Source organism: uncultured Actinomyces sp., assembly GCA_900541895.1.
Lineage (GTDB): Bacteria > Actinomycetota > Actinomycetes > Actinomycetales > Actinomycetaceae > Pauljensenia.
On the sequence record UWSI01000004.1, the window covers coordinates 1 to 56,097 of the forward strand.

The following is a 56,097-nucleotide window of genomic DNA, read 5'->3' on the forward strand; positions in this document are numbered from 1 at the left end:
TGAGAACTTCCCCGGTTTCCCCGAGGGTGTCCTTGGCCCGGAGCTGATGGACAATGACCCGAGCACCGCAACGAACCTTCCGGGTGTCTTCGCCTGTGGCGACGCTGTTGATCACACCTACCGCCAGGCCATTACTGCTGCAGGCTCCGGATGTCGTGCCGCATTGGATGCGCAGCATTGGCTTGAATCACAGGAGTAGTTTTATGAAATATTTTGGGTTTTTAAGTTTTGGGCACTATGCCCGCGATGGTCGTCGAGGCCTGAGCGGCCGCGATGCCCTTCATCAGGCAATCGAATTATCTGTTGCTGCTGATGACCTGGGAGTGAACGGGGCCTACTTCAGGGTTCATCACTTCGCGCCTCAAGGTGCTTCCCCTATGCCGCTTCTTTCTGCGGTTGCAGCACGGACAGCACATATTGAAGTGGGTACCGGCGTTATCGACATGCGCTACGAAAACCCACTGTACTTAGCTGAGGAAGCTGCTGCACTGGATCAGATCGCCGATGGCCGCGTCGCACTTGGTGTTTCTCGCGGCTCACCTGAGATCGCTCAGCGAGGCTGGGAAAGTTTCGGTTATCGCGATGAGAGTGATGGCCGCGGTGGTGATATGGCTCGCGAGAAGTTCTACCGCTTCCTTGACGCCATCGATGGGAAGGGGATGGCAACTGCCGCTCCTGAGGGCGAGCAGTATCCACTGATGGTCCAACCCGGTTCGCCTCTGCCGATTTTCCCTCACTCTGAGGGCCTCCGTCAGCGCATCTGGTGGGGCGCGGGTTCGAATTATTCCGCCGAGCAAACCGCGCGTGACGGCGTCAATATGATGAGTTCGACTCTGGTCTTTGAAAGCGGTGATCGCAGCTTCGGAGAAATCCAAGCTGAGCAGATTGCGCGCTATCGCGCAGCATGGAAGGAAGCGGGACATCCGTGGACTCCTCGCGTATCTGTCTCGCGTTCGATCTTTCCGCTGCTTAGCGCAAAGGACCGCGGAATGTACGGTCTTGAGGCCTATTCAACCGACCAGGTTGGACGCTTGGATTCCGGAATTGCGACTTTCGGTCGTTCCTATGCCGCCTCTCCCGATGAATTGATTGAGCAGTTGAAGGCAGACCCGGCCATTGCCGCGGCGGATACTCTGCTGCTGACAATTCCCAACCAGTTGGGATTCGAGGAAAATCTGTCGATCATCAGCAACTTCGCCAAATATGTGGCACCAGAGCTCGGTTGGGTTCCTGCTGACCAGGGTCTCCCAACGGGCTACCCGATTGATTAAGTCCGTTTGATTAAGTCCGTAGCACTGGGCTATCGCGGGGTTTTATACAGCACATCTACCTGCGGAAGCTGCAGTATCTGGACGGCTGACTTGCCGGTGCTTTTGTAGGGGCAAAAGCACCGGCAAGTCATTCCACCAGCGCCATTGCAAGTGGAAGCTCAGCCCGGTCGAAACCCTGACCTCCCAACCAGTGCCTTTATTTTAATCCCGACTAACCGATAAAAATTGGGAAAATGTGCATTGATTGATGCACATTTTCCCAGTTCAGAGGCTGTTTAAAGCTGATTAAGATGCAACCTTAAAGCGCTCTTTTTACACCGTATTAATTGAGTTATTCCCCTCGCGAAGATCGCTCAATAGTTTACGACGCAAGGGTCCTGTGGCCTCGGAAGCCAACATAATCAGCCCAATGCCCAGCACAGTCATACCCACCAAAATCAGCATTGGGGCAAGCCCAGCGCTCAGGAGCATCACCGGAGACATAAACAAAATGCCCAAGCTCATCGCTCCTCCGATCATGAGCAGTGCTGGAAGCAGAATTTCAATCCTGCGCGAACGATCCATGAAGTTTCGGGGCGACCCCATGAATTCCAAAGCTTTCATCTGGTCAACGGAATCAATCACGCGAATGGCTTGATTGATTGCAGTAGAGATTGCACCCAAAGCCATAGTGATACCGAAGGTCAAAAGCATTCCCGTGCGAATATCCGACATAAGGATCCTTGCGACTTCCTCCATGTCCCCCGTATCACCCATCGTCATCGAGCTGAAGATCGGCATGAGCACACCGACAATAAAAGCGACTAGGGCAACCGCACCAAAAGACCTCCAGACGCTCTTGGGATCATCAGCAATCCGACGACCCGCAAGAAGCATCTGCGGAGTACGCGCAAGGCTTGCCATGGCCTTGCCTAGAAGGGATACCGAAAAAGCTCCCACGACATTGACCAGCGCAAAAATCACACCGAGGAATCCGAAGAATAGCCCCATCGCAATTGCCATCCCCAGCTGCATCATCATCTGAGCAACAATCACCCAGACAATGACCAGAACAAGCATCACGATCAGCCACAGTGGTGAAACCTTTGCCCCCTCAGTACGACGCGTAACGCCCAAAGGTGTAATGACCACTTTACGCATCGCAAGCATCGACGAAGCGGCGGCCAGCACAATCATCAGTACGGCCTCGGCAAGGAGGACAAGCGGACCAACCCACATTTCGTGTACCCCTATGCGCTGACCCTGGAAGGAAATCAGCTGCCAAACCGGCAAAAGCGCACCATACAGAGCGGTACCACACACAACACCAATTGCTGCATAGACCGCGGTTTCGATCAGACACGCAACACGTGTTTGTGCAGGCCCTAATCCCATGAGGCGAAGAACCGCTAGATCCCGTGCACGCCGACTCATTCCCAGACGCGCAGCGGCAGCGCCCATGCTTAGAGTCGGGACGATCATTAAAAGACCCGCAAAGCACGCCAGCATGACATAAAAGGCACCCATCCCCTCGAAACCATTTGGCAAGTCATAGGTACGCTCGAAGAACATCAGAACCCCACCCGTGACGGAAAGAAGAATTGCGTGGGGAAGGGCGAAAGCCAGAACTGTCAGGATCGAGGTCGCGCGATCACGAGAACCTAGGACTGCGCGTGCCGCAGTGAGTGTTGCGCTCATCGAGACACCTGCTGATCGATCAGGCCGTCTCGCATATGGATTTCATGCGGAAGGCGCGCGGCCACCGAAGGATCATGGGTCACCAGAATCAAGCTCGCTCCGGTGCTTTGGCAGGCATAGGTCAGTACACCCATGACCTCCGCACCGGTGCTTTGATCCAAGGCACCCGTGGGTTCATCGGCAAAGACGACTTTGGGATTGGTGATGAGCGCGCGCCCAATCGCAACGCGCTGCGCCTGACCTCCGGAGAGTTGACCTGGGCGGTAAGGCCCTGCACCCTCCAGCCCCAGATTCACCAGGATCTGCTGTGCGCGGGCAATGGCCTCTTTACGCGCAACTCCTGCCAGCATCAGGGGCATTGCAATATTTTCCTGGCAGGGAAGTTCTGGAAGCAGCTGCCCATCTTGGAACACGAAACCAAAGTGCTTGAGGCGCAGTTCCGAAATCGCACCCTCACTCAGTGTTGTCATTTCAGTGCCATCCAGGGTGATACTTCCCGTCGTCGGTCGCAGCACTCCCGCCAAACAGTGCAAAAGCGTCGTCTTCCCGCACCCCGAGGGTCCCATAATTGCCAGTTGGCTGCCCTGGGGGATTGATAGGGTGACTCCCGCGAGCGCCTGAACGGTATTTCCGCCACGTTGATAGAGTTTCGTGAGTCCGTTGACAACCATTCCCGAGGCCGTGGATGCATAAGAAGCTTGTGGCGCGCCTGCGCCCTGCTGCAGTGGTGAAGTCATGGTTTAAGTCTGCGCTTCGCTGCCCGTCTGTACCATGAGGTAAGGCCCTGATTTACCCCTGGTTTTCCCTAGGGGATGTACCCTTGTAAACAATCAATGACACCACAGTCACCGCGCCGCTGCCAAGGAGGACTAGTGCTCACTCTGAGCCAACATATTGATCAGATCCTCGGGATCTTGCTTGCTCTATTCCTTTCCTCTCTGATCGGTTTGGAGCGTCAGGCACGCGGAAAGAGCGCTGGTCTTCGTACTGATGCGATTGTCGGTATGACCTCAGCCCTTCTTATGGTCGTCTCGAAGTACGGTTTTAATGACGTGCTCGTGGCTGATCTTGTGCGCGTTGACCCTTCTCGCGTCGCCGCACAGATCGTTTCTGGAATTGGCTTCCTTGGCGCAGGTATCATTCTGACCCGCTCGGGAGCAGTCCGAGGCCTGACCACTGCCGCAACCGTATGGGAGACGGCCGGGATTGGTATGGCATGTGGCGCAGGTTTGTGGATCGCGGGAACCGCTGTCACATTCATGCACTTCATTGTTGTTTTCGCACTGACACCCCTTTCACGCCACATCGGTCCCCATGCTCCCCGTCGTCCCAACACGATTGTTTTGGAGTTGGTCTTCGATCCCGGTCAAGGGGTCATGCGTCGCGTATTGAGCGTGATGACAGATTCAAAGTGGAGCGTTTCCGAGGTTCGATCTGACACTGAGGGTAAACGCGGACATGCATTCATTGAGACGACGACCGCCGACCGTGTTGCGCTTCCCGCACTGATCGCCACAATCTCTGATCTTCCCGGTATTTATTCCGTTGAGGAAGCGGACCCACACGGCGCGGACTAAGTGTCCACGGCCTCGGCACTTATGTCACGCCAGTCGTTTTAGTGGCACACTTAGTTACGTGTGTCCTCCGACATACTTGTATAGAAAGGTTCGCTTATGTCTCAGGATCCTCAGTCACAGGGAAATCGACTCGACCCGTGGTTTGATGCCTACGCAGATCGAGCTCATAACCTGCGAGCTTCTGAGATTCGCGCACTGTTTTCGGTTGTCTCTCGCCCCGAGGTCGTTTCCCTTGCTGGCGGTATGCCGAACTTGAAGGATCTTCCTCTGGAGAGCCTCGCTGAAACTGCAAAGAGCTTGATCTTGACCTCTGGCGCTCAGGCCCTGCAGTACGGTTCCGGCCAAGGCTGGGAGCCCCTGCGTGAGCAACTGGTCAGCGTGATGACCTATGACGGGATCATTGGCGCCGATCCCGATGACGTGGTGATCACTACCGGTTCACAGCAAGCCCTGGACCTGATGGCAGAGCTCTTCATCAACGCGGGCGATGTTGTTTTGGCCGAGTCTCCTTCGTATGTCGGCGCTCTGGGGTGTTTCCGCGCTCGCCAAGCCGATGTTGTTCACGTTGATATGGATGAAGATGGTCTGATTCCCGAGGCCTTGGAAGAGACGATCCGTCGCCTGAAGTTGGCCGGTCGCGCCATTAAGTTCCTCTACACGATTCCAAATTTCCAGAACCCTGCTGGCGTGACCTTGACCCTTGAGAGGCGCCAACGCATCGCGGAGATTTGCATGCGCGAGCACGTGCTGATTTTGGAAGATAATCCCTACGGTTTGCTTGGCTTCCATTCGGATCCTCTGCCCGCTATTCATTCTTTCTCCCCCGAGGGTGTTGTCTACCTGGGCTCGGTTTCGAAGATGTTTGCTCCCGGTATGCGTATTGGATGGGCACTCGCTCCCCACGCTATCCGCGCAAAGCTGATCTTGGCCTCGGAAGCAGCTATTTTGTCGCCCGGCATGTTCGGACAGATGTTCCTATCCAGCTATCTGAACAATTACGACTGGTACGGCCAGGTGAAAGTCTACCGGGCGATGTACGCCGAGCGCTGCAAGGCAATGTTGGATGCTCTTGATGAGTACATGCCCGAGTGCTCGTGGACAAAGCCTGTCGGTGGTTTCTACACCTGGGTCACTTTGCCTGAGGGCCTGAATGCTCGCAGCATGCTTCCCCGCGCTGTAAAGGCCCAAGTTGCCTACGTTTCGGGTACCGCCTTCTACTATGACGGTCGCGGTGCTGATCACATGCGTCTGTCCTTCTGCTATCCCGAACCGGATCGTATTCGTGAGGGTATCCGTCGCCTTGCTGGGGTTGTTAATGCCGAAAAGCAATTGGTTGACATGTTCGGTGTTGCCCCCGAAGAAGATGCTGAATTTTTAACTAACCGTCATGACGGTTCCGTTCATACCGAAGACTGACAAGGAGAAACCCTCATGTCCGCTCAATCTTTGAAGGTGCTTATTGTCGCCGGAGGTCTGACCCACGAACGCGATGTTTCCGTACGTTCGGGGCGACGTGTTGCAAATTCGCTGGTCAATCAGGGTTTTGCAGCCAAGGTTGTCGATTTTGATCAAAACCTTCCCTCTGCAATTTCGGATTTTCAGCCAGATGTTATTTGGCCGCTTGTGCATGGCTCCATCGGTGAAGATGGATCTTTGCAAACCCTGCTTGAAGGAACCGGAATTCCTTATGTGGGTTCAACGCCTGCCCAGGCGATGCTCGCTTCGAACAAGCCCACTGCGAAGGCTTTGGTTGGTTCCGCGGGGCTCGATACCCCCGGGTGGATTGCCCTTCCCCAGCTGCTTTTCCGTCAGCTTGGTGCACAGAATGTCCTGAAGATGATCGAGGCCGGACTGACCTTCCCCTTGGTTGTTAAGCCTTCCTCGGGTGGATCCGCCCTGGGCATGTCAAAGGCCTACGATGCCGGTGATCTGCGTTCAGCAATGGTTGATGCCTTCTCTTATGAAGAGCACGTCATGCTTGAGCGCTACGTTGCTGGACGTGACATTGCGGTTTCGGTGATCGATTTAGAAGATGGGCCCCTTGCGTTGCCTCCCGTTGAGGTAGCCACCGATGATGGACACTACGACTACGAAGCTCGCTACACAACCGATGAGAGTGAGTACTTTGTGCCCGCTCGTCTGAGTGACGACGAGATGACGGATGTGCAGTCTGCAGCCATCCAGATTCACGAGCTTTTGGGCTTGCGTGATCTCTCCCGTATTGACTTCATTGCTGATGAAGACGGAAACTTCTGGTTCATTGATGCGAATGTTTCGCCCGGTATGACTGATACATCGCTATTCCCTCAGGCTGCGGAAGCGACAGGCTCTTTCGACGAGATCTGTGCATCTATTGTCGAGTACGTCGCGCAGCGCAGGTAACTGCACTCTGCCAGGCGAATCTAGCTTTATAGTTTCGAGCTACAAGTTTGGGGCTACACCGCGATGGTGTAGCCCCAAACTTTATTCTCAAGCTTTTAAAGAATGCCCAGCTTCTTCAAATCTTCCCGGATGGTATCTGCGTTTTCCCAGGTCAGAGCGGGTATATCAAGATATTCTGCAGCCTTGACGTACTCGGAACGATCGTCAATGTAGAGGAGTTTCTGCGGCTCTCTCTGGGCCGAAGCAAGTGCCTCTCGATAGATTGCTCTATTCGGTTTGGTGATACCGACATGCGAGGAAAAGATCATCGGACCATTGATATACCGTTGAGCCCAGACGCTTTCCATCACGACTGATGCATGCGTCGCTGGCATGTTCGTGAGCAACCCTAGGTTGTACCCCGCACTTCTCAGGTCGCTGAGTAGATGCGCCGCCGCTTCGTCGATAGCGTGCATTCGCGAAGCATCAGCGGTCACCAGCTTGCGGACTTGATCTTCTGAGGGTTGAGGTAGGCCGCAATCTCCTGAAACCGAATCCCAGAAGTCTAGATCCGACATTCCTTCGTCATATGTGTCGCGATGTGCCCATACGGCTTTGTCGACGAGGGTGACGCATTCAGCAGAATCATCAAGGCCTATGATTGACGCAAATTCTGCCGGGTCTGTACGTTGGCTAACTAATACTCCTCCAACATCGAAGAAAATTAGTTCAGTATTGAGCTCGTCAGCCATGTATGTCAACCTCCGCCTTTATTCTCTCGCATGACTGCCGTTTCAACAAAATCAACCAATGTCATTCTCACATTCAGAACTGTTGCAGATCTCTGTATGCACCTGGCATAGAAAGCGGACCGTGACCGTCCAGGCCGCGTGCATTTCCTCATTCCAACCTGACCGTTATTAACAACCCGAACCATTACCTGCTTGCGCTCATTTTCATGTGATGATGCAAGTCATGATTTCGCCGAGCTATTTCTTATTCCGATATCAAGCACAGTGGGGGATGTTTCACGTGAAACATCCCCCACTAGTTCGTCATCTAGCTGACCAGTTATCTCAGATCAATGACCACCCGGTTAAATGCCATTTCTTCGCCGATCACTGGTGGTTCACGTGCGGAAGAAGAAGGTCAGCAAGGCGTTGCAAATCATCCGAGCCTGCAAACTCGATAATGATCTTTCCCTTCCTCTTACCTTCGGAAACAGTTACGCACGTATCCCAGGCGTCTGCGAGCACCTGGCTCATGTGCTCGCCAAGCGGAGAGGTAACCTTTACTCGCTTCAACGAAGGCTTGGAGGGACGCTGCACTGATCCAAGACGCACCAGTTCTTCAGTGGTACGTACCGACAAGCCCTCGGCAATGATCCTATTCGCAAGGATTTCCATATCTTCGGGAGTAGGTAGGCCCAATAATGCACGTGCGTGGCCCGCGGATAAGACCTGTGCGGAAACCTTCTTTTGCACCGAGGCTGGTAGCTTGAGTAGGCGAAGGGTGTTAGCAATTTGCGGACGCGAACGTGCAATTTTCTTCGACAGCTCCTCCTGTGTGGCCCCAAAATCGGCCATGAGCTGCTGATACGCAAATGCCTCTTCCAAAGGATTCAGCTGCGCTCGGTGGAGATTTTCAAGCAGTGCATCGCGTAGTAAATCCGAATCTTCAGTGTGTCGGACGATGGCCGGGATCGTATCCAAGCCTGCAAGTTCACTTGCTCGCAAACGTCGTTCGCCCATAATCAGCTCATAACGAGCCTCCGGCTTTTCCTCAAGAAAACCCTTGAGCGTCACAGAAGGTACTTCGTTCAGGGGAATCCGTCGAACAACAATCGGTTGCAAGATACCGACTTCTCGAATCGATGCGGCGAGTTCATTAAGGTCGTCTTCATCGAATACCTGCCGGGGTTGGCGTGTATTCGGAACGATCTGATCAAGCGGGATTTCCGCAAATGTCGCTCCGGGCACCTGCATCAAATCCGATGTTTCACGTGAAACATCATCGCTCACATGCATCGAAGTGCTTTCATGAGACTTGCGTGTGTACTTTTGCCCAGATCGCGAGGATCGGGAAGATTGAGAAGATCCAGTTGTGGGGGTAACACCAGAGGTAGACGGAGCCTTCTCGCCTTCCGAAGCGATACTAGCTGCGGCGTGTACGCGCGCCTTAGTATGAGCTGTTGGCTTGGACTTAACTGATGCTGACTTCGTTGCTCGAGATTTCGGCTCGAGCAATTCACGCGCGGAACCACCACGCACCGCGCCCGACGCTTTACGCTCACCTGGGAAAAGAACGTCGAGTGGTCGCCTGGCAACATCTTCAGGCTTCTCAGTTTGAGCCGGGGGGATGAGTGCACCCAAACCACGCCCTAAACCTGTACGACGTTGGGCCTTATGAGTCGATTCTGATTGCTCGGCCATGCACACTTACCAATCTCGCGAATACTGAATATTGACTCCATTGTTTCACGTGAAACAGCAAAATGTGTATCGAACAAACAAAAACGCGTTTTCACAGACGCATTCTCCTGAGCAAATGAATCAGGGCTCGATCGCCCATCAAAACGACCGAAACCCTGAAAAAGTGTTTTGAAAAAAGAAAACGAGTTACCCCTTCGCCAACCGATGGCTCAGCTCGTACGCAGCTTTGCGATAGGCAAGTGAGCCGGCACCATTCGGATCGTAAGTGATGACACTCTGCCCGTAGCTTGGCGCTTCAGAAACTCGAACTGAACGAGGGATGACAGTTTGCAGTGTCTGCTCAGGGAAGTGTGACCGTACCTCATTCTCAACTTCATCGGATAAGCGCGTACGCTTGTCGGCCATAGTAAGAAGCATAGTTGAAACATGTAGTTTTGGATTGAGGTCAGCGCTGATGCGATCAATGGTCGACCACAGCTGACTCAAACCTTCAAGCGCGTAGTACTCGGTCTGAATAGGAATCAAAACCTCGTCAGCTGCAACCATCACGTTTAAGGTCACCAGTCCAAGCGAGGGTGGACAATCAATAAGGATCAGATCAATTTGCTGATATGCCTGAACGAAGTACTCAACGGCATCGGCAAGACGAAACTCTCGACGTTCGAGATCGACAAGCTCGATTTCCGCGCCCGAAAGATCAATAGTAGCCGGGCATACCCAGAGGTTATCCATCTCGGGGCAGGCTTGTAGAACTTCACCGATCGACAAATGACCGGTAATGACCTCGTACGTCGAAGGCGTGCCAGGACCATGAGCGATGCCAAAAGCACTCGAAGCGTTGCCCTGAGCGTCTGCATCGATGACAACAACCTTCAAACCGGCAAGCGCAAAAGAGGCCGCAAGATTGACAACCGAGGTCGTCTTACCAACGCCACCCTTTTGATTCGCGACCGCAATAACACGTGTCGACGCGGGTACGCCAAACTCAGCCGTCTCAAGGAACTCTCGATCCTGAAAATTCCGCGTAATTTGGTCCGAAAGTGGGGTATCGCCGGCCATAAAACACAAGCCTTTCTCACACGTCAATGACACAAGTGTAGGCAGTCATGCCCACGGGAGAAAACCGAGGACACACCCGTGGAAAAGAAATGAGGTATTAAGAACGAAGTCTCTTCGCAACAACGACGTACGTCGAATCGTCTTCCATTACCGAGGGGACCTCATGGATCTGAGCACTCAGGTGATGACGCTTCAACTCAGCGGCAGCAGCCTCGACTTCTTCACCCGCACGGCGCCCCTTAAGAGCGACAAGAGAGCCACCGGGAGCAATGAGCTTTGAAGTCATACGCACAAGCTTTGTCATATTCGCCAATGCACGTGAGGTCACCACATCGGCCTTGCCCTTACCTCGCAGTTCCTCGGCGCGAGCCTGATGAATGCTGACATTGTCCAAGCCAAGAGTGTCCACGACATCAGCAAGCCATTCGCAACGTCGCGCCATGGGCTCAGCAAGATGGACATCAAGATCTGGGCGGCAAATCGCAATAACGATCCCGGGGAAGCCTGCCCCAGAACCGATATCCAAGATCTGTCCCTTCTTGGGAAGAAAATCCAAGACGGCGCCAGAGTTGACCAGGTGCCTCGACCAAAGTCGGGGGAGCTCACGCGGACCGATCAGCCCGCGGAGCTCACCTTCCTCAACAAGCATGTTCGCAAACTCGGCAATATCTGGGTAGGCCAAACCGAAGAGCTCTCGAACCTCGGGTCCGGGAACCTCAAGTTCAAGGTCACTTTCGGCCTCGCGAGGGGAATTACCGAGCGCGTCCACTCAGGCCTCCTCGGCCTCGTCGGCGGAGTCAGTATCAGCGTCAACATCCCCCGCAGAAAGAATAACGACGCGACGACGGGGCTCAACGCCCTCAGACTCGCTGCGAAGACCCTCGGAAGCAACAACGTCGTGGCACACCTTGCGCTCAAAGGGGTTCATAGGCTCAAGCTTCTGGGGCTCGCCCGTCGCGCGGAGGCGCGCAATTGCCTCGTGAGTGAGGTCCTGAAGATCCGCCTTACGATCGGCACGGAAGCCCGCGATATCCAGCATGAGTCGCGAGCGCTCGCCGGTTTCGGTCTGAACAGCAAGGCGCGTCAGTTCCTGAAGGGCGTCGACAACTTCACCGTCTTCGCCAACCAGATGATCCAGGGCAGATGGATCTTCCGAAATGATTTCTACTGATGCACGACCATTTTCAACATCAATTTCGATGTCACCGTCAAGGTCGGCAATATCCAGCAGTTCTTCCAAGTAATCGGCAGCGAGCTCGCCTTCTTCCTCAAGGCGCGAGAGCTCGTTTGTCGTTTCTTCGCTCATGTTAATCCTCCGTAGGGGTTTGATGCCTCAGGCATCGAATGGTCTGTGGGCGCCTCAGCGCTTCTTCTTTGCGGCGGCGCGGCGAGCCTTGCGACGTTCTTGACGCTTGCGCTCGAGCTCTGCAGCTTCAGCATCTGACGAGGCCTCGGAAGAAGCGGCCTGCCCGCCCCGAGCGCGAACCTGACGCTGAGCCTCTTCACGCCTAGCAGCAGCCTCGCGACGTTCTGCCGCGCGCTCAGTAGCAACCTTCACACCCTTCATCCAAACCTCATCAGGAAGGGTCGTCCACTCTTGCATGGACAGGTTGCGGTAAACCGAAACGATCTCTCCAGCGCTCATGGCCTGGGGGAAATCAGAGGCGATCTTCTGACGCTTGGCACGGCTGCGAACCTCGGTCAGCGTGGTCTCGTTAAGAGCCGTGAGCTCATCGGATCCATCGGCCAGTTCGCGACGCTTCTCGTCGTAGTCCGCGAAGAAGGGACGTGCCCACGACTGGTACGCATCCTGACGCTTGGCCAAAAGTTCTTTGTAAGCAGCGGAATTCGGATTCGGAATATTCTTAATCACCCACAGCATCTGCAGGTAGCCCCAAATGCCCGCGGTCGTCGTGTAGATCACGACACCCATCTGGAAGAACAGACCCGAGAAGATGAACATGAAGGGCATAACGTACATCATCATGCGCTGCGAACGGACCATCGGGTTGTTCGGGTCCTGGTTCAGCGGCATGTTCTTCGACATCGTCAGGCGAATGGTCAGGAACTGCGTTGCAACCATAACGATGATGAAAATGATGAAGACCAGAGTCGGCAGCGACATGAGTTGCGAGTCGCGAATGGTGTGCGACAGCGGAACACCGAAGACCTGGGACGCATCAATCTCGCTGGCGACCGACTGAGTGATCGGACCCAGTGAATCAATGTGGCGCGAACCGACCGAGTAGGTGTTTTCAGCAAGTGCATGGATCGCGTAGATCGCGCGGTACATTGCGAAAAGAACGGGCAGCTGAACCAACATCGGCAAGCAGGACGCGAAGGGGTTGACGCCGTACTTCTTATTGAGTTCGGAGATTTCCTGCTGCATCCGTTGGCGCGAGGCGACGTCGGTCTTTCCCTTGTACTTCGCCTGAATCTTCTGCATTTGGGGCTGAACAATAGAGGTGCCCCTCATGCTCTTCAGCTGCTTGAGGTACAGAGGGATGATGAGCACGCGCACAAGGATGGTCAGCAGGATGATGGAGATAATCCATGCAAGTCCTGCACCTGAACTCATTCCAACAAGCAGAAGCAAGTCGTGAATTCGAATCCACAGCCATGCGACTGCGACAACGAAGGGATAGAGAATGGAATCCACAGGAGATCTCCTTATGATGCGCGGGGGACACCGCTCGTGTCCGCGTGGTGCTCGGCTCCTGCCGAGAAGTCTTGATTATTCATACCCATGACGGGCCGTTCCCAAGGGTCGTCATATCCGGCCCAATCTGCCGGGGGTACCCAGGCCTCGCCAGTCCACTTACCGCGAGCGGGAACTTCATCGACCCCGCCGAGGCTCCACGGATTACAACGAAGAATGCGCCACACAGCCAAGATTGTCCCTTTGACGAGGCCGTGGGTGTGCAATGCGCCCAAGGCATAGCTTGAGCAGGTGGGGTAGTAGCGACAACGCGGGGCGCACATGGGGGAAATGAAGCGCTGGTAGAAGCGCACAGGAAGAATGACAATATAAGCAAAAGGAGAGCTCATAGGCGACCTCCCTCCCGATGATCCCATTTCTTCCATGCACGGCGAAGAACTTGGTCTAATTCTTCCCCAAGTTCGCACGAAGTTGCACCCAGGGCGTCATGCTTAACGCGAACAACGATACGTGCTCCCTGAGGAAGTGCGCCCAAGCGTTCCTTCATGAGGTGACGCAATTGCCGCTTAACTCGGTTACGTCCAACCGCTCGTTTAATTTGGCTTTTAGGTACGACGAAACCGACGAGGCGTGAATCACTATCCTCGTCGGTTCGACAATGCACAATGAGCCTTTGCTGACCCGCGCGCGATCCGCTTCGGATTGCGAGGCGGAAGTCCGCTGGATTCACCATGCGGTTCGAGCGGGGCAACACCTCGCGAAAGCTCAGGCGGAGAGGCGGGCGCGGCCCTTGCGACGGCGTGCAGCCAGAATTGCGCGGCCAGCGCGGGTGCTCATACGCAGGCGGAAGCCGTGCGTCTTCGAACGACGACGGTTGTTCGGCTGATAAGTCCGCTTGGTGGTCACTGATATCTCCTCGAATTGGTCATGGACAGTGTGCGCCGCAACTAGGCACACATACGAACTGAAAGCCTACGGGTTTTTGGCCGTTCCGTCAACGAAAGAGCGCCGTACCACACTGAATCCACACCTGTGGAAGTAGGTGTGGATAAATTGGGGGTTAGTTATCCACATGCGAAGTTATCCACAGAGCTGTGGACAGGAAGATTTTCTTTTTGCCACAAGGGTGAGGTGTTGTAACTACACAAATGTCATTTGGGGATTAAATATCCACAGGTCTATCCCCAGCTGTGGAAAACATGACATGCTTGTAAAGTTATCGGTGGATAATGATTCGCAACCGATATCATTTCTCGTGTCCTATCTCACGTCATCTTTCGGAGGTTCCCGTGTCGATCGATGCCCTTACTCAGGCTTGGTCTGAGGCACTGTCGCAAAACTCAGATCTCTTGGGACCCGCAGCCATGTCTTTCCTGCGTTCAGCAAAGCCGCTGGGCGATATTGACGGCACGATCCTCATCGCAGTTCCCAATGATTTCGCAAAGAAGTGGATTGAAAACAACGGTGCAAATGACCTCACGCAGGCACTTGCTGCAATTCTTGGTCGAAGTGTCCGACTGGCAGTGACCATCGACCCCACTTTGGATGCACAAGAAGAAGCGGTAGAGGAAACTCCCTCCACGGCCTCGGAAATTGCAGATAACGCAGCGCCTACCCCGCAGGTTCAGCCCGGCCATTCATCCTCTCCTTCTCAGGCTTCTGCACAGTTCACCCAACCCGCCGCCAGCATGGGAAGCCCACAACTGGCAATCGATACCGCCAGCACGCACCTCAATCCCAAGCACACTTTTGACACCTTCGTCATTGGTCCTTCCAACCGCTTCGCTCACGCTGCAGCTTTTGCGGTATCAGAAAGCCCGGGACGTGCCTACAACCCTCTGTTCATTCACGGTGGTTCCGGGCTAGGAAAGACCCACTTAATCCACGCAATCGGCCACTACACGCTGTCACTTTTCCCGCAGATGCGCGTGCGCTACGTGAATTCAGAGGAATTTACCAACGACTTCATTAACTCCGTGCGTGAAGAAAGCATTGAGGAATTCCAAAGGCGTTACCGCGAGGTCGACGTTCTGCTCATTGACGATATCCAATTCATTCAGGGCAAAGAGCGTACGGTGGAAGAGTTCTTCCACACCTTTAACTCTCTATACAACGCGGGAAAGCAGATCGTTCTGACCTCAGACGTACCGCCTCGTGAGCTCGATCTGGAAGATCGAATCCGTTCGCGCTTCGCGGCGGGCCTTTTGGTCGATGTTCTTCCTCCCGACCTGGAAACCCGTATCGCAATCTTGCAAAAGAAGGCCAGTGCGGAAAATATCGAAGTTGATCCTCAGGTTCTGGAATACATTGCCCAGCGAATTTCCTCGAATATCCGCGAACTTGAAGGCGCCCTGGTGCGAGTTGCTGCCTTCGAATCCCTGTCGAAAGAACCGGTCACCGTTTCGATGGCAGAGATGCTCTTGAAGGACTTTGCTTCCGACCCGCAGGACACCGAAGTAACACCAACGCTGATTATGAGTCAGACCGCGACGTATTTCGGCGTAACGATTGACCAATTGTCGTCCTCGGACCGTTCGCATGTCGTCGTTGAGGCACGTCAGATCGCGATGTACCTGTGTCGCGAACTCACTGATCTTTCGCTTCCGAAGATTGGCGCTGCATTTGGCGGACGCGACCACACAACCGTGATGCACGCGAATAAGAAGATTGTGGGGTTGATGGCAGAGAAGAGGGAGACCTTCAACTACGTCACCGAATTGACCAACCGCATTAAGCAGGCAGCACGTCAGTCGGCAACTCTCAGCTAATCTCAGCCAAAAACTGGGCGTTTGGTGGGTGCGAACTTCCTTTCCACAGAAGCTGTGGAAACTGTGGTGAAACACCTCCGATCGCTTGTGTACGAGGCAGAGCAATTTGTGGAGAAAAAACAACAGAACAATTTTCGTCCACAAAAACGTGTAGTTCGTTCACACACAGATTCACATATTCATCCACGAAAGAAGTGCTGTCATTTCACCGTAAAAATGGGTTTTCCACACAATCCACATAGCCGATGATGATGACGAACTTTAGTTCAAGACAAATAACAAAAAATCGCGAACATCAGATAGGCCTCGAGCTCAGAGTGGTTAAGGTGTAATTCTCAGTTTCCTTTACGCCTATAGCTAGGTAAACTAACCACGGTATATCTACATTCAGTTCCAAGGAGAATCCATGAAGTTCACCGTCGCCCGCGACGTGCTTGCAGAAGCTGTTTCATGGACAGCGCGTGTACTTCCCACCCGTCCCGCAAGCCCCATCCTTGCTGGTATGCGAATCTCGGCTCAGGGTCAGGAACTGACTCTGTCCTCCTTCGACTACGAAGTTTCTGGAAACTCGCGCATTCCCGCCTCGGTTGATGAAGAAGGCGAAGTTCTGGTTTCCGGTCGACTTCTTGCAGATATTTCAAAGTCCCTGCCCAACAAGCCGGTCACCATCGAAGTTGATGGACAAAAAGTTTCTCTTTCCTGCGGTTCTTCGCACTTCACCTTGGCAGTCATGCCTATCGACGAATACCCGCTTCTTCCCGCACAGCCTCAGGTTGCAGGTTCTGTAGATTCGCAGGTTTTCCAGCAGGCCGTTGCTCAGGTATCAATCGCAGCTTCTCGCGATGAAACCCTTCCGCTTCTTACCGCTGTCCGCGTTGAAATCGACGGCGATAACATCACACTTTTGGCAACCGACCGCTACCGTCTGGCCATGCGCGAGCTCAAGTGGGATTCGGTTTCCGATATGTCCGAAGCCGCACTGGTCAAGGCACGCATTCTTCAGGACGTCGCAAAGTCCATGACCTCGGGTGCAAAGGTTGAGATCGGTCTGTCGCAGGAATCTCAGCCGGGCGCTTCTTCGCTGATCGGCTTCCAGGCCGGTGGACGCCGCACGACATCGACCCTGATGGATGGCGACTACCCTCCGGTTCGCCGTTTGTTCCCCGAAACGACCACCATCCAAGCAATCGTCGAGCGTCACACTTTGCTCGAGGCAGTGAAGCGTGTCTCCTTGGTTGCCGAGCGCAAGACCAGTGTTCGCCTGTCCTTCTCCGATGGTCAGCTTGTTCTTGAAGCTGGCCAAGGTGATAACGCCCAGGCTTCTGAAGTTGTTCAGGCGCAGCTCATGGGCGACGACATTGCGACCGCGTTTAACCCGCAGTACCTCAGTGAAGGTTTGTCGGTCATGGATACCGAGTATGTTCGTTTCGGTTTCACCCACCCAACAAAGCCCGCTGTGATTACCGGCCAAGAAAAGGCTGATGGTGGAGAGTCAACCGACTTCCGCTACCTGCTGATGCCGATCCGCTACGGAATCTGATCTGGAGTTTGTGTGCGAGTTTCGCACGTTGCGCTGGATGACTTTCGTTCATACCGTCATGCGGTAGTCGAGTTTGCGCCGGGAACAACAGTCCTTTTGGGCTCAAATGGCCAGGGGAAAACCAATCTCGTCGAGGCTGTTTCCTACCTTTCCGCATTCTCTTCCCACCGCGTGAGTGCAGAACAAGCCCTGGTGCGTTTACCCCTTTCCCCTGATGAACCTCAGCCCGGTGGGGCAGTTGTTCGGGTCAGGCTGGTGACAGCAGGTGAACGTGAAACAGTTATTGAACTTGAGATTGTTCGCGGAAAAGCGAATAGGGCGAAGGTCAATCGCACCCAAGTTCGACCGCGCGAAGTTCTTGGATTGCTCAAAAGTGTGGTGTTTTCGCCGGAAGATCTTCAAATTGTTCGCGGCGACCCGCAGGTTCGTCGCCAGTTCTTGGATGATCTCCTCATCCAGCAGCACCCGCTCATTGCGCAGGTAAAAAACGATTTCGACAAGGTTGCACGTCAGCGTGCGGCCTTGATGAAGAGTGCTCAATCGCAGTTGCGCCGAGGTTTTACTCCCGATTTTTCAACAGTAGAAGTTTGGGACGATACCTTTGCGCAGCTCTCCGCGCAGCTCAGTCTTGCGCGCGTGGGACTAGTTGAGGAACTTCGTGGTCCCGCTGCCCACGCCTATGAGGAAATCGGTGGATCGCCTCGGAAATTGGATATCGAATTCCTTGCTTCCCAGGGGAATTGTCCGGTCGGTGGGGACTTGGCCACGGTTGCGGGTGAACTCAAGGAAATTTTGGCCTCATCACGCATGAAGGAAGCCGAAAGGGGGGTGAATTTATTCGGTGCACACCGCGACGATTTAAAGCTCACCCTTGGTGGCATGCCCGTGAAAGGTTATGCAAGCCATGGTGAGACATGGTCGGTTGCTCTTTCACTACGTTTGGGCGCTTTCGAGCTTCTTTCTCGAGATGGGGATACTCCGATCCTTATTCTCGATGATGTATTTGCAGAGCTTGATTCGTCGCGCAGAGCGGGATTAACCCGTATGATTACCGAAGCGGAGCAAGTATTAATCACGGCAGCGGTCGCCGATGATGTTCCGCAAGAATTACATGCTCAGGTTCACGCAGTCCATTGGGATCCTGAGCTTGGAACGGTGGTCGGTGATGAGTGAATTTTCCGATTTCGAATACGCTTCTGCTGCACTACGACGTGTACAAGCCAGAGCGCAGGCCCAGGGCCACTACCGCGTTCCTCTGCGGTCACGACGCCGAAGCGTGAGTGGACAAAGTGAAGAATTTGCCGAGGAAATTTTGCTCGATGATGAGCAAGAAGCTTCGGAGGTCAACCTTGATCCTCAAGCCGATCCGGATGGCGAATTGAGCGCGCTGTCAACGGTCGTTTCTCGGGCCGGAAGTCGTTGGATCAAAATGCCTGGAATGGCTCCGATGCGGCGAAAATACCGCGAGCCGAAGAAGCTGGGCCTGACAATTGATTCTTTAATCGCCTCGCGCGGGTGGCAAGAACACACGCGGGCGGGAGATCTGATGGCGCGATGGAGCGATATTGTCGGCGATGAAATTGCTGAGCACTGCTCCATTGAAACAATTGATGATCACCGCCTGATTGTTCAATGTGATTCCACCGCGTGGTTTAAGCAACTTCAGCTACTTCTGCCGCGCCTAGAACGTACGATTGCCGAGGCCGTGGGTGAGGGTGTCGTGCAGCAGGTGATCTTGCGTCCACCGGCCTCTCCTTCGTGGAAAAAGGGCCGTTTATCGGTGCCTGGGAGGGGTCCTCGCGATACCTACGCCTAGTTTCTGAACGTGTGACTGGTCACAGCCTCAAAAACGGCTATATTTCGCGGATAATTCCTGTGAGTGAATCTTCCTCGTAGCGGTGTCAATCAGGGCTTTCCCCCTGCCTTTTCGGTAGAATGGTGACGGTTGTTTTATTGCTACTGCGCCATTTTCGGGCAGTGCACACCCATGCGGGTGAAGAATGAGGGGAGCCATTAGGTGGCTGAAACGCAAGAACCAACAGTCGATGACGGATCCGACGGCTACGGCGCGTCAGATATCACCGTCCTCGAAGGTTTGGAGGCGGTGCGTAAGCGCCCCGGTATGTACATCGGGTCAACCGGTGAGCGCGGCTTACATCACCTGGTGTATGAGGTTGTAGATAACTCCGTTGACGAGGCCTTGGCTGGCTACGCGGACCACATTGAGGTCACGATCCTGGCCGATGGCGGCGTTCGCGTCGTCGATAACGGACGCGGTATTCCCGTTGATGAGCACCCGACCGAGCACAAGCCAACGGTCGAGGTCGTTATGACCATCCTGCACGCGGGCGGTAAGTTCGGCGGTGGCGGTTACGCGGTTTCCGGCGGTCTTCACGGTGTGGGTATTTCGGTTGTGAATGCCTTGTCCACGCGTGTCGACACGGAGATTCGCAGGCAGGGATACGTATGGCGGATGTCCTTTGCCAACGGCGGCCACCCCATTACCGAATTGGTTCGTGGTGAAAAAACCACTGAAACCGGAACGACGCAAACCTTCTACCCGGATCCCGAAATCTTTGAGACCACCGTCTTCGATTTCGAAACCCTGCGTCAGCGCTTCCAGCAGATGGCATTCCTCAACAAGGGACTGCGTATTACCTTGACCGATGAGCGCGAAACTGCCACGGATGAAGGCGACGAAATCGCCGGAGACGAGCAGGCCTCGGAAGAAAAGCACAAGGGATTCCGCCAGGTTTCCTACATGTATGAGCACGGCCTGCGTGACTACGTGGAATACCTGGATTCGGCAAAGAAGATCGAAACGATCAACGCTGACATCATTGACTTCGAAGCGGAAAACGACGAAGGCACCATGAGCGTGGAAATCGCCATGCAGTGGACCACGGCGTATTCCTCGTCGGTTCACACCTTCGCAAATACCATCAATACCACCGAAGGTGGCATGCACGAAGAAGGTTTCCGTACAGCGCTGACCTCGTTGGTGAACCGCTACGGCCGTGAAAAGGGCATCATCCGCGAGAAGGATGACAACCTGACCGGCGATGACGTTCGCGAAGGTCTGACGGCCGTTATTTCGATCAAGCTCACCGAGCCTCAGTTCGAAGGCCAGACCAAGACCAAGCTGGGCAATACCGAAGCGCGAACCTTCGTTCAGCAGCAGGTCTACTCCAAGCTCACCGACTGGTTTGATGCACACCCGGCGGATGCCAAGGCCATTATCCAGAAGGGCCAGGCAGCTCAGGCTGCGCGTGTTGCCGCTCGAAAGGCACGCGAAGCTACTCGTCGTAAGGGCGTACTGGAATCGGCCTCGATGCCCGGTAAGCTGCGCGACTGCTCCTCGCGAGTTCCCGAAGAATGCGAAATCTTCATCGTCGAGGGTGACTCCGCAGGCGGCTCAGCCGTTGGTGGACGCGACCCCGAACATCAGGCAATTTTGCCGATCCGAGGCAAGATTTTGAACGTGGAAAAGGCTCGCCTGGACCGCGCACTGAGCTCGGATACGATTCGATCCCTCATCACCGCATTCGGAACGGGAATCGGTGAAGACTTCGACCTGGCGAAACTGCGCTACGGCAAGATCGTCATCATGGCCGACGCCGACGTTGACGGTCAGCACATTGCAACTCTGTTGCTCACCCTGCTGTTCCGCTACATGCGTCCCCTGGTTGAACAGGGACACACCTTCATTGCTATGCCTCCGCTGTACCGCATCAAGTGGTCCAATGCAGAGCACGAATTTGCTTACTCAGATAAGGAACGCGACGACATGCTTGCCGCGGGAGCCGCAGCAAATCGCAGGCTTCCCAAGGAAGGTGGCATCCAGCGCTACAAGGGTCTGGGTGAGATGAATGATCACGAGCTGTGGGAAACCACCATGGATCCCGAGCACCGCATCCTCAAGCAGGTCACTCTCGAAGATGCAGCAGATGCCGATGAAACCTTCACCATCTTGATGGGCGACGACGTCGAGAGGCGCCGCACGTTTATCCAGCGCAACGCCACCGACGTGCGCTTCCTCGACATCTAAAGCCCAGCGACGAGGCCGCGACCCGCGTGCGGCCTCGTCAGTAGAAAACGAAACGAAGGACCAAAGTGAGCGACGAACAAACAGTCGATGCCGGACACATCCGCGACGTCGAACGTATTCGCCAGGTCGACCTGCAGAAGGAAATGCAGCGCTCCTACCTCGACTACGCCATGAGCGTTATTGTCGGACGCGCGCTGCCCGATGTTCGTGACGGACTTAAGCCCGTCCACCGCCGCATCCTCTACGCGATGTACGACGGCGGTTACCGTCCCACCTCTTCATTCTCGAAGTCATCGCGTATCGTCGGTGACGTCATGGGTAACTACCACCCGCACGGCGACGCAGCGATCTACGATGCGCTTGCGCGATTGGTGCAGCCCTGGTCTTTGCGCTACCCCTTGGTCGCCGGTCAGGGTAACTTCGGTACCCCCGGTAACCTGGGCCCTGCAGCACCTCGTTACACCGAATGTAAGATGGCCCCTCTGGCCATGGAAATGGTCCGTGACATCGACGAAGAATGCGTTGATTTCCAGGACAACTACGATGGCCGCAACCAGGAACCAACCATTCTTCCCTCGCGTTTCCCCAACGTCTTGGTGAATGGTTCGGAAGGTATCGCCGTCGGTATGGCGACCCGCATTCCCCCGCACAACCTGCGTGAGGTTGCGCGTGGCGTGCAGTGGGCACTTGAGCACCCCGAGGCCTCGCGAGAGGAACTCCTTGAGGCCCTCCTTAAGCTGATCCCCGGCCCCGACTTCCCAACGGGTGCAACGATTCTGGGACGTCGCGGAATTGAAGACGCATACCGTACGGGACGCGGTTCCATCACCCAGCGCGCGGTTGTCAACGTGGAGGAAATCCACGGACGCCAGTGCCTAGTGGTCACCGAGCTTCCCTATCAGGTCAACCCCGACAACCTGGCTGACAAGATCGCTCAGTTGGTTCGTGACGGTCAGATCCAAGGTATTGCGGATATTCGTGATGAAACCTCAGGTCGTACCGGTCAGCGACTGGTCATTGTCCTCAAGCGTGATGCAGTTGCCAAGGTTGTCTTGAACAACCTGTACAAGCGCACCTCCCTGCAGGAAAACTTCTCGGCGAACATGCTTGCGCTGGTCGATGGTGTTCCGCGAACCCTGTCAATTGACGGCTTTATCCGCCACTGGGTTGCCCACCAGATCGAAGTGATTGTGCGCCGCACGCAGTTCCGTCTGCGCAAGGCTCAAGAGCGTTTGCACATCTTGGACGGTTACCTCAAGGCCCTGGATGCCTTGGATGAGGTCATTGCCCTGATCCGTCGCTCACCCACGGTCGATGAGGCACGCAGTGGCTTGATGGAGCTGCTCGATGTTGATGAGATTCAGGCCGACGCAATCCTAGCCCTGCAGCTGCGCCGACTGGCAGCACTGGAACGTCAGAAGATCTTGAACGAGCACGCTGAACTGCGCGCACGCGTTGAAGATTTGCAGGATATCTTGGCTAAGCCCGAGCGTCAGCGCGCGATCATCTCTGAAGAACTTGGCGAAATCGTTGAGAAGTTCGGTGATGAGCGTCGCACCACCATCGTTCCCTTCGATGGGGAAATGTCAATGGAAGACCTCATCCCCGAAGAGGATGTTGTCGTCACCATCACCCGCGATGGGTTTGCAAAGCGCACTCGTACTGATAACTACCGTTCTCAGAAACGAGGCGGTAAGGGCGTTCGCGGAACTCAGCTGCGTGGCGATGACGTGGTTGAGCACTTCTTCGTCACGACCACGCACCATTGGCTGTTGTTCTTCACGAACCTCGGTCGCGTTTACCGCGCGAAGGCCTACGAGATTCCCGAAGGCGGTCGCGATGCCAAGGGTCAGCATGTTGCAAATCTTCTGGCATTCCAGCCGGAAGAGCGCATTGCGCAGGTCCTGGCAATCCGCACCTATGAGGACGCACAGTACCTGGTGCTGGCAACGAAGTCCGGCCTCGTGAAGAAGACTCCGCTGGAGATGTACAACTCTCCGCGAAGTGGCGGCATCATTGCCGTTAACCTGCGTGAGGACGAAGAGGGCAAGCCTGATGAGCTGGTTTCGGCTCAGCTAGCTAATGCTGATGACGATCTGCTGCTGGTGTCTCGCGATGGCCAGGCCGTGCGCTTCGCTGCAACGGACGAGCAACTGCGACCCATGGGTCGATCCACCTCTGGCGTTCGCGGTATGAAGTTCCGCGGCGATGATGAGCTCTTGACCATGGATGTTCCACGCGAAGGAACAGACCTGCTGATCGTCACCGATTCCGGTTACGCCAAGCGCACTCCCATTGAGGAATACCCGACCAAGGGTCGTGGAACCATGGGTGTCCGCGTGGGTCGTCTGGTTGAAGAGCGTGGCGGGCTTGTTGGCGCGCTGGTTGTTGATCCTGAAGAAGACATCATGGTGATCACCGAGTCCGGCAAGCTTGTCCAGGTCAATGCCTCGGATGTGCGCCCGACCGCGCGTAACACCATGGGTGTCATCTTTGCTCGTCCCGATGAGAACGATCGCATCATTGCTGTGACTCGTAACCCCGAGCGCGACATTGATGAAGAGGAGTCCGAGGACGCACAAGCGCAGGACAATTCTTCGCAAAGTAATGACGAAACCCCTGTTGAGGATGTAGCGTCAGAGCATGACGACTCACAGGAGGTCCAGGAATGAGTGATCACGCATCGAACGACCGCGATGACCTTCCCCGCCAGGTAGACCTCGCCATTGTGCGAGTGGACCCCTGGGGAGTCATGAAGGTTGCCTTCCTGCTCAGCGTGGCATTGGGTATCGCACTGGTCGTTGCAGTCATGATCCTGTGGCTCATGCTCAACGCCATGCATGTTTTCGCCTCAGCGGAAAGCTTCCTGCAGTCCATTGGCGCATCGCAGATGGTCTCGCTTCTGGATTACGTCAGGCTTCCGAAGGTCATGGCCTACACGACTCTCATTGCGGTCATGAACGTTGTTCTGCTGACTGCACTGTCGGCCTTGGGAAGCTTCCTGTACAACTTGGTCGCCTCGCTGGTCGGTGGCATCAAGGTGACACTGATGGATGAGTGAGCTTTAAGTTCCACTGTGTGGGGGTTGGTGCGTGGCACCGACCCCCACACGTGTATTCAGGCTGTTCTTCTGGTGGTTCAATGGCGTTCTTCTGGTGGTTCAACGCGGGAACGCTAATGAGTGGGCGACGTCACCAGAAAACAATTTTGCGTGAGTCACCATGCGCATGTACTATTTAACGCGTGCCTTTCGGCATGGCAATGGGCCTATAGCTCAGTAGGTTAGAGCGCAGTCCTGATAAGACTGAGGTCGGTGGTTCGAGCCCACCTAGGCCCACCATCCGCAGGAACAATTGAGCGGAGGCTCCCATGAAGAAGTTTGTGAAAACTCTTTCGCTAGTGGCATGTGCTGCTGTTGTGGGGCTCGTGGTCCGGCAGGTTTGCCAGGATCTTTCCGACAATGAGGAACTGTGGACATCCGTTACGGATGACATCTCGCAGGCGTAAGCTTGGGGGAACCCCTTTGGGGCTATGGCGCAATTGGTAGCGCACCTGCTTTGCAAGCAGGGGGTTACGGGTTCGAGTCCCGTTAGCTCCACAACCAAAGGTCCAGCTTCGGCTGGGCCTTTTTGTTATGCGCGGAGTCGATCGGACGAGGCGTCAAAGGCGTAGGACCACGAGCCCTCAGCCGGCGATCAACAGCGCGCCATGATCGATGCGCACAGCAACCTTCGCGCTGCGGCCAATGGCATCCCCATCGACCTCAACAACTGCAGGTTGATCCAGTTCAAGCTCACACTCGCGTACCTGCCTAATCGAAAGGTCGGCGGGGGAGACAGGTGTATTAACCTGCGGAAGTCCAAGGCTCTGGCTGAAGACCTTCAAGGACAGATCTGCCCAACCGACCAGACCGACCTGCGTATCCACAGCGATGACATCAAGCAATCCGTCATGCAACGAGGCCTCGGGAGCCAAGGTGATGACCGGTAGATCTCCGCAGTTCGCAAAGAGTACACACCGAGCGGTGAACTCCGAAGAATCATCGCCACCGTGAGAATCCTGTCCACGAAGACGGGCACCCATGCGAGGAACATCCAGTGAATTAATTGCCGAAAGTACGTAAGCGGCCCAGCCGATGTTCTTCTTGAGCTCAGGATCTGTCTTCGACATGGTCTCACCATCGAAACCCACCCCAGCCAAGGTTACAAAGGGGAATTCATCGTCTAAGGCCAGCGCGGCCTCGTCAGAGGAGGAAGGATGCGAAGAAGTCACACCCGCGAGCAGCTTTCCTTCGCAGGGAAGCTCAAAACGCTCCTCGGGATCAACCATGCGAAGCCAGGCGAGATCAACTCGGTGGGTTGACTCCCCCAGCGCAACCGCTAGTGCATCAAGCGGGGAATCCAGTGGAAGCCCAAGATTACGGGCTAAAACGTTGCCAGTGCCCTCGGGAAGAATGCCCATGCGCACTCCGGTGTGAGCCAAGCCGGCGGCAACAGCGCGAACTGTTCCGTCTCCGCCGGCGGCAATGACATGCGTTGCGCCCGCGCGTACAGCCTTGCGCGCTTGAGACACACCCGGATCGGCAATGCTTGTCTCAATGAAATGAATGTCATGCACGCCAAGTGCACGGGCATCCATTGTGAGGGAGTTGCGAAATTCCTGCGGATCATCATGCTTGGAAGGATTAAAAACCACCCAGGGGCGAATGTTTTCGGCAATGCTCGGGGGCAGTGAAATTGCCGAACGATGCGCGCGACGCGACCGTGACTGAATGAAGTACTTGGCACCTGCTGTGACGCCTGCTCCGGCAATTCCAGCGAGGGCAATCAGGTACGGTGATGGTGCACGAAACTTTCGCATACTCAAAGTGTAAAGGGCACTGAGCTCACAGCACAGATATTTGTCGGCACTGACATGCTTCAGTGAACTAAGATGGCCCCATGATTGATGTGCGTTCACTGCGTGAAAACCCTGAGCCTGCACGCGCCTCACAGCGCGCTCGCGGAGCTGATCCCGCCCTTGTCGACCAGATTCTTGAAGCCGACGTTGCCCGTCGCGAGGCCCTCCAGAACTTTGAGGCCCTGCGCGCGACGCAAAAAGAGGTGTCCAAGTCCGTGGGTCGCGCATCCAAGGAAGAACGCCCCGCCATTCTTGCGCAGGCAAAGGAACTTGCTGAGGAAGTGAAGGCAGCCGAGGCCGCTGCGAACGCTGCTGATGCCGAGGCCGATCGCCTGGCTCGCCTGCTCCCGAACTTGGTCCTCGACGGAGTTCCCGTTGGCGGCGAGGATGACTACGTTGTCCTGCGCCACGCAGGCCCGGAGCGTCGTGACTTTGCCGCCGAAGGCTTTGAACCCCAGGACCACTTGGCACTGGGTGAAGGCCTTGATGCGATCGATACCAAGCGCGGCGCGAAGGTTTCTGGCGCACGCTTCTACTACCTCAAGGGAATTGGTGCCCGCCTCGAGCTGGCTCTGATGACCATGGCCATGGATCAGGCACTCGCCAACGGCTTCGTGCCCATGATGACTCCGACCCTGGTGACCCCGCAGGTCATGGGCGGTACCGGCTTCCTCAACGAGCACTCCGAAGAGATCTACTACCTGCCCGCCGATGACCTGTACTTGACGGGTACCTCCGAGGTTGCGCTTGCCGGCTACCACGCCGATGAGATCCTTGATCTGTCGGATGGACCCAAGCGCTACATGGGTTGGTCGACCTGCTACCGTCGCGAAGCTGGTTCAGCAGGTAAGGACACTCGCGGTATCATCCGCGTCCACCAGTTCAACAAGGCTGAGATGTTCTCCTACTGCCGTCCCGAGGACGCTGAAGAAGAGCATGCACGCTTCCTGGCTTGGGAAGAAGAGATGCTGGCCAAGGTTGAGCTGCCGTACCGCGTGATCGACACTGCCGCCGGTGACCTGGGTACTTCTGCTGCTCGTAAGTTTGACTGCGAGGCGTGGCTGCCCACTCAGGAACGCTACATGGAGGTTACCTCGACCTCGAATTGCACGACCTTCCAGGCACGTCGACTGGGTATCCGTGAGCGTCGCGAAGATGGAATGACCGCTGTTGCGACCCTCAATGGCACTCTTGCTACGACCCGTTGGCTGGTTGCAATCCTTGAGAATCACCAGCGCTCTGATGGCTCAATTTACGTTCCCGAAGCGATGCGCCCCTACCTGGGTGGCCTCGAGGTTCTTGAGCCCGTTGCCGCAAAGTAACGAGGTTGCGTGACCAGCTATTTGACGGCGCCGCTGAGCGGTGAAGCTCCCCGTCCTTTCGAGGAGCTGGTGGGGGAGGCGCTCGATGCGCTTCCTTCCACTTTCCCGCGTGATATTACGCAGGTGATGGTCGCCCTGGACATCGATGGGACGATTTTGAGTCCGAGCGGTGCCAGCACACAGGTCGTTGAATCGATTGCAGCGCTCAGCCGCGCCGGTGCGCAGGTCGTTATCGCGACCGGCCGCTCAATGGGTGCAGTCCTTCCCGTTCTCCCGCTGCTGGGTTTCCGCCGCGGGTGGATTGTCGCGTCCAATGGTGCGGTCCTTGCTCGCGTTCACGAGGCCGGGTACGAGATTGTGCATCGCCATGAGTTTTTCCCCGCCGAGGTGATCGACGAGGCGTTGACGGCTCTTCCGCATGCGCGTTTCGGTGTTGAAGACCGTAACCTTCGCTTAATTTCAACAGGTTTTCCCGAAGGGGAGATCGTTGAAGACACCGAGTTGGTGAGCGTCGACGAACTTCGTTCGATGCGTACACCCAAGCTTGTCATTCGTGAACCCGCTTTGGACCGCGATGCTTTCGAAAGCATCTTGTGTGCACTGCCCTTTGCGAAGACTCACGAGGTTTTCGTCGGCTGGACCTCCTGGGCTGATATCAGTTCACTCGGAGTGACGAAAGCCAGCGGACTTGATGAACTCCGACGGGATCTCTCGCTTCCCGTTGAAGGAAGTGTCGCTATTGGCGACGGTACGAACGACATTGCCATGATCGAGTGGGCAGCCTTTGGTGTTGCCATGGGCGGCGCCACCGAGGAGATTCGCATCCACAGCGATTTCGTTGCGGCAGCAGTCGAAAACGATGGTGCGGCCGCCGTCATGCGGGCAATTTTGCGCTGGTGTGGGGTCGCGTCCTGCTGAGCCAGCTGCCCATGATCGCGAAGGCACGGTCCAAGTCCCCGATCTGACAGTGCTGCGCCATGTCCGGATCCTGCGCGTGATGGAACGCGTGTACCTCCAGCGACTCCGCGTTCCGCAACGCTCGGCGTACGTCGCCCAGGCGCTCGAAGGGAACGTACTGGTCCGCGTCCCCGGCGAGGATGAGGCACGGCTGGGTGATGCGCCCCTCGAGGGGTTCCATCGTGTAGTCGCCGAACGCTCGCAATACCTGGCTGGGCCGGTGTAGTCCCGTCATGTGCGAGGCCTCCCGCAGCTTCCATGACAGGTCCGCGCTCAGTCGTGAGGCCGTCCTCAGCGCGGCATCGATAAGCCATGCGGGCCTCGGGTTCCCCACGATCGCGTCCGCGATGGGGCGCAGGGGACGAGGCAGTGGCAGCGTCAGGCCGTCCAGGAGCCGGTACATCATGTCGAAGGCGATGACGTGGCTGATGCGCGGGCAGTAGGCGGCCGCCCGCATGACGAGGTAACCGCCGAAGGACACGCCGAGTGCGGCTGCACTCTGAACTCCGAAGTAGTCCATGACCGCGTCCGTCGGGCGCTCCCATTCGGGCTCGAGCGGCATGCCCGCCGCCACCGTGTGCCCCTGACCCGGTCCGTCGAAGCTGATGATGTCGAAGGGGCGAGTCGGGAAGTGGGATGCGAAGTCAATGATCTCCTCGGCGTACCCGTCGAAGCCGTTCATCATGACGAGCGTGCGCGGTGTGCCCGCGGGGGCCTGCGCGCGGTCGGTCGGGTCGGCCTCCCATCGCATCGCGGTCAGCTCCCCGCCTCCATAAGGAACAGTGTGTCGGGTGAGGGCGAGGCCTCGGTGGGCCTCGTCGAAGGAGGCGGACATGGCGTCGATGAAGCTTCGCTTACGGGGGTCGTTGTCCCCGAGGTAAAAGGCCGCGAGCTCGTAGAGGCGCCACGCGGCATCCGCATCCCCCTCGGATGAGAAGCGCTCGGCGAGGCTATGCGCAAGCGCCGTGATCTGTTTTGTTGATCGAATGTTGGGGAGCGTGGTGGTCGCGATCGTATCCATGCCGACGCGGTCGAGTATCGGAGCGAAGGTCCGGTTGAGCTGCAGGTCAAATTGGCGGTTGCCGGTGTATTCGGTGAACATGCATCGACTGTATCGCCTGTCTACGTGCGGTGGACCGCACAATAACGAACAGAATGTTAGATATCGTACGGTGCAACCGTTATGCGTAGGATAAGCCCATCGATAGTGGAAAAATGATCGGAGAGACATGTTCCTGCGTAGCGCAGATAAGCACGGGCGCGAAACCGAGAAGAATCTCGACCTGCGAATCCGGAAGACGCGTCGGGCGATCCGCTCGGGCCTCCTCAAGGTGTGCCAGGCCAAGCCATATGCGCACGTCAGTGTCACCGACATCTGCGCCGCGTCGATGGTGTCGCGCACGACTTTTTATGACCACTACACCGACAAGGATGCGCTGCTTGCCGAGGTCGTGTCTTTCCTTCTTGATGAGATCACCCCGGCGCTCGAGGGCCTGTGGTTCGCCGAAGAGCGTGACGCCCGAGTCGTGGCTCGGCACCTCGCCGATGTGTACGCGCGCAATGGCAATGCCCTGAAGACTCTGCTGGCCATTCGCGTGGGCGGTGACGGCGACCTGCACGAGCAGCTTTATCGCACGTGCTGTTCGGTATTTACCGATTGGGCGCGTGGCCGTTTGGATGACGATGTGTTGCCGCTTGCTGCCAATGTCTACGCCTCGGTCGTCCTCACCTTCATCGAGCGCAGCGCCACCAAGCCTCTTACGGACAAGGAACTCGCCGCGATCGATCGCGCCCGCGAGCTCTTCATCGAGGGTTTCGGCGTTTGATAGGTCAGCGGTAGATGCGTGAGCGGTGATCGATGTTGATGGCGAGGATCACTAACTCATCATCTTCGATAGAAGCTATGATCCGATAGCTGCCGACACGGTATCGCCAAAATCCTGCGAGGTTGCCGGTCAGTCCCTTCCCTCGCGAGCGGGGATCCTCGCTGCTCGCAGTCTCACGGAGGTAGTTGATGATGCGTCTCGCGGTCGGCTTATCGAGCTTGCTGAGCTGTTTCAGTGCGCGCGGTGACAGCTCAGCCTTCCAGGCCAAGGGTCTTCACCGCCTCGTCAAGGCTCACCGATGCTGCGCGTCCACTGCGGATGTCCTCTAGCTCTGCCTGCAGTGAGTAGGCCAGCTCAATCTCCTCGAGCGCTGACTCGATGGCGCGATTCATGTAGAACGACTTCGTTCGTCCCGTCCGCTCAGCGAGGGTCGTGAGACGGGCGTCGATTTCGGGATCGAGCTTGACGGAGCGTGCAACCCGTGCAGTAGACATATGTCCTCCTCAAAAGTGACTACGCGTAGTCTACTCTCCCGAGGTGTCAGTTGGAAAGGCTAATTGGAGAGAAAGACGGGTGAACCGGCTCGCCCAGCCCCCACCTCGTCGATTGGGCAAAAACCGCTACGATAGCCCCATGGGAAAAGCCTCACGTCGTAAAAAAGTAGCAGTCAGCGCAGATCGCCCGGCATACCGCCCCCCGATCCCCTTCGTGGAACGTCCTTTTGAAGGACTTCCTAACGAGGTCGAACTGGTCGCGATGCGCGAAATCATCCCTTGCGCAACGCTGAGCGGACGCACCAGTGAAGAACACGGCGGTGCAGACTTCGACATTGTTACCCTGCTGCCCGATGGCCATCCCGCAATGATTCGCCCCGATGGACGTATCCTCGTCGGCCTGCAGACTCGCTCGAACTCGGGCGATCTCTCACACGACGTTGCGGCAGCTCTTCTTGCTGCTCTTCAAGCACAGTCCGACGGTGTTGACGGCGTCATCGATATTGATGTGCGCGAGCCCGCCCCTCACCTCCAGGACATTGTTGATCCGAAGGCGTTTGGCGATATGGAGATCGTTGCCGATTTCGGTTACTGGTTTGACCCGAATCAGGAACTCACCCCCGAAATGCGCGATGCTCTTGAGCAAAACCGCGCCGACGTTGTTCCTACCGCTGCAGTGCCCGGTACAGAAGGCATGTACTGGTGCGAAATGAACCGCAACTTCATCCGCTACGTTTCGGACGCCCCCGAACACAAGCTCTTCGACGCATTGGCACGCCTGCAGGCAGCCGGAAATGCCCGATTGGGAGAAGGCTCGCGCTTCGTCGGAGCTTTCCGGGCATGCGGTCTGGCAATCCCGGTTTTTGAGCTTGCTGAAGGCGCTTCTGCAGAAGATGTTGCCGCAGATGCGAAGGCTCTTGCGGAAAATGTCGAGAAGGCGCTGAAGGAAACCACCCCGCTGAGTGCAGACGAACGTCGCGCGCGCCAGGGCCTCGTTTCCCGCCAGGTCACGATTCGCTAAGGAGAGGCGGCACGTGAGCGGGATAGACTAACAGAGTGACTCCCGTTCAATCCGTCGAACCCTCACCTTCCCAGAAGGTCGCTGCGATTATCTGTGCCCACAATGTGGGTCGGCAGATCGCCTCAACTGTTCGTGCATGCCGCGCAATCCCTGGCGTTGACCTGCTGATTGTCATTGACGATGGCTCGGACGACGAAACCGGGAAGTATGCTCGCGCAGCCGGTGCGGTTGTCGTTCGCCATTCCGTTCCCCGAGGCCGGGCTTCGGCACGTGAAACGGGAGTGAAAGTTGCAGCAATGCGCGATCGCGTGGATGCCCCCGGACGCCACATCCTCTTTCTCTCGGGAGACTTGGGGGAGAGCGCCGTCGATGCCGCCTTCCTTGTCGAGGCCATCAGCAGTGGCCGTGCGGACCTTGCCTGCGCTGTTCCCGCGGGCCTCGGCAGCGAAGATCCGAGCAGCGCGCGCAAAGAGACCGCCGCGCAACGCCTCGCACACAATACGATTCGGCGCCAAACGGGTTGGAATTGTCAAGCACCCCTGTCCGAACAGCTGTGTATTACCCGCGAGGCGCTCAACGCGATCATGCCCTTCGCCAATGGCTACGGCCTCGAATTGGACATGAAGGTCCGGCTGCTCGCTTTGGGGATGACCGCTATTGAATTGCCCTGCGCTTTTGAGCACACAGGTGATGATCACAGCTTGGTCGCACTCAACCGGCCGGCGAGCCTAGCCGATGTCGCATGGACCTCGACGATGCTTGCGCTGCGCAAAGTGCGACTGCGCCGTCGCTTCCGAACCCCTGTCTCTCTTCAACGCTTGGGTGCCCCCTACCCTGATCCCGAGCACACTCCCGTATCCCAATCACCTGCAGGAGAAACCAGTTAATGTCTGAAAAAGGTACCCGTTTGCGTACATCCCGCGCGCTTGCGGCCTATCTTCCCGCTGCACTTTCCGTTGTCCTGGGCGCCTGCCTGTACATCACCTTCTCGGTTGGCCAGTGGCGTTCGCTGACCGTCCCTTCGTGGGATCTGGCTATTTTCACCGAGGCGGCGAAGTCCTATTCTCACTTCTCTGCGCCGATCGTTCCCGTGAAGGGACCGGGCTACAACCTTCTGGGCGATCACTTCCACCCCATCTTGGTTCTTCTGGGGCTGGTATATCGCTTCTTCCCGTCGGGACTGACCCTGCTGATCGTTCAAGATCTGTTGATTGCGGTTTCGGCGTGGCCGCTGGTTCGTCTAGCCAGCAAGCAAGCCGGGTGGCTTCTTGGAACATTCGTTGGGATTGGGTATGTCACCGCATGGGGATTCCAGGGTGCTGTTGCCTCGCAGTTCCATGAGGTTGCCTTTGCTGTTCCCCTTCTTGCCTGGGCCTCTGCCGCATTTGTTGAGGGTCGCTGGGTTGCCGTTATGGCATGGTCAGCGCCTTTGGTCTTGGTGAAGGAAGACCTTGGCCTCACCGTCATGATGATTGGCATTGTGTTGGCGTGGCGAGGCCGGGAGAGCGAAAAGTCCTTCACCTATCCCTTGTTCTTCGCGGTCTTTGGACTTCTTGCCTTCTTCGTGACGGTGAAGCTGCTTCTGCCCGCCTTTAATGCCTCAGGTACCTGGGCCTACAGCTTGGATGGAAACAGTAATCAGGGGGATGTCACTCTGATCGAGCGTGCGCTGTGGCCTGCCCAAAAGTACGGCGTGATTGCCATGGTGATTTTGGGGGCCGGCATCATTGGTATGGCATCTCCCTGGTTCTGGGTCATCATGCCGACAATTGCGTGGCGTTTCTTGGGTTCTGTTGACTACTACTGGGATTGGAAGCACTGGCACTACAACGCGATTTTGATCCCCATCCTCTTGGGTGCCTTGTTGGATGTGCATCGCCGGTGGTCTTCGCAGCAGGATTCCTCGATTTCCCGAGGCTTGGGCTGGGTAACCAGCGCGCAGCGTCCTGTGGTGGCAACAATTGCATTGGCACTGCCCTGCGCTGCGGCTTTTGTGACCGCTCCGCAGCTTCCGATGTGGCAGATGACGAATCCGGGTTTTGGAACTCTGAGTCCTCGAATGGCCCAGGCTCAAGAGATCAATGAGCTCATCCCTGAGAATTCACAGGTCGAAACTGATCTCACCCTGCTGGCCTACTTGGTTCCACGCCACGAGGTGTATTGGGTGGGATCCGCTAAGAATGTTGACGTCGACTATGTCGTTGTCGACCAACGTGGAGCCGCGTGGGGAGATCAGAAGAATGTCGATGCCGTGGCCTACGCGCAGGGTGCGCATCCAGGGCATAGTTTCGAATTGGTGTATAACCAGGGCGGTTTCCAGGTCGTTAAACGCAGCAGCTAACGCGCTTGACTGGAATTGATTGAGCGTTATATCGGTCAAGACGCACGGTGCCCCCGCGAGAAATCGCGGGGGCACGACGTATGAGCGTGATACCTCAGTGCGCGCGGCGCAGCCTCATGGAATTGAGGACAACACACACCGAGGACATGGCCATTGCAGCCGAAGCGAGCATCGGGTTGAGAAGCCCGAAAATCGCGAGCGGAATCACAAGGACGTTGTAGAAGAAGGCCCAGAAGAGGTTCTCTTTGATGACCTTCAGCGTTGCGCGCGAAATACGAATCGCAGCGGCAGCCATCGTTGGATCCGAGCTCACCAGCGTCATATCGGCGACAGCGATTGCACTATCGGCACCCGAACCCATGGCAATACCCAAGCCCTGAGTCGAGGCCTGTGCCAGAGCAGCCGCGTCATTAACACCATCACCCACCATGGCTACCTGGTGGCCTTCTTCTTGAAGGCGCATCACCGCATCGCGCTTATCTGCGGGAAGGACTCCCGCGATGACCGAATCAATACCGACCTGCGAAGCGACAAAACGTGCTGCAGATTCGTGATCACCAGTGAGCAAGGTCGGAGTGATACCCAAGGCCTTAAGCTGGGCAATCGCATCCTTTGATGACTCCTTCACCGTGTCACGCACAACGAATGCCCCCAGAAGCACGCCATCGAGGTGCTCGGGAAGTTCGCGCGTTTGAGGTGTGAGTGTCGCTGTGGGTGCTTGAGCGGATGCAAGCCGACGCGAACGTACCTGAGGCTCGTAGCCTGCTGCCTTCACAACCTCTTCAAGCTGTGCATCGCTGTAATCGTGTGAAAGGGTGATTCGAGCGCTCTCAGTTGCCAGGTTGACCTGGGCGTGAACGCCATCGAGCTTACCCAACTTGCGCTCAACTCTGCGAACGCAGGAAGCACAGGTCATGCCGCCCACGGCCATATCGACGATGATTCCGCCATCCTCGTTCTCTTGCGTGGGCTCCGAAGCCTGCGTCGGGTCCGTATCACCAGCGGAGGAAGTTTCCTGCCAGCCCTCAACGCGCGCGCTGGCCACAACGGTCGCTCCCGTGGCCTCGGCCTCGGAGATCGCGGAAAGCGCAGACTGAGGAAGGGAAATGCCAAGCTCACCCAGCCAGCTCACGCGGCCGGCCAGAAGGAGTGCGCCGTCCTCGGCGAGCGCGGAAACCCCAAGTCCGGGGTGGTTGCGCAGCTCGCGAACTGGGTGCGAGGGAAGCTCGCGCTCGTGGGCAGCCGCAGTGAGCGCACGGGCAATCGGGTGCTCCGAGGCAGATTCCAGCGAGGCGGTCACGCTGAGCGCATCCTCGCTGGACTGGGCATCGGGAGAATTCGTGCTTCCATCAGGAAGGATCACGGACTCCAATGACATGGCACCCTTTGTTAAGGTGCCGGTCTTATCAAGGAGGATCGTGTCGATGCTGCGCGTGCGCTCAAGGACCTCAGCGGAAGAAATGAGGATACCCATCTGCGCGGCCTTGCCCGAACCTACAAGGAGTGCGGTTGGCGTAGCCAGACCAAGAGCACAGGGGCAGGCAACAACCAGGACGGCAACGGCTGCGGTGATTGCGCTTTGAGCGCCAGCTCCGGCAATGAGCCATCCTGCCAAAGTCAGTAGGGAAAGCACAATGATCGTCGGAACGAACACCGAAGAAATACGGTCCGCAAGACGTTGGACGGGGGCCTTTGTTGCCTGGGCCTCGGTAATCATCTGGCCGATGTGAGCCAGCTGAGTTTCGGATCCAACGGCGGTTGCGCGGACGATCAATGCTCCCGAAGTGTTGAGGGTCCCTCCGGTGACCGCGCTACCAGGGGATACTTCGCGGGGAAGAGATTCACCCGTCATGAGCGAGGTATCCAAAGCGCTGGAACCCTCTTCAACGATGCCATCGGTTGCAACCTTGTCTCCGGGACGAACCTGGAAGAGGTCTCCGACGCGAAGTTCAGCTGCGGGGATGGTGCGGAACTGGCGATCCGTGCCACTTCCTTCAACGAGGATTGCGTCCTTCGCACCGAGCTCAAGAAGAGAACGCAAGGCATCACCGGAGTGATAGCGCGTCCGTGCCTCCATCAGTCGGCCGGCCAGAAGGAAAGTAACGATTGCACAGGCACCCTCGAAGTAGATTTCTGCGTGCGTTGCGTGGCTGTTCGCTGGGATGAGCGACGTCTGCATGCGCATGCCGATCATGCCTGCGCCGCCAAAGAGTAGGGCATACCACGACCACAAGCTCGAGGCGATGACACCGAGGGAGACCAGGGTATCCATGGTCGAAGATCCATGGCGTCCGGCCTGGAAGGCAGCGCGATGGAAGGGGGCGGCACCCCAGATCACGACGGGTAGCGAGAGGAAAGCGACGACCCACTGCCAGCCGGGGAATTGAAGTGGAGGAACCATGGACAGGCCCAGAACGATGATGGTGAAGGGGAGGGTCACAAGGAAGCGGTTGCGTAGATCCGCAGCGCGGCGCAGTAGGCCGTCTCCTAAGTGTTCGCTCTCAGTATTAGTTGATGTGTGGTGAGTTTCGGTAGTCATTCTGATTGATTCTGTCGTGTGTGGTTCACGGGATATCCGGGGGCACCTGATGGCGCCCCCGGATGAGGAGATCAGAAATCGCGAGCGATTCCGACCAGTTCGTAGCCGGCCTCGGAAACAGCATCGCGCAGAGCGTTGTCATCGAGTTCGGTGTTGGTGACAACGGTGGCCTTCGAGGTTGCGCCGGAGTTGAGGATGACCTCGACGTTCAGGACGCCGGGGATCTCACTCAGTTCTTCGGTGACAGATGCGACGCAGTGTCCGCAGGTCATTCCGTTGATGGAGAGTTCGACGGTGCGGTCAATTTCCTGTGCCATGATGGCGCCTTTCTTTGGTGGTGGGAAAAATGGAGAGACGTTACGGTGCGCGCTTAGGACTTCACCAGTCGCGCGATTGCCTTTGCGGCTTCTTGGATCTTTTCGCGTCCTTCTTCTTCGCTGTGCTGAGCGGCGTGAAGGACGCAGTGATTCATGTGGTCTTCAAGGAGGCACAGTGCGACGGAGTCCAGCGCTGACTGCACTGCCGAGATTTGAGTGAGGACATCAATGCAGTAGGTATCCTCTGCAACCATTCGTTGCAACCCCCTCAGTTGGCCTTCGATTCTGCGAAGGCGCTTGAGGTAGTGCTCGGTTTCTTCGGTATATCCGTGGGCCATGGTGTTCCTCCTTGCGCTTCTAAATATACCCCCGGGGGGTATGTGCGTCAATAGGAAATATAGTGAGGGAAACTCTCGCTGATTCAATCTGGACGCAGATGCACGTCAGGGGGTTTAGGCTTGCACCAAGGGAAGGAGAGGTAATGAGACGACAACACCACCGTTCGTATTACGCACGGCGTCGTGTGCCGGGGTCTTTTACTTCCCTCTACCTGCGTGCAAAAGTGATCCCGCTTGCACCTAAACTGCTCTCCGCGCTCGCGGTTGCTGGGGCCTCGACACTGGGATTTCTTCCATCGGGTATTCGCTCGCGTCTCCGAATGGAGTCAGATCGTCTGGGTGAACAGGTATCAGAACAATCCCAGTCGATCTTCTTCCGGGACCCCGGATTGGACACGCTTTTTGTTCGTGTCCTCTGTGGCATCGCTGGCAGTGCTGGGAAAATCGTTCACGCAGCAGCGGCACTGGACTCTGTCATTGGATTGGATCGCACAGGTAAACTTCAACGCTTGGCGCAGGTGACGCCTCGTGATGGCTTTGAAGCTCTGATGGCGGGAATGCTCATTGTCGGTACTTCGCTGGGGCAAATGACTGGTGGAACGGCACATGCAGATAAGTATTTTGATTCTGATGGTGGCCAGGATTTTATTGAGATTCCAGGACGACCGCATTCTCAGATCAAGCGTCTTTGGGCGCCGCGCTCACTTCAAGACATGGCAGCGGATATCGATGACATGTACTGGGCTGGAACCTATGGGCAGTCCATCAAAATCACGCGCGTAGGCCAGGGGAAGACACGTCGTTGGCTCGTGTCAATTCCCGGAACACAGCACTTTGACACTCCATCAACCCCCAACCCGGCAGACATGGAGGCCAATATTCGAGAGGCATTGGGAATGCCCTCGTCTATGCGCGCGGGCATTATTGTGGCACTTCACCAGGCGATGAGTGAAGAAGGAGTCGATCCTGAAGGCTTTGCTACGGAGCCAGTGATGCTTGCCGGTCATTCTCAGGGCGGTCTGATCGCGGTTAATTTGGGAAGCCTACCTGCGCAGGAGGCGGGAATTGATGTCCGTGCGATTCTCGCTATGGGAGCTCCCGCCAGGCGAACACGAATTCGTCCAGAAGTTGTCATGGTCGATATTGCCCATGATCAGGATGTTGTTCCGTCTACTGACGGGACACCGGCTCGTGCCCCCGACCATCGGATCATGGTGGGACGAAAGCTCATTCAGCCACGACTGCGCGCCCTGTACTATGCGCATTCCTCGTCGACGTACACCGAAACGGTGGGACACCTTGAGCGTCGCAGTGCTATCACCCGGTGGGATCGAGTCGGACAGGCGGTTTGTACACTCCAAGCGATGCTCCCACAGGGCGATGAGCCTACTCGCGTGCGTATTTATGACGTATGGCAAGAGCTCGATGACCCAAATTCGGGAGTGTGGTCTCGAGTGAAGGGCATTCATGCTCGGCAACTCACCTGTAATGCACAAGAAGCTGATGACAATCACGATGGGGTGACGCATGGAAGCGAATAGATCACTCAAGCGGATCTTGGGAATGATGAATGGGTCTGCGCTCCAGCGCATCTCTGACGATATCCCAAGGATTTCTAACCCCCTGGGCCTTGCTGCTATGGGAATTGCAACGCTCGGAGTAGGAGCTGCACTTACCCGTCTGCGGCCAAGCAATAGGGAAGGGCGCTCTCAGCGCTTCGCCCGCATGATCGAGGTAAGGCTTCGCTCAACCCTTGAAAAGCAGGTTGTGCGCGGTGAATACGGCAATGTGAATTCCGCTCCATGGGATGTCGATCGCTGCGAAGTCCAGGTGAACGAAGGCTTTGGGAAACCAACCATGGTTTGCTTCACTGTAGTAATGACGGCTTGCGGCGAAGAGCTAGCGGAAGACCTTCGTGCGCGTGCTGCGCAGGGCCTACTGGCTGCGGCTGTAGAGGCAGCATGGCGTAATCCCGAAATTGCGCCGATCGTCATTGAAGGCACGCTTCAATGTGGTGATGAGGACATCGTCGACATGCGCGCTCTGGGGTACTCTTCCCTGCAGGTGCGCCCCGAAGAGCTCTTTGAGCGCTTGGGGGCACCCGCATTTGATAGTGGCTGGAAGCCCGTCTAAACCTGCGTTACTCTGCGCTGATCCAATCGACCATGTCGGGTGCATAACCCGTGTAGGTCTCAGGAGTGAGCTCCATGAGTCGGCGCTTGTGGTCTTCGGGTAAATCCAAAGAAGATACAAACTCACGCAGACGGTGGATATCGATATCGTGTCCGCGCGTCAGTTCCTTCATGCGTTCGTAGGGGTTCTCCATACCGTCGCGCCCCTCAAGGGAGGCAAGACGCATGACCTGCTGAATGGCCTCGGAAAGAACTTCGGGATGCTGTGCCAATTCCTCAGCCATGACCTGTGAATTCAGTTCGATTCCCTCTAAACCGCGGGTCAAATTATCGATCGCAACAAGCGAGTGCCCCAAAGCCACTCCGATATTGCGCTGAGTTGAGGAATCCGTCAGATCGCGCTGAAGTCGCGATGTCACCAAAGTCTGAGCAAGGGTTTCCAACAGCGCGCAGGAAATCTCAAAATTAGCCTCGGCATTCTCAAAACGAATGGGGTTGACCTTATGCGGCATTGTCGAAGAGCCGGTTGACCCTTGCGCACCAAGCTTTTGATGGAAATAACCCAAAGAAATGTAGGTCCAGCAATCCGTCGAAAGATTATGAGCAATGCGTCCGAAGCGCGAAATATCGCTGTAGAGCTCGCTTTGCCAGTCATGAGACTCGATCTGAGTCGTTAACGGGTTCCACGTCAGACCGAGGCGCTCCACAAAATCTTTCGTAAGAAGCGGCCAGGGAACCTCAGGCAGTGCAATGCGGTGAGCGGCCCAAGTTCCAGTGGCTCCATTCATTTTGCCCAAGTATTCCGCGTCTTCAATTCGCGAGAGCTGGCGAGAGAGGCGATAGGCGAAAACCGCTAATTCCTTACCCATAGTGACCGGAGTTGCCGGTTGGCCATGGGTACGCGCAAGCATGGGAACATCCGCGCCATTTTGAGCCAATTCAAGAAGTCGCGAATATAGCGCCTGTGCACGAGGCAACCACACTTGGCGAACGGCAGCTTGAACATTGAGCGCATACGAGAGGTTATTGATGTCCTCTGAGGTCGCAAAAATATGGACCAGCGGACGAAGCGAGGGAAGTACGGTGGTGGGACCGAGAGCATCGCGCGCTGCCTCAAGGCGATGATCAATGTAGTACTCGACTGCCTTTACGTCGTGGCGGGTTTCGGCTTCGATCTGGGCGAGTTCGGCAATGGAATCTGCGTTGAAATTCTGAGGAAGTGCACGCAGGTAGTCCAATTCGGCATCAGAGATCTCGGGTGCGTGAGCAATGACGCCCCGTCGCAGCAGCTCAATCATCCACTCAATCTCGACAAAAATTCGGGTTCGATTGAGTGCGGCCTCTGAAAGGTACTGAGTCAGTTCTTGGGTTTGAGGACGGTAGCGACCGTCCAGCGGAGAAAGCGCCTGGCCAGTTGCTGCTAGGTCTGCGTATCCCATTTCGGGCGAAAACATGGATCCTTGCTGCGAAGTCATGTCTTAATCATCTCAGACCGAGGCCGCGTTGCCACGGGACCAGGGTTTGAAACCTTGTATTCACACACAGTCGTGACGGGTTTTCGGTGTTTTCCACAGAAATTGTGATGTGTCTGAAGCGAGAAGAGGGTCCTCATACTCTGACACGTATGTTGATGTTCACGGTATGTCAGTCGCTTCAGGTAATAGCAGACAATTGTGCGGATATCGCCGCAACAATGAATGAGTTTTCTCTGTCGTCATGGACCGGAAACGGAAGTGAAGGTGCGCGCGTAGAAATTGATCAAATTGCGAAGGGATCGAATTCTTGGTCCGCACTGGCATCGCAGCTGAAAGAACTTGCGCAACTGGAAATGGCAAGTCTGGAGGGACAGTCATGAGCGATGAATCTGTGTCGTGGATGCTTGTCTCTTCTTCGCAAACGCGAATCGATACTGAGGCATTGGTAGATGATGTCCTCGCAATGAGGAAAATCAAAAATGCCTGTGATGAGCAGCTGGATATGCTCGCTGGGATGGTCCAAGACTTGAGGATTCACAAGTGTGGCGAGCTGGCCGACCACTTTTACTCACTCGGCGCGCACCTCAGTGAGCGGGTGGATAGTTGTGCGAAAAAGCTTGCCTATGTTGCGCGTATCCACTCTGGTGCCGAGGCCGATGTCCGAGCCTACCAGCGCACCTGCGCCCGTTTAGACGGCGGTTTGGGATTCAATACCTGGGGTGGTGGCTTAGTGCTCTCACAAAGGATTGGACGCTTTGGAAAGTACCTAAATCCAAACCTTCCCTTTCTCATGGCTCCTGTTGGATTGGTTCATGGAGGGGTGATTGTTGCATCTCACGGCTATTCCTTCATCCATCAACCAAAAGACGCAGAGCTGGGTATTCGGACCCAGTATGACGTTGGCGAAATGGCCCGAATGCTCAGTGGTACGAATTCGCATGAGAACGCAGAAGTGACGCGCGATGCCGCGGCCCAAGCATCAACGTTCTATGCGGCGATGGGCTGGTTAATGTTTGGCCGGCACAGTGGAGTGCGGGTTTCGCCGCAGTCGCTTCCGGCCGCTTCCGGTGGGGGAGCTCCGTCAAGTACACGGGTATTGGAAGGTGTTGCTGATGGCGGAAAAGTACGCACATACTGTGGGGCTTTTGGTGTTGCCCTTTATGCGGCTCATAGCGTTATTGACTACCCCAAACACGCACCGACGCCCCAGCAGGCAGCCTTGGGAGTCAGGCAAGGGGGGAGTGGAGCTCCCCCTCATGTGAACACTCCACTTCAGGCCTCGGCAGCCCTTGAGAGGATCGGAGAACTGCGCTCAAGCGCGGATGAAGGTCAGATCGAGATCCTTCAGCATGTCACTACAGATGAACAGGGCCAGGAACGCCGTTCGTGGTCCGTCATGATTCGAGGAACGCAGAAGTGGGGACCCGGTGAGGATAATCCCCAGGACATGCTGACGAACCTTCAAGCTGTTGGTCAATCTGATTCAGATCAGCTTCGTGCGGTGAAGGAGGCTATGGATATGGCGGGAATTCGCAGTGATGAACCCGTTGAGTTCATTGGCCACTCACAAGGTGGAATCATCGCTGCTCAGCTGGCCTCCGAAAGCGATATTCGCGCACGCTACAGTGTAGCCTCGGTTCTGACAGCGGGATCTCCCGTCGCCGGTTTTCACCCTGATCCGGGTGTTCCCATGCTCAATATGGAAAATACACGCGATATTGTTCCTGCCCTTGATGGTGCGGCAAATACGAATCGGGGAAATGCGCTCACCTTGCATTTTGATAGCGAGCACTTGGATGTGAAGCAGGGCAGTGACAATCCCATTGCCGCGCACGACATCGGGACCTATACGCAGGCGATTCGTGAATGCGAGCAGGTGAATCCGCAACAGAACCCCAATATTGGGGAAGTAATTCGTTGGGAAGAACAAAGAAGAACTCGGCTAGGTATCACCGATAGGACGCAGACGCGCTCCTATATCTTTGATACCCGCCGAGTGACGTGATGTGTGAGCGAAGAAGGATCAGTCCTTCTTGGATGCTCCAGTCAAGCTTCCAAACAGCGAAGAGACAACAGCGGTGATGATCGCACCGATAATTGCCGCTCCAATCCCAGAGACAGAGAAAGGAAGACCCAAAGAGTGGGCAACTCCGCTTGCCACCATGAAACCGATGCCATTAGTCACCAGAGCAAAGAGTCCGAAAGTGAGGATGTACAGGGGGAAGGCAAGGATTGAAACCAAGGGGCGTACGATCGAATTCACGATGGTGAAGACCAAAGCGATCAGGCCCAGCATAATGACTGTTTCAGTCAGGGTCGTGCCCTGTGCAATGACGATTCCAGGAACAATTTTGGCCGAGACCCACAGTCCCAAGCCGGTTCCGATAAGACGCAGAATAAAGTTCATGCGCTTAATTATCACCTATCACTGAGCAAAGAACTATGCGACGATCGCCATAACTGCGCTAAACATCAAGGCGCAGGCCAGGTATTCGCCAATCCCAATGACCGCGGGGCGAAGCTTGATGCGTGATGAATTTTGTAATGCGGGAACAATGATTGCTCGCGCAGAAAGCGCGGTAAAAGCGATCAAAGACCACAGCGGAATCACGTGGATCACAACGCCAACAAGACCAGCCACTAGTGTCGCTAGGTGCCAGGCAATACAGACGGCGAACATGCGTGTGTCCCCGGCGCCTCGGATCAATGATCTTACGTAGAGAGTAGCGCCCAGCATGTATGCCGCAATTGCGGCTGCCGCACACCAGAGTTTGAGTGGTGAGTAGTCTTCAGCAACAACCCACACTGACAGTGGATAAGTGCATGAGCTGGCCAGAACGCTGGCGAGGTGTGAGGGTAGTGAGCGTCGGCATTTTCTCCACGCCTCGAATGTCGCAATTGCACAGAAGAATGTCACGGGGATCAGGATTCGCGCGACAGGACGCGGGTGAAGAATGATGACCGGAATTCCGCATGCGGTCGCGATTGCTGCCCAGGTCGCCATTGCCGGTAGGTAGGATTTTCGACGTTGAGGTGCAGCCGCCATGTACAGGGTGAGTGCGTGATAGCTGCAGTAGGCCGCTGTCCATGCGGCAAGTAAAAGGAACTGAATGGGCTGAGGTTTCAGGGTGCAGATTCCGACGGCGATGGGAAGAGCAGTCATTACCCACGCGCCATGCTCGTTTGAGAGCCATCCTCGGCGAATAAGTGAGCGCATCCGTGATCCTCGTTGATTCATGGGCAACAGTGTAGTGCCCCTATTCACTAAGGCAAACCTAAGAAAAATGCGAATTCTGTGCCGGTGCTCACCAACATCCCATTCACTGAGACATACTTTTTCTGAAGTGGGCCAAGAGCGCAATAGTTATAGGTATGTCAACAAACGATACACGCGAAGAAACCGTCCCATTCTCGGTTGCCGCTCAGCCCGAGCTTTCTCAAGAAGATCGTTCCGCACGCATTGCGGTTACCGTATTTCCGCTCATTATTATTGTGGCATTCGCTCTGGGTCTGATTTTCCCGACCCATGCAGCAAAGCTTGCCTCGGGTGTGAATATTGGCCTGGGCATCATTATGTTCGGCATGGGCCTGACCCTGACCCTTCCTGACTTTGCTCTTGTCGTGAAGCGCCCCCTGCCCGTCATTGTCGGTGTTATCGCGCAGTACGTCATTATGCCTGGAGTTGCTTTCCTCCTCACCAAGGCGCTCAACCTTGATCCGGCAATCGCAGCCGGCGTCATCTTGGTCGGATGCGCCCCGGGTGGAACCGCATCGAATGTCATCTCTTACTTGGCTAAGGGTGACGTTGCACTTTCGGTGACCATGACATCGATCTCCACTTTGCTGGCACCCTTCATGACCCCCCTTCTCACCATGTGGCTTGCCGGTCAGTACATGCCTGTTGATGCAAAGAAGATGGCAATCTCGATTGTTCAGATCGTTCTGATCCCCGTGGTCGCAGGCCTCATCGTCCGTATGCTTGCTGGCCGTTACGTTGAAAAGATCCTCCCGGCTCTTCCCTGGATCTCCGTCCTTGGCATCTCCTACGTGCTGGCAGCAGTTGTTGGTAAGTCCGCCGACAAGATCATGGAATCCGCACTCATCGTCTTCGTCGTGGTCATCCTCCATAACCTGCTGGGTTACTTCTTCGGATACTTCGCAGGCCGTATCTCGGGCGGCGATTACCGCGCAGCTCGTACGACCGCAATTGAAGTTGGTATGCAGAACTCGGCTTTGGCAGCCGGTTTGGCGACGAAGTACTTCAGCCCCGAGGCCGCGCTTCCTGGTGCTGTCTTCTCGGTCTGGCACAACCTTTCCGGTGCACTATTGGCGATGTTCTTCCGCCGCTTTGGAAAGCAGGGCTGAACGAGCGCTGAGGGGAAATACCCGACAGCATCACAGTTTTGCTGTCACGTCGGAATTGCACCGGCCTGAAACTTGTGGGGCGACGCAGCGAATATCGCATGCGTCGCCCCACCTGTATGTCATGCAAGCTGGAGTCAGGCTTGGCATCCACCCGAATTTTCGAATGCCCAGCAGTGCCGGAATGCCAAGGCCGTTCCTAGTTGTGGTTCCCCGAACGAGGTGCGTGTGCACCTTCCGTGAAGGCGTTAATAGTCACCTGCGGATCAAGCGGATGGCCGGCGCGAGTCTCTGCACGTAGGTGCGAAACGACGGCCTCAAGACTACCGCAGGCATCGGCAACCGCCTTCTGACGCTGGTAGCCCACACCAATGCTGCGCATCGTTGAAATGAAATCCAACTCTTCTGCGCAATCAAGGTCCTGCGCAACAGGGCGCAGTTTTTCAATCATTTCATCCAGCAGCTCATCGATGTGACGCTCATTGCCGTGAATGTCTTCGATCAGAATGGCATCCATCCCGTAACGCGCCGCACGCCACTTGTTCTCAGCCAAGAACCACGGGGAGGTAGTCGGAAGTTCTTCGCCTCGATCAAGAGCACGTGAACCGTATTCAACCAGGCAGTGAATAAGTGCGGCGATCGCTCCAATTTCAGCCGCGTTGCTGGAAGAATCGCAGACGCGCACTTCCAGTGTGCCAAGCCTAGGCGAGGGGCGAATATCCCAACGGATCTCATCAAAATTAGAGATGATGCCGGTGTGCATCATGTCGCGAGTGTAATGTTCCAATTCTTCCCAGCGGGTAAAAAGCTGAGGGACACCCGCCGTGGGGAGCTGCTGGAAAACCATCGCCCGATTGTCGCAGTAGCCCGTGTCCGTTCCCGCCCAATAGGGTGACGAGGCCGTCAGGGCTTGGATTCGCCCGAGCTGAGTGGAGAGGAAGGCAAGAAGGGGAAGAACTTTGGCGCGATCCTCAATCCCAACGTGAACATGCGTGCCAAAAATCAGCATTTGGCGACCCCAGAACTGGGTGCGATTGACCAATTCGGCATAGCGTTTTGAGTCTGAAACCCGCTGGTGTGCAGGGTTAGCAAATGGGTGAGACCCTGCGCTTGTCAGGTTGACACGGAGTGCCGATGTGATCGGCTCAAGCATCTCTAAGCCCTCATTGAGATCGGCAATGGCATCGCGGACACGTGTCTGTTTGCGAGAAATTAATTCCACTGTATTGCGCAGCATTTCACCGTGAACAAGCGTATTTCCCGGATACTGCGCACAGACTTGAGTGATAATTGCCTGCGCACATTGGCGGAGGTCTTCAGAATCGATATCGATGAGCTGGAGTTCCCACTCAACGCCAAGTGTTGAACGTTCAGATTGTGCGAACGAGATGGCCATAGCTCCCCTTGCTCAAGCTTGTTGGTAGCGGTGGATAAAGGATGCCAATAGGTCGTGGGCGGGTTGAGTATTCGCAGCGTCGCAGCGTGCAACTACCGCGGGCTTCTCTTCTGCAGGATAGTAGGTGTCACCGTAGGTCTCAATGCGTAGATGCATCCCGTCTCGCGTAATTTCCGGGTGAAATTGCGTGCCATAGATGTTCTTTCCCCAACGGAGAATTTGGACGTGGCAGTGAGTTCCGGTCGCCAGAAGTTCGGCTCCCTGTGGAATAGATCCAATTGCATCAGCGTGGCCGGTGTAGGCGTGGAATTTTGGCGGGAGCTTACCGGTTAGTGGGTCGGCAAGTCCGGCCTCGGTCAAGGAAATTTCGGGGGCCTGGAGATCCTCAGAGAAGCCCTCAACGATGGGTGCTCCCGAGGCTCGAGCCAGGGATTGCAGGCCAAAACAGATGCCGAAAGTCGGGAAATCACGCTCTAGAAGGATGGATGTCAAGGCATCGATACGTTCTTCAACGCGCAGGTGCTCGGGAGTTTTCTGCTCATGAGGGTGCTCGAAACCGAAGGGAGAGCCGGTAATGATGACACCCGAATACTGGTCCAAGTCGATATCACTGGCCGGGTGCGGTGAAGCGGCATCAACTAACGGGAGTGGGTGAAGATCGCTGTCACTGAGCTGACCGATTGCCTTCATCGACGCCAGTTCATCTCGCGCAAGAATACCGTCTGGTCGGCACACGGCCACCAGGAAGGGTCGAGAAGAAGCGGGTCGAGAAGCGTTCATAACGTCACGCTATCAGCCGTATCAAACAGATGCGCGGAGGATGCGGAAGATGGGATTGTGTAACGGGTAGAAAAAACCCGCAGCACCTAACGATGCTGCGGGAATCACGTCGGGGTGGCGGGATTTGAACCCACGGCCTCTTCGTCCCGAACGAAGCGCGCTACCAAGCTGCGCCACACCCCGTGACCGTTTGAGTATAGCCGTCCAAAGCCGGTGCGCAAAATTTTGTACGCGAAGGTCGGGAGTCTTGCCCGTTTCCTGTGTTCAGTCGTGAATTGTCAGGATCGAGGCCTCGGGGCGGGTGGCGATACGCACCCGAGCGTAAGGGGAGGTACCCAAGCCCGCGGAGACGTGCAGCCATGCATTCTCGCTGGCACTGGTCTCCCACACGTGTAATCCCTTGCCGAACTCACGGGGGAGATCGCAATTGGTGACCAGGGAGGTCACGCCCGGCAGTCCAATCTGACCACCGTGAGTGTGGCCTGCAAGGATCACTTCTGCACCCAAGTGGGTCATTGAGTCGAGCACGCGCGTGTAGGGTGCATGGGTCACACCCATGCGAATAGCTCCAGAGGATAGCCAACTCTGCGATAGTCCAGTGATGGAGTCGCGGTTAATGTGCGGGTCATCGACACCCAGCAGAGCAAGAGGAGCAGGTGCGTAGCTGAACTCGTCGACGTCGGTCGTGGTCTCAGTCTGGTAAGGCTCCACAAGTGCCGAAGAATTCGACAAATCCGCCCAGCCCATCGTTCGCAGGTGTGCGGCAAGTTCGGTCCACGGCAGGTCTACCGCGCGCTCGATCTTTCCTGATTCACGAGGCCGAAGGTAGCGAGTCCAGCTCTTGGGCTTTGGCGAGTAGTAGTCGTTTGAACCGAAAACGAAGGCTCCGGGGAAATCGGAGAAAATTTCGTGAGCCTGGATCACCATTTCTAGCGCATCGGGACTGCCGAAGTTATCTCCGGTGGAGAATACGTAGTCGAATTGCTCGGTTTCGCGAATCTCTTGCAGGAAATCGAGAAGAAATTCTTGGCCTGCGAAAAGGTGCAGATCGGAGAAATGGAGGACCTTCGCCATTCGGTGGTGACTGCGCAACATGGGCGTTGACAGTGCCGAAAGCGGGACATCGTAGTGGCGAAGGACAGGTCGACGCCGCTCGACACTTCCCCAGGCAAGAGCCGCAGTACCGCCCAGAGCAAGGGCGGCTGCGCCTCGGAATGCGTGCTTGACGAGTCGACGTGAAGTCATTTCTTACTCATCCCCATCGTCATCATCATCGTTGTCTCCGGGCTGTTGCTGGCCCTGCGGATTTTGTTGCGGGGCAGGAGCTGCACTGGGAGTCGGAGCCTGAGTTTGGCGCGGTGCGGCCTGTGGGGTTCCGATATTCGCATTGGGCATGGGCTGGTTGGGAGTGCCCTCCAGCGCCTTACTCATGTAGGGAGCCCAGATATTTTGGCCGACGAAAGTCTCACCGAAGATTTGCGAGTAGTAGCGTCCGTTGATTCGGACGTTTTGAACCGGGGTTGTCGAGGCGTTGCCGTGACCAACCCATGCGGCGGTGGTGAGTTCTGCGGTCGATCCCGTCAACCAGGTGTTTGCCGAGTAGTCAGTCGTACCGGACTTGGCGGCAAATTGACGACCGCCTGACAGGCGCGTCGCGGTGTAGTACTGGCTAGCCGACTTGGTCAGGGTTGTTGCAACCTTTTGAGCGACCTGCGGATCGATGACCTGCTTGCAGTTCGCCGAACCTTCCTTGAGAACGTTCTCTTGACGGTCGGTAACCTTCGCGATCGAGTAGGGCTGGCACATCTTGCCGTCATTGACGAAGGTTGCGAAAGCGCGTGCCATGGTCAGCGGTGAAGCAGAACCAGAACCCAAGATGTTACCGGGCACGGCCAAGATGGGTTCACCGTTTCCGTCATCGATGCCCATGTCAGCAGCGACTTTGAAAATATCGCAGAAGTTGAGCTTAGAAGCCATGTTAACGAAGGAGTGGTTCACCGAAAGGCCCGTTGCGCCGATGACGTTAAAGGCGCCGTCCTTACCGGCCAAGTCGACGACGTTCCAGCTTTCGGTGTGGATCGGAGCGCCATCACACTTGAAGGAGCCATTGGGGAAGTTCGTTCGCCCGTCAATGGTTTCATAACCCGAGCGGCCTTCCTTGTACCATTCGGCCAAGACGAAGACCTTGAAGGTTGATCCAACCTGGAAGGAACCATCAGCCGAATAGTTTGACATAGTTTCGTCTTCGCCCACGCCGTAGACGGTGTTTTGGGCCATTGCGACAACTTCACCCGTTTGGGGAACTAAGGAAACCAAAGCATTATCCAAACCGGAGGCATCGTCGGAAGGAATGGTCTTTGTTAAGGCTTCATAGGCGGCATGCTGCTTCTTCGGATCAAGAGTCGTTCGGATGGTCAGGCCACCGGTCTTAAGAAGACGCTCACGCTCAATAGAGGTCTTACCGAATGCGCTATCGGCAAGGAACTGACGCACTGCATAGGAACAGAAGTAGGCATTTTCATCGCCGGCACCCGAGCATCCCTCACGAATCTGAGTGGGGTGAAGCATGTCGGTCACGTTCACGGCCTTTGCTTCGGCTTCTTCGGCCTCTGTAATGACGCCCTGGTCAGCCATGACGGAAAGGACGATATCGCGGCGTTCTTGCGCGGCCTCGGGGTGCTGAAGGGGGTTGTACTGAACAGGGGACTGGACGAGGCCGGCTAGGAGCGCGGCTTCACCGATCGTCAGTTCGTTGGCGGACTTGGAGAAATAGAGCCGAGAGGCAGCCTCAACGCCATAAGTGATGGGACCGAAAGGTGCGATATTCAAGTAGCCACTGAGGATCTGGTCCTTATCCATTTGCTTCTCAACAGCAAGCGCGTACTTGATTTCGCGAAGTTTACGTTCGGTGGTTTGCTCAGTTGCGGCCTCGACCTGGTCGGCATCGCCTTCCATGTAACCCTTTTCGGCCAAGGCATTACGAACGTATTGCTGGGTAATGGTCGATGCGCCCTGCTTTCCACCATCGTCGCCGAGGTTATTGACCATTGCACGGGCAATACCTGTAGGGTCGACACCGTGGTGTTCGAAGAAGCGTCGGTCTTCAATGGCGACGATAGCTTTCTTCATGATGGGCGCGATTTTGTCCGAGGGGATGACAATGCGCTGCTTGTCGTAGAAACGGGCAATTACTTGGCCGTTCGTATCGAGCATGGTGGACTCGGTCGCGGGAGTGACAACCTGGATGTCGGTGGGGATCTCGTCGAAGATCTCCATCCCTGCTTTCGCCGTGATTGCACCGGTTCCGACGGCCGGCACCAAGACGCCAGCGCTGACCACACCGACAAGTGTTGATGCTGCCAAGAATGACAGCAAGAGCGCCACCAGCTGTGCGGGTCGAACAAAGCGTGTATGCGACTGAGCCATAGGTACAGGATACGTGTAGAGGCCTCGGAAAGAGAGAGGAAGAGGTGGATTAGGTCAACGTTTGGCATCTTTGCCACATTACGGACCGAAGCCGTCCTAATTTCCCTTATGAAAATTTCATGTGTATTCTCTGAGGAAGAGGTCAATGTTGACCACATGGAGAGGGTGGAGTTTCATATGATTGACGACCACGGTTGGGTTGAGTATGCCCTGTGTGCCGAAGATGAACCCGACTCCCTGTTTGTGCAGGGCGCAGCTCAGCGTCAAGTTCGTATGCGCTGCATGGAGTGCCCCGTGCGCCTTGAGTGCCTTGCAGACGCCTTGCAGTCACAGATGTCTTACGGCGTGTGGGGCGGTCTTACCGAACGCGAACGCCGCGTGATTTTGCGCGTCTATCCAGAAAGGACTGACTGGAGTGAGTGGCTCATGCATTCTCGAGATCCTCTGGCAGTTGAGTTGCGCAAACCGCGGGTTCCCCAAAGCTTGTCGGTGAAACATCTTCGTACAAATGCCAAGGCATTACGAGAGGCATCACTTTCTGTTGCTGCGCGTGGCTAATCGCCGCGAGTGCCGTAGGATGGCGCTATGACTACATGGGAATATGCAACAATTCCGCTTCTAACTCACGCAACGAAGGCAATCCTCGACCAGTGGGGAGCCGATGGCTGGGAGCTCGTCCAAGTTGTTCCAGGACCGACTGGTTCAGATAGCTTGGTCGCGTATCTGAAGCGTCCGAAGCAAGACTGATACTGCGGATATTTCTTCGCAATAAACTATCGGGGCCGAGCAGGTTTATCACCTGCTCGGCCCCGAAGGCATTGAGCTAAAGATTAGCGAGCGCGGCGTGCTAGACGATCGACGTCAAGCAGTGTGACCGCACGGCCTTCCAGACGGATCCAACCACGCGAAACGAAATCTGCCAAGGACTTGTTGACAGTTTCACGCGAAGCGCCAACCAGCTGGGCCAGTTCTTCCTGAGTGAGGTCGTGAGGAACGTGGATGCCCTTATCTGTTGCCGTACCGAAACGATCTGCAAGATCAAGCAGCGCCTTGGCAACGCGGCCGGGGACGTCGGAGAAGACCAGATCGGAAAGTGATTCATTCGTACGACGCAGGCGCTGTGCCAGTGCACGGAGCATGTGCTTGGCCAGAGTCGGGTTCGCTTCGACGATCTCCATGAGGTCGCTGTGCAGCAGGTGCAGCAGGGTGGCGGGAGATACGGCGGTTGCGGTGGTCGAGCGCGGGCCTGGATCGAAGAGGGTCAGTTCACCGAGAATTTCGCCGGGTCCAAGAACTGCAAGCAGGGATTCGCGGCCGTCATTCGAGGTGTGGCCCAGCTTCACTTTGCCTTCGGTCACGATGTACAGACGGTCACCAAGATCGCCTTCTTCGAAGAGGGTTTCGCCGCGTCGCAGTGTTGTCTGACCCATCTTCTGCTGCAGCGATGCCTGTTGCGCCTCATCGAGTCCACTGAAGAGCGGGACTTGGTTGATGAAGTTTGCATCTCCATACATAAAGCCGGAACTCCGTTCTATTCGCGAGCGCCGCTAGCATGCGCCGCCGACTACTGAGCTGTCCTAATCATGTAAGACGGCAGCCCAGCACAAAAGAGCCACCGTGTGATAGTCGTAACTATTATGCACGGTGAACGGTCTAAATCACATATTTGCACACAGTTTGCGCAAATTCGTTTCTTTAGAGTTGACTCTCCGCTGCAAAGTGAGCGGATTCTTTGATGAAAGGAAGGATTGCCTGGATCAGAGCTTGAGGGTTTTCTTCCTGTGGGAAATGACCGCATTCGCCAATTGCGCGCATGGTGAATTCGCCGCTGGTCGCTTGGACATCATCAGCAAAATCAACGTGCGACCATAAACCGTCGTCGCGCGCCTGAATCGAAAGCACGGGTACCGTCACGCTCCGTGTCAGAACATTCTTGGAGCTAAATGAGGGCCTAAACGTTGCCCGCAGTGACTCCCATGCGGATCGAACCGCAATGTGACGGGAAAGAGCCTCGCGGTAGACTTCCGCATTTTCAAGCATTTCATCGCGGTTAAAAGGCGCCGCCCACTGAGAGATTGAACGGTTGATCCATGCTGAGCGTGCCGCGAAGAAGGCTACACGAGGACGGCGCGATAGCAGGGTTGAGAACCAGCGGCCTCGGCCTCGGGAAGAAAGCCCACGCAGGAAGTGCAGACCCAGCGGATGAGGGGCACACACCGGCACAATCGCCTGCAAGCCCGCAGGTTTAAGCGCGCCGAGCATCCACGCGACCACGCCACCCATGCCGTTGCCGACAACCGTGTAGGAAGAAATTCCCAGTGCCGAGGCCACGCCAGCGACGTCCGCCGCCAGCTGGGTGAGTTCGACTTCTCCCGGAGCAAGATCGGAGGTACCAAAGCCTCGAAGATCCATTGCAATGGTGCGGATACCGGCCTGCGTGAAGGCGGGAATAACCTCCCGCCACGTCCACCAAGTCATCGGGAACGAGTGAAGGAGGATAACGGCAAAAGAGGCATCTTCGGGTCCCGCGTCGGCGATATGGAAGGATGCTCCCGAGGCTGAAATCCTACGGTGAACCCAGGGCCCGGGAGCTTCCAATACCGCGCGTGAAACCTCGGGTTTCACCGCAGACCAGCTGCCTTTTCAGCGCGACGACGTTCGCGGGCGGTGAAGTGTGCACCCGTGGGATTGACGCGCTCTACTTGCTCGCGCATTGCCTCTTCATTGCGTCCGCGGCGACGAACCGAATGCGAAAGGGATGCGATGCCAAGCAGTGCAATTCCAAGGAAGAGTAGGCGGCCGGAGTATCCGGATGCTTGGAGGTGGTGTGCAAGGTTAGCGCCCAAGGCACCGGAATTCTGCAGGAAGTGCAGAACGGAAACCGTGTGTGCAGAGGTAAATCCGGGGGCGAAAACCCAGGGAAGGCCGGCTGCGAAGAAGCAGAGGCCGCCGATCCATGCGCCCAGTGAGGAGCGCTTGAATGCTTCAAATAGTGCAATAACTGCCACGAAAGCGATGGCAACTTCGGTGAGAGCAAGCCAGTTGATCACGCCGGTTGCTGCAGGGTTGCCCTCGGGAAGTGTCATGCGAGCGCCAGCATCGGCAATGAGGTACCAAGTGATGGGTAGAGCAAAGATGCCCAAAGCCAACGAGCTCCAGTGAGCGGCCGCGCGAGAGGGCATTTCAGGAACGACGGTTGCGCCCTCAAAAAGGGCATCGTCGAGGCTCTCGGGGGTCTCTTGAGGAACGGTACGTTCGCCGCTATCTTCACGAGGTTTCCACGAAGCTTCGGTCGTTGCGCTTTCCGCTGCCGGAGCAATGAATGCACGCCTACGAACCTGGGTGCTTTCAACCTCGTCCTCGGGTTCCTCGGTGGTTTCGGGCTGAGCAGGTGTGCGGCGCGAGAGGGCGTCGGGAACCTCGGTCACCGAAGGAGAGTCCTCAGGTTCCTCTTCCGTGGCTTCGGAAGCAGCCGGGATCGTTGTGGTGTGTGCGGAGTCGGGAGCTTCCTCAGATTCTTCGGGGGATGCATCCTTGGGCTCTGCGTTGTCCTCAGTAGTTTCCTCAGACTTTTCCGAGGCCGGCTCAGCATCGTCGTCGTGGGAGGTGTGCTCAGACTCGGCTACGGTGTTCTCATCGTGCGCTAAGTCGTGGCTATCGCCCTGAGATGGTTTTTCGCTCGAAGGTTCGTCTGAAGAGGATTCCTCGGTCTGCGCATCCTGCTGTTCCTGAGCTGATTCGGGCTTGGCCTCGGAAAGCTCAGACGTCGAACGCTGTGCAAGAGCATCATCTACGGATGTTGGGGTGACACCCATGTGAACGGGTTCAACCTGACTGGTTTCGGTGACTGATGCGCCTCCGATGATGTCTTCGGCTGCAGATGCCTCACCGGGAAGGGTGACTTCTTCACCGGTCAGGGGTGTTTCCTCACCGGTATGGGGGTGATCGATTTCTTCCGTCACCTTGTCAACGTCTTCCTTGTGTTCCTGATCAGACATGGGACCTCCTCTTCTCGTGCTGACGATAACGAGAAAACGAATATTTTTGGGGATTACCCGCCGAGAAGCGCTGGATTATGCGACTTGGTTGGAGCTTGATGCGTCGTTGGGGGCGTAGCGACGAGCCCAGTAAATTCCCAAGGTCGAGGCCGCAAGGATCATTCCGTAGGCAGAAATAGTCGATGCGGACATCAAAATCTGGGTTCCCATTGATTTTCCAGGGGTCACGACAGCACCGGAGAGGCTTGTTCCAACGGGAATTAGAAGGAAAGCGGGGATGGTGTAGACCCAAGCGATGACCTGAGGGCCGATCATTGACCAGCGCGAAACCAGTGCGATCAATCCCAAGATGACGGCAACTGCGATGCCCTCCGATGTATGCATGGGGGTCTGTGCAATAACGCCGTGCAGTCCGCTGGAAGCCATTGGAAGCGAATCGGCTGGAGCGCAGCGAACGAGAAGCACGACGGCAATAACTCCCAGTGGAAGTGAAGCCACTGCGACTGCGATTCGCTCACCCTGGTGGTGCTGAAAGGACATCAGCTGATTGGAATCCGGGCTGTTTTCGCGCGCTCGGTGAGTCAGAGCCAAAGCAACTCCGCCACCAAAAAGGATCGCAGCTACGCATAAGGGGTAGAGATTCCAGGTTTGTGCGGCAGAAATATCGTTGGTTGAAAGGTTTGAGGCTACAAGGAAGTGCACTCGAAGGTAACCAAAGGTCTGTAAGAAACCAATGACAAGTTCCCAAGCGGCAGCAATGAACATACCAATGGAATTGCGCTCACAGTTGATAGAAATCATGGCCAGAAGAATGGCCGAAAAAGCCATGCCGATCATGCCCTCGACCGAGGCCAAGGGAACACCAATCGCAGCTCGTGCCTGAAGATCCGCGAGCGACATTCCCATGAGGATCAGGGCAAGGGGCGCAAAGATGACAGCGAAGATCGCTGGACGCAAGATAGCGCCGACCGGGAGGGACAATCTGGACATATATCAAGTATGCCGGTACTAGCTGGGAATTGAGCGGTGTTCCCAATAGCCGATGCCTATTCCTCCTGCCAAAGCGACGGGAATCATCGCGT

The 56,097-nt window shown here is 56.1% G+C and carries 55 protein-coding genes, 3 tRNA genes and 1 pseudogene (1 of these 59 only partly in view); 28 read left to right on the forward strand and 31 right to left on the reverse strand.

What is annotated here, in order from left to right; all coding sequences use genetic code 11:
- Window positions 1–199, forward strand: a pseudogene (locus tag QZR18_RS02055) (hypothetical protein); the annotation flags it as partial.
- 4 nt (window positions 200–203) lie between these two features.
- Window positions 204–1,271, forward strand: a complete 1,068-nt coding sequence (locus QZR18_RS02060) for an LLM class flavin-dependent oxidoreductase (protein WP_178705003.1) — start codon at window positions 204–206, stop codon at window positions 1,269–1,271.
- 312 nt (window positions 1,272–1,583) lie between these two features.
- On the opposite strand, the gene QZR18_RS02065 is transcribed toward QZR18_RS02060, so the two are convergent.
- Window positions 1,584–2,948 (reverse strand): FtsX-like permease family protein, encoded by a 1,365-nt coding sequence (locus tag QZR18_RS02065; protein ID WP_178705006.1) that lies wholly within the window; start codon window positions 2,946–2,948, stop codon window positions 1,584–1,586.
- Window positions 2,945–3,619, reverse strand: coding sequence for an ABC transporter ATP-binding protein (locus QZR18_RS02070; RefSeq protein WP_178705187.1), 675 nt, complete (start codon window positions 3,617–3,619; stop codon window positions 2,945–2,947). Before QZR18_RS02070 ends, QZR18_RS02065 begins: the two co-directional genes overlap by 4 nt.
- 201 nt (window positions 3,620–3,820) lie before the next feature.
- Between QZR18_RS02070 and QZR18_RS02075 the strand changes: the two genes are divergently transcribed.
- The 3 genes from QZR18_RS02075 to QZR18_RS02085 all read left to right on the forward strand — a co-directional run bounded on the left by QZR18_RS02075 (window position 3,821) and on the right by QZR18_RS02085 (window position 6,907).
- Complete coding sequence (locus QZR18_RS02075) at window positions 3,821–4,525, forward strand: MgtC/SapB family protein (RefSeq protein WP_178705009.1); 705 nt, start codon at window positions 3,821–3,823, stop codon at window positions 4,523–4,525.
- A 96-nt stretch (window positions 4,526–4,621) separates the two neighbouring features.
- A complete protein-coding gene (locus QZR18_RS02080) occupies window positions 4,622–5,941 on the forward strand; it encodes a PLP-dependent aminotransferase family protein (protein ID WP_178705012.1) in 1,320 nt (439 codons plus the stop codon).
- A 15-nt stretch (window positions 5,942–5,956) separates the two neighbouring features.
- Window positions 5,957–6,907: a D-alanine--D-alanine ligase gene (locus QZR18_RS02085; RefSeq protein ID WP_178705016.1), complete on the forward strand. Its 951-nt coding sequence runs from the start codon at window positions 5,957–5,959 to the stop codon at window positions 6,905–6,907.
- Between the two features lie 95 nt (window positions 6,908–7,002).
- Here QZR18_RS02085 and QZR18_RS02090 read toward each other — a convergent pair whose 3' ends face one another.
- The 9 genes from QZR18_RS02090 to rpmH all read right to left on the reverse strand — a co-directional run bounded on the left by QZR18_RS02090 (window position 7,003) and on the right by rpmH (window position 13,942).
- Complete coding sequence (locus tag QZR18_RS02090; protein ID WP_178705019.1) at window positions 7,003–7,638, reverse strand: HAD family hydrolase; 636 nt, start codon at window positions 7,636–7,638, stop codon at window positions 7,003–7,005.
- A gap of 366 nt (window positions 7,639–8,004) precedes the next feature.
- Window positions 8,005–9,318, reverse strand: a complete 1,314-nt coding sequence (locus QZR18_RS02095; protein ID WP_178705022.1) for a ParB/RepB/Spo0J family partition protein — start codon at window positions 9,316–9,318, stop codon at window positions 8,005–8,007.
- A 186-nt stretch (window positions 9,319–9,504) separates the two neighbouring features.
- Window positions 9,505–10,377 carry a ParA family protein gene (locus QZR18_RS02100; RefSeq protein ID WP_178705025.1) on the reverse strand — a complete coding sequence of 291 codons (873 nt, stop codon included), beginning with the start codon at window positions 10,375–10,377 and terminating at the stop codon, window positions 9,505–9,507.
- A 97-nt stretch (window positions 10,378–10,474) separates the two neighbouring features.
- A complete protein-coding gene (gene rsmG, locus QZR18_RS02105) occupies window positions 10,475–11,146 on the reverse strand; it encodes a 16S rRNA (guanine(527)-N(7))-methyltransferase RsmG (RefSeq protein ID WP_178705028.1) in 672 nt (223 codons plus the stop codon).
- Window positions 11,147–11,683 carry a R3H domain-containing nucleic acid-binding protein gene (locus tag QZR18_RS02110; protein WP_178705031.1) on the reverse strand — a complete coding sequence of 179 codons (537 nt, stop codon included), beginning with the start codon at window positions 11,681–11,683 and terminating at the stop codon, window positions 11,147–11,149.
- Between the two features lie 54 nt (window positions 11,684–11,737).
- Entirely contained in the window at window positions 11,738–13,036 is a 1,299-nt protein-coding gene (gene yidC, locus QZR18_RS02115) for a membrane protein insertase YidC (RefSeq protein WP_178705033.1), read from the reverse strand.
- 11 nt (window positions 13,037–13,047) lie between these two features.
- Window positions 13,048–13,425 (reverse strand): membrane protein insertion efficiency factor YidD, encoded by a 378-nt coding sequence (gene yidD, locus QZR18_RS02120; RefSeq protein WP_178705036.1) that lies wholly within the window; start codon window positions 13,423–13,425, stop codon window positions 13,048–13,050.
- Window positions 13,422–13,790: a ribonuclease P protein component gene (gene rnpA / locus QZR18_RS02125; protein ID WP_178705039.1), complete on the reverse strand. Its 369-nt coding sequence runs from the start codon at window positions 13,788–13,790 to the stop codon at window positions 13,422–13,424. Before rnpA ends, yidD begins: the two co-directional genes overlap by 4 nt.
- An 11-nt stretch (window positions 13,791–13,801) precedes the next feature.
- Window positions 13,802–13,942 carry a 50S ribosomal protein L34 gene (rpmH, locus tag QZR18_RS02130; RefSeq protein WP_009748181.1) on the reverse strand — a complete coding sequence of 47 codons (141 nt, stop codon included), beginning with the start codon at window positions 13,940–13,942 and terminating at the stop codon, window positions 13,802–13,804.
- 383 nt (window positions 13,943–14,325) lie between these two features.
- Between rpmH and dnaA the strand changes: the two genes are divergently transcribed.
- From dnaA to QZR18_RS02180, 10 genes are all read left to right on the forward strand, one after another.
- Entirely contained in the window at window positions 14,326–15,804 is a 1,479-nt protein-coding gene (gene dnaA, locus QZR18_RS02135) for a chromosomal replication initiator protein DnaA (protein WP_178705042.1), read from the forward strand.
- A 406-nt stretch (window positions 15,805–16,210) separates the two neighbouring features.
- Window positions 16,211–17,344 (forward strand): DNA polymerase III subunit beta, encoded by a 1,134-nt coding sequence (gene dnaN / locus QZR18_RS02140; RefSeq protein ID WP_009748184.1) that lies wholly within the window; start codon window positions 16,211–16,213, stop codon window positions 17,342–17,344.
- 12 nt (window positions 17,345–17,356) lie between these two features.
- A complete protein-coding gene (gene recF, locus QZR18_RS02145) occupies window positions 17,357–18,517 on the forward strand; it encodes a DNA replication/repair protein RecF (RefSeq protein WP_178705045.1) in 1,161 nt (386 codons plus the stop codon).
- The gene (locus tag QZR18_RS02150) at window positions 18,510–19,160 is read left to right on the forward strand and encodes a DUF721 domain-containing protein (protein ID WP_178705048.1); all 651 of its coding nucleotides are present in this window, start codon (window positions 18,510–18,512) and stop codon (window positions 19,158–19,160) included. The genes recF and QZR18_RS02150 overlap by 8 nt, the downstream gene beginning before the upstream one ends.
- A 201-nt stretch (window positions 19,161–19,361) precedes the next feature.
- Entirely contained in the window at window positions 19,362–21,392 is a 2,031-nt protein-coding gene (gyrB, locus tag QZR18_RS02155; RefSeq protein ID WP_178705051.1) for a DNA topoisomerase (ATP-hydrolyzing) subunit B, read from the forward strand.
- Window positions 21,393–21,457: 65 nt separating this feature from the next.
- Window positions 21,458–24,064: a DNA gyrase subunit A gene (gyrA, locus tag QZR18_RS02160; RefSeq protein ID WP_178705054.1), complete on the forward strand. Its 2,607-nt coding sequence runs from the start codon at window positions 21,458–21,460 to the stop codon at window positions 24,062–24,064.
- Window positions 24,061–24,453 (forward strand): DUF3566 domain-containing protein, encoded by a 393-nt coding sequence (locus QZR18_RS02165; protein ID WP_178705057.1) that lies wholly within the window; start codon window positions 24,061–24,063, stop codon window positions 24,451–24,453. Before gyrA ends, QZR18_RS02165 begins: the two co-directional genes overlap by 4 nt.
- 202 nt (window positions 24,454–24,655) lie before the next feature.
- Window positions 24,656–24,732: transfer RNA gene (locus QZR18_RS02170), tRNA-Ile, on the forward strand.
- Window positions 24,733–24,761: 29 nt separating this feature from the next.
- A complete protein-coding gene (locus tag QZR18_RS02175) occupies window positions 24,762–24,899 on the forward strand; it encodes a DLW-39 family protein (RefSeq protein ID WP_295910182.1) in 138 nt (45 codons plus the stop codon).
- 18 nt (window positions 24,900–24,917) lie between these two features.
- Window positions 24,918–24,990, forward strand: a tRNA-Ala gene (locus QZR18_RS02180).
- A gap of 86 nt (window positions 24,991–25,076) precedes the next feature.
- Here QZR18_RS02180 and QZR18_RS02185 read toward each other — a convergent pair.
- Window positions 25,077–26,252: a diacylglycerol kinase family protein gene (locus QZR18_RS02185; RefSeq protein ID WP_178705060.1), complete on the reverse strand. Its 1,176-nt coding sequence runs from the start codon at window positions 26,250–26,252 to the stop codon at window positions 25,077–25,079.
- 80 nt (window positions 26,253–26,332) lie between these two features.
- On the opposite strand from QZR18_RS02185, the gene serS reads away from it, so the two are divergent.
- Both serS and QZR18_RS02195 read left to right on the forward strand, forming a co-directional pair.
- Window positions 26,333–27,613, forward strand: coding sequence for a serine--tRNA ligase (gene serS / locus QZR18_RS02190; RefSeq protein WP_009748192.1), 1,281 nt, complete (start codon window positions 26,333–26,335; stop codon window positions 27,611–27,613).
- A gap of 9 nt (window positions 27,614–27,622) precedes the next feature.
- Window positions 27,623–28,531, forward strand: coding sequence for an HAD family hydrolase (locus QZR18_RS02195; protein WP_178705063.1), 909 nt, complete (start codon window positions 27,623–27,625; stop codon window positions 28,529–28,531).
- On the opposite strand, the gene QZR18_RS02200 is transcribed toward QZR18_RS02195, so the two are convergent.
- Entirely contained in the window at window positions 28,488–29,672 is a 1,185-nt protein-coding gene (locus tag QZR18_RS02200; protein WP_178705066.1) for an alpha/beta fold hydrolase, read from the reverse strand. The two genes, QZR18_RS02195 and QZR18_RS02200, sit on opposite strands and share 44 nt — an antisense overlap.
- A gap of 127 nt (window positions 29,673–29,799) precedes the next feature.
- Between QZR18_RS02200 and QZR18_RS02205 the strand changes: the two genes are divergently transcribed.
- Window positions 29,800–30,396: a TetR/AcrR family transcriptional regulator gene (locus tag QZR18_RS02205; RefSeq protein ID WP_178705069.1), complete on the forward strand. Its 597-nt coding sequence runs from the start codon at window positions 29,800–29,802 to the stop codon at window positions 30,394–30,396.
- A gap of 4 nt (window positions 30,397–30,400) precedes the next feature.
- Here QZR18_RS02205 and QZR18_RS02210 read toward each other — a convergent pair whose 3' ends face one another.
- Together QZR18_RS02210 and QZR18_RS02215 are read right to left on the reverse strand one after the other, a co-directional pair.
- On the reverse strand, window positions 30,401–30,664 hold the full coding sequence (locus QZR18_RS02210; RefSeq protein WP_178705073.1) for a type II toxin-antitoxin system RelE/ParE family toxin: 264 nt from the start codon (window positions 30,662–30,664) through the stop codon (window positions 30,401–30,403).
- Window positions 30,648–30,890: a ribbon-helix-helix protein, CopG family gene (locus tag QZR18_RS02215; RefSeq protein ID WP_178705076.1), complete on the reverse strand. Its 243-nt coding sequence runs from the start codon at window positions 30,888–30,890 to the stop codon at window positions 30,648–30,650. The genes QZR18_RS02210 and QZR18_RS02215 overlap by 17 nt, the downstream gene beginning before the upstream one ends.
- Before the next feature lie 139 nt (window positions 30,891–31,029).
- Here QZR18_RS02215 and QZR18_RS02220 point away from each other — a divergent pair, with 139 nt between their 5' ends.
- Genes QZR18_RS02220 through QZR18_RS02230 form a run of 3 tightly spaced genes read left to right on the forward strand, consistent with a single transcriptional unit; the run spans window position 31,030 to window position 34,252 of the window.
- Window positions 31,030–31,911, forward strand: coding sequence for a DUF5926 family protein (locus tag QZR18_RS02220; RefSeq protein ID WP_178705079.1), 882 nt, complete (start codon window positions 31,030–31,032; stop codon window positions 31,909–31,911).
- A gap of 35 nt (window positions 31,912–31,946) precedes the next feature.
- On the forward strand, window positions 31,947–32,798 hold the full coding sequence (locus QZR18_RS02225) for a glycosyltransferase (RefSeq protein WP_178705082.1): 852 nt from the start codon (window positions 31,947–31,949) through the stop codon (window positions 32,796–32,798).
- Complete coding sequence (locus QZR18_RS02230) at window positions 32,798–34,252, forward strand: DUF2079 domain-containing protein (protein ID WP_178705085.1); 1,455 nt, start codon at window positions 32,798–32,800, stop codon at window positions 34,250–34,252. The genes QZR18_RS02225 and QZR18_RS02230 overlap by 1 nt, the downstream gene beginning before the upstream one ends.
- A 94-nt stretch (window positions 34,253–34,346) precedes the next feature.
- Here the strand turns inward: QZR18_RS02230 and QZR18_RS02235 are convergent, their stop codons facing one another.
- From QZR18_RS02235 to QZR18_RS02245, 3 genes are all read right to left on the reverse strand, one after another.
- Window positions 34,347–36,791: an HAD-IC family P-type ATPase gene (locus QZR18_RS02235; RefSeq protein WP_178705088.1), complete on the reverse strand. Its 2,445-nt coding sequence runs from the start codon at window positions 36,789–36,791 to the stop codon at window positions 34,347–34,349.
- Between the two features lie 71 nt (window positions 36,792–36,862).
- Entirely contained in the window at window positions 36,863–37,108 is a 246-nt protein-coding gene (locus QZR18_RS02240) for a heavy-metal-associated domain-containing protein (protein WP_178705091.1), read from the reverse strand.
- Between the two features lie 53 nt (window positions 37,109–37,161).
- Entirely contained in the window at window positions 37,162–37,446 is a 285-nt protein-coding gene (locus QZR18_RS02245) for a metal-sensitive transcriptional regulator (protein ID WP_178705094.1), read from the reverse strand.
- A 143-nt stretch (window positions 37,447–37,589) separates the two neighbouring features.
- On the opposite strand from QZR18_RS02245, the gene QZR18_RS02250 reads away from it, so the two are divergent.
- Both QZR18_RS02250 and QZR18_RS02255 read left to right on the forward strand, forming a co-directional pair.
- The gene (locus QZR18_RS02250; protein ID WP_178705096.1) at window positions 37,590–38,987 is read left to right on the forward strand and encodes a hypothetical protein; all 1,398 of its coding nucleotides are present in this window, start codon (window positions 37,590–37,592) and stop codon (window positions 38,985–38,987) included.
- Complete coding sequence (locus tag QZR18_RS02255; protein WP_178705099.1) at window positions 38,974–39,579, forward strand: hypothetical protein; 606 nt, start codon at window positions 38,974–38,976, stop codon at window positions 39,577–39,579. Before QZR18_RS02250 ends, QZR18_RS02255 begins: the two co-directional genes overlap by 14 nt.
- A 7-nt stretch (window positions 39,580–39,586) precedes the next feature.
- Here QZR18_RS02255 and purB read toward each other — a convergent pair whose 3' ends face one another.
- Window positions 39,587–41,053: an adenylosuccinate lyase gene (purB, locus tag QZR18_RS02260; protein ID WP_178705102.1), complete on the reverse strand. Its 1,467-nt coding sequence runs from the start codon at window positions 41,051–41,053 to the stop codon at window positions 39,587–39,589.
- A gap of 155 nt (window positions 41,054–41,208) precedes the next feature.
- Between purB and QZR18_RS02265 the strand changes: the two genes are divergently transcribed.
- Together QZR18_RS02265 and QZR18_RS02270 are read left to right on the forward strand one after the other, a co-directional pair.
- Window positions 41,209–41,433: a hypothetical protein gene (locus QZR18_RS02265; protein ID WP_295910192.1), complete on the forward strand. Its 225-nt coding sequence runs from the start codon at window positions 41,209–41,211 to the stop codon at window positions 41,431–41,433.
- A complete protein-coding gene (locus QZR18_RS02270; RefSeq protein WP_178705108.1) occupies window positions 41,430–43,058 on the forward strand; it encodes a hypothetical protein in 1,629 nt (542 codons plus the stop codon). The genes QZR18_RS02265 and QZR18_RS02270 overlap by 4 nt, the downstream gene beginning before the upstream one ends.
- An 18-nt stretch (window positions 43,059–43,076) precedes the next feature.
- Here QZR18_RS02270 and QZR18_RS02275 read toward each other — a convergent pair whose 3' ends face one another.
- Both QZR18_RS02275 and QZR18_RS02280 read right to left on the reverse strand, forming a co-directional pair.
- On the reverse strand, window positions 43,077–43,460 hold the full coding sequence (locus QZR18_RS02275; protein ID WP_048712675.1) for a phage holin family protein: 384 nt from the start codon (window positions 43,458–43,460) through the stop codon (window positions 43,077–43,079).
- Window positions 43,461–43,493: 33 nt separating this feature from the next.
- Window positions 43,494–44,270: a YwiC-like family protein gene (locus QZR18_RS02280; RefSeq protein ID WP_178705111.1), complete on the reverse strand. Its 777-nt coding sequence runs from the start codon at window positions 44,268–44,270 to the stop codon at window positions 43,494–43,496.
- A 155-nt stretch (window positions 44,271–44,425) separates the two neighbouring features.
- On the opposite strand from QZR18_RS02280, the gene QZR18_RS02285 reads away from it, so the two are divergent.
- The gene (locus QZR18_RS02285) at window positions 44,426–45,418 is read left to right on the forward strand and encodes a bile acid:sodium symporter family protein (RefSeq protein WP_178705114.1); all 993 of its coding nucleotides are present in this window, start codon (window positions 44,426–44,428) and stop codon (window positions 45,416–45,418) included.
- A gap of 196 nt (window positions 45,419–45,614) precedes the next feature.
- Here the strand turns inward: QZR18_RS02285 and QZR18_RS02290 are convergent, their stop codons facing one another.
- The 5 genes from QZR18_RS02290 to QZR18_RS02310 form a co-directional block, all read right to left on the reverse strand.
- Window positions 45,615–46,811: a glutamate--cysteine ligase gene (locus QZR18_RS02290; RefSeq protein ID WP_178705117.1), complete on the reverse strand. Its 1,197-nt coding sequence runs from the start codon at window positions 46,809–46,811 to the stop codon at window positions 45,615–45,617.
- A gap of 12 nt (window positions 46,812–46,823) precedes the next feature.
- Window positions 46,824–47,591 carry a glutamine amidotransferase-related protein gene (locus tag QZR18_RS02295; RefSeq protein ID WP_178705120.1) on the reverse strand — a complete coding sequence of 256 codons (768 nt, stop codon included), beginning with the start codon at window positions 47,589–47,591 and terminating at the stop codon, window positions 46,824–46,826.
- Window positions 47,592–47,700: 109 nt separating this feature from the next.
- Window positions 47,701–47,774: transfer RNA gene (locus tag QZR18_RS02300), tRNA-Pro, on the reverse strand.
- Window positions 47,775–47,855: 81 nt separating this feature from the next.
- Complete coding sequence (locus QZR18_RS02305; RefSeq protein ID WP_178705123.1) at window positions 47,856–48,836, reverse strand: metallophosphoesterase; 981 nt, start codon at window positions 48,834–48,836, stop codon at window positions 47,856–47,858.
- Between the two features lie 3 nt (window positions 48,837–48,839).
- A complete protein-coding gene (locus tag QZR18_RS02310) occupies window positions 48,840–51,017 on the reverse strand; it encodes a transglycosylase domain-containing protein (protein ID WP_178705127.1) in 2,178 nt (725 codons plus the stop codon).
- Between the two features lie 177 nt (window positions 51,018–51,194).
- Between QZR18_RS02310 and QZR18_RS02315 the strand changes: the two genes are divergently transcribed.
- Both QZR18_RS02315 and QZR18_RS02320 read left to right on the forward strand, forming a co-directional pair.
- Window positions 51,195–51,575: a WhiB family transcriptional regulator gene (locus QZR18_RS02315; protein ID WP_295910197.1), complete on the forward strand. Its 381-nt coding sequence runs from the start codon at window positions 51,195–51,197 to the stop codon at window positions 51,573–51,575.
- 27 nt (window positions 51,576–51,602) lie between these two features.
- Window positions 51,603–51,764: a DUF4177 domain-containing protein gene (locus QZR18_RS02320; RefSeq protein WP_009748214.1), complete on the forward strand. Its 162-nt coding sequence runs from the start codon at window positions 51,603–51,605 to the stop codon at window positions 51,762–51,764.
- An 83-nt stretch (window positions 51,765–51,847) separates the two neighbouring features.
- Here QZR18_RS02320 and QZR18_RS02325 read toward each other — a convergent pair whose 3' ends face one another.
- From QZR18_RS02325 to QZR18_RS02345, 5 genes are all read right to left on the reverse strand, one after another.
- Complete coding sequence (locus QZR18_RS02325; protein WP_009748215.1) at window positions 51,848–52,531, reverse strand: Crp/Fnr family transcriptional regulator; 684 nt, start codon at window positions 52,529–52,531, stop codon at window positions 51,848–51,850.
- A 181-nt stretch (window positions 52,532–52,712) separates the two neighbouring features.
- Window positions 52,713–53,642, reverse strand: coding sequence for an alpha/beta fold hydrolase (locus tag QZR18_RS02330; protein WP_178705132.1), 930 nt, complete (start codon window positions 53,640–53,642; stop codon window positions 52,713–52,715).
- Entirely contained in the window at window positions 53,639–55,015 is a 1,377-nt protein-coding gene (locus QZR18_RS02335; RefSeq protein ID WP_178705135.1) for a hypothetical protein, read from the reverse strand. Before QZR18_RS02335 ends, QZR18_RS02330 begins: the two co-directional genes overlap by 4 nt.
- A gap of 75 nt (window positions 55,016–55,090) precedes the next feature.
- A complete protein-coding gene (locus tag QZR18_RS02340; RefSeq protein WP_178705138.1) occupies window positions 55,091–56,005 on the reverse strand; it encodes a hypothetical protein in 915 nt (304 codons plus the stop codon).
- A gap of 18 nt (window positions 56,006–56,023) precedes the next feature.
- Window positions 56,024–56,097 carry the 3' portion of a hypothetical protein gene (locus QZR18_RS02345; RefSeq protein WP_178705000.1) on the reverse strand. Its footprint extends 64 nt past the window's final position, so the window shows 74 of its 138 coding nt (coding positions 65–138); its start codon lies beyond the right edge, outside the window; it ends in the stop codon at window positions 56,024–56,026.

What these genes read in the sequence shown, in the direction of transcription:
- QZR18_RS02250 (WP_178705096.1), top strand. Translation starts at nt 37,590, where the DNA reads ATGAGACGACAACACCACCGTTCGTATTACGCACGGCGTCGTGTGCCG.
- QZR18_RS02290 (WP_178705117.1), bottom strand. Translation starts at nt 46,811, where the DNA reads ATGGCCATCTCGTTCGCACAATCTGAACGTTCAACACTTGGCGTTGAG.
- QZR18_RS02325 (WP_009748215.1), bottom strand. Translation starts at nt 52,531, where the DNA reads ATGTATGGAGATGCAAACTTCATCAACCAAGTCCCGCTCTTCAGTGGA.
- QZR18_RS02165 (WP_178705057.1), top strand. Translation starts at nt 24,061, where the DNA reads ATGAGTGATCACGCATCGAACGACCGCGATGACCTTCCCCGCCAGGTA.
- QZR18_RS02100 (WP_178705025.1), bottom strand. Translation starts at nt 10,377, where the DNA reads ATGGCCGGCGATACCCCACTTTCGGACCAAATTACGCGGAATTTTCAG.
- QZR18_RS02175 (WP_295910182.1), top strand. Translation starts at nt 24,762, where the DNA reads ATGAAGAAGTTTGTGAAAACTCTTTCGCTAGTGGCATGTGCTGCTGTT.
- QZR18_RS02235 (WP_178705088.1), bottom strand. Translation starts at nt 36,791, where the DNA reads ATGACTACCGAAACTCACCACACATCAACTAATACTGAGAGCGAACAC.
- QZR18_RS02065 (WP_178705006.1), bottom strand. Translation starts at nt 2,948, where the DNA reads ATGAGCGCAACACTCACTGCGGCACGCGCAGTCCTAGGTTCTCGTGAT.
- QZR18_RS02205 (WP_178705069.1), top strand. Translation starts at nt 29,800, where the DNA reads ATGTTCCTGCGTAGCGCAGATAAGCACGGGCGCGAAACCGAGAAGAAT.
- QZR18_RS02060 (WP_178705003.1), top strand. Translation starts at nt 204, where the DNA reads ATGAAATATTTTGGGTTTTTAAGTTTTGGGCACTATGCCCGCGATGGT.
- purB (WP_178705102.1), bottom strand. Translation starts at nt 41,053, where the DNA reads ATGACTTCGCAGCAAGGATCCATGTTTTCGCCCGAAATGGGATACGCA.
- QZR18_RS02240 (WP_178705091.1), bottom strand. Translation starts at nt 37,108, where the DNA reads ATGGCACAGGAAATTGACCGCACCGTCGAACTCTCCATCAACGGAATG.
- QZR18_RS02185 (WP_178705060.1), bottom strand. Translation starts at nt 26,252, where the DNA reads ATGCGAAAGTTTCGTGCACCATCACCGTACCTGATTGCCCTCGCTGGA.
- QZR18_RS02305 (WP_178705123.1), bottom strand. Translation starts at nt 48,836, where the DNA reads ATGACTTCACGTCGACTCGTCAAGCACGCATTCCGAGGCGCAGCCGCC.
- QZR18_RS02200 (WP_178705066.1), bottom strand. Translation starts at nt 29,672, where the DNA reads ATGTTCACCGAATACACCGGCAACCGCCAATTTGACCTGCAGCTCAAC.
- QZR18_RS02245 (WP_178705094.1), bottom strand. Translation starts at nt 37,446, where the DNA reads ATGGCCCACGGATATACCGAAGAAACCGAGCACTACCTCAAGCGCCTT.
- QZR18_RS02080 (WP_178705012.1), top strand. Translation starts at nt 4,622, where the DNA reads ATGTCTCAGGATCCTCAGTCACAGGGAAATCGACTCGACCCGTGGTTT.
- QZR18_RS02220 (WP_178705079.1), top strand. Translation starts at nt 31,030, where the DNA reads ATGGGAAAAGCCTCACGTCGTAAAAAAGTAGCAGTCAGCGCAGATCGC.
- QZR18_RS02070 (WP_178705187.1), bottom strand. Translation starts at nt 3,619, where the DNA reads ATGGTTGTCAACGGACTCACGAAACTCTATCAACGTGGCGGAAATACC.
- QZR18_RS02150 (WP_178705048.1), top strand. Translation starts at nt 18,510, where the DNA reads ATGAGTGAATTTTCCGATTTCGAATACGCTTCTGCTGCACTACGACGT.
- serS (WP_009748192.1), top strand. Translation starts at nt 26,333, where the DNA reads ATGATTGATGTGCGTTCACTGCGTGAAAACCCTGAGCCTGCACGCGCC.
- QZR18_RS02090 (WP_178705019.1), bottom strand. Translation starts at nt 7,638, where the DNA reads ATGGCTGACGAGCTCAATACTGAACTAATTTTCTTCGATGTTGGAGGA.
- QZR18_RS02255 (WP_178705099.1), top strand. Translation starts at nt 38,974, where the DNA reads ATGGAAGCGAATAGATCACTCAAGCGGATCTTGGGAATGATGAATGGG.
- QZR18_RS02275 (WP_048712675.1), bottom strand. Translation starts at nt 43,460, where the DNA reads ATGAACTTTATTCTGCGTCTTATCGGAACCGGCTTGGGACTGTGGGTC.
- QZR18_RS02315 (WP_295910197.1), top strand. Translation starts at nt 51,195, where the DNA reads ATGATTGACGACCACGGTTGGGTTGAGTATGCCCTGTGTGCCGAAGAT.
- QZR18_RS02320 (WP_009748214.1), top strand. Translation starts at nt 51,603, where the DNA reads ATGACTACATGGGAATATGCAACAATTCCGCTTCTAACTCACGCAACG.
- QZR18_RS02340 (WP_178705138.1), bottom strand. Translation starts at nt 56,005, where the DNA reads ATGTCCAGATTGTCCCTCCCGGTCGGCGCTATCTTGCGTCCAGCGATC.
- QZR18_RS02095 (WP_178705022.1), bottom strand. Translation starts at nt 9,318, where the DNA reads ATGGCCGAGCAATCAGAATCGACTCATAAGGCCCAACGTCGTACAGGT.
- dnaN (WP_009748184.1), top strand. Translation starts at nt 16,211, where the DNA reads ATGAAGTTCACCGTCGCCCGCGACGTGCTTGCAGAAGCTGTTTCATGG.
- QZR18_RS02285 (WP_178705114.1), top strand. Translation starts at nt 44,426, where the DNA reads ATGTCAACAAACGATACACGCGAAGAAACCGTCCCATTCTCGGTTGCC.
- yidD (WP_178705036.1), bottom strand. Translation starts at nt 13,425, where the DNA reads ATGAGCTCTCCTTTTGCTTATATTGTCATTCTTCCTGTGCGCTTCTAC.
- QZR18_RS02230 (WP_178705085.1), top strand. Translation starts at nt 32,798, where the DNA reads ATGTCTGAAAAAGGTACCCGTTTGCGTACATCCCGCGCGCTTGCGGCC.
- QZR18_RS02215 (WP_178705076.1), bottom strand. Translation starts at nt 30,890, where the DNA reads ATGTCTACTGCACGGGTTGCACGCTCCGTCAAGCTCGATCCCGAAATC.
- QZR18_RS02310 (WP_178705127.1), bottom strand. Translation starts at nt 51,017, where the DNA reads ATGGCTCAGTCGCATACACGCTTTGTTCGACCCGCACAGCTGGTGGCG.
- QZR18_RS02335 (WP_178705135.1), bottom strand. Translation starts at nt 55,015, where the DNA reads ATGTCTGATCAGGAACACAAGGAAGACGTTGACAAGGTGACGGAAGAA.
- QZR18_RS02110 (WP_178705031.1), bottom strand. Translation starts at nt 11,683, where the DNA reads ATGAGCGAAGAAACGACAAACGAGCTCTCGCGCCTTGAGGAAGAAGGC.
- QZR18_RS02270 (WP_178705108.1), top strand. Translation starts at nt 41,430, where the DNA reads ATGAGCGATGAATCTGTGTCGTGGATGCTTGTCTCTTCTTCGCAAACG.
- QZR18_RS02280 (WP_178705111.1), bottom strand. Translation starts at nt 44,270, where the DNA reads ATGCGCTCACTTATTCGCCGAGGATGGCTCTCAAACGAGCATGGCGCG.
- QZR18_RS02085 (WP_178705016.1), top strand. Translation starts at nt 5,957, where the DNA reads ATGTCCGCTCAATCTTTGAAGGTGCTTATTGTCGCCGGAGGTCTGACC.
- QZR18_RS02265 (WP_295910192.1), top strand. Translation starts at nt 41,209, where the DNA reads ATGTTCACGGTATGTCAGTCGCTTCAGGTAATAGCAGACAATTGTGCG.
- QZR18_RS02295 (WP_178705120.1), bottom strand. Translation starts at nt 47,591, where the DNA reads ATGAACGCTTCTCGACCCGCTTCTTCTCGACCCTTCCTGGTGGCCGTG.